The sequence below is a fragment of the Vreelandella sp. ssv genome (genome assembly GCF_059448525.1).
Genome location: NZ_CM182545.1, coordinates 460,887 through 518,557, shown reverse-complemented (window position 1 = coordinate 518,557; position 57,671 = coordinate 460,887). Strand labels below are relative to the sequence as shown.

Genomic DNA, 57,671 nt, shown 5'->3' with positions numbered 1-57,671 from the left:
GAGCCGTTACCGATCTCCATACGCATACGATCATCTGGGAACAGGGGCGTTAAGTTCTCAAACAGGATCTTGTGCTTGGCATTCTCCGGACGGTCAAAGTTGATTTGACTGACCTTCAGCAGGGCGAAGTAGCGCTCCCCCTCCTTCGGTGGACGGATTTTGCCGGAAATGGAGTCACCCTTGCGCAGATTGAAACGGCGAATCTGGGAAGGCGATATGTAGATATCGTCGGGACCGGCGAGATACGAGCTGTCAGCGCTACGCAGGAAGCCGAAGCCATCCTGAAGAATTTCCAGCACACCGTCGCCGTAAATATCCTCGCCACTTTTGGCGTGTTTCTTGAGGATGGCGAAAATGATGTCCTGTTTGCGCGAACGGGCCAAGTTATCAATACCCATTTCACGGGCGATATCGAGGAGCTCGGGAACGGTTTTTTGCTTGAGTTCAGTGAGATTCATCGGTGTGTTAGAAAGTTGCTCATGGAAGCTGGGCGCCAGGCGCCGGGAGTAAGACAGGAGGCGTGAAAGTGACGCCGTGTGATGCGTTCAGATCCCGGTAAAGGCACGCGCTCGAAGATGAAAGGAACAGGGTTGGACTTAACTAACAACGCTACTGCTTGTCATCGTTAAGACTCAACTCGAGGGTGCTAACACTTGTTTAATCTGATTCCCACAGGAGAGTGGTTGAACCAGTGGGCTATCTGACGACTTGGAATTCTGGCTGACGCTAACGGGATAAACAATGAATAACGTCTGGGGCGACCAAGGTGCCGCACTTGAACGACGCATGCAAGATGATTTATCTAAACTGTCTATTCAAGCCGTCTATCTAAAACATCCTTACAACGAAGTGCTTGTGGACACACTAACTAATCAGGTCAGATCAAGCCAGTAGCTCGATGGTAGTCAAGCCCCGCGACAAACGCAAGCCTTTGCAATTGACAATAGATAAAGGTCACCGCAACCTTGGCACAGTTAACTCGAAGGAAAGCTCATGCCCAAGGACATTTCGCTCCCCATTGCCGCCTCTAACGCCGAGGCTGACAGCGGTGCACCGCAGCGTTTCGCCGCTATAGACCTGGGCTCTAACAGCTTTCACCTACTGGTGGCCAACTACCAGCATGAACGCCTCCAGGTGGTGGCTCGACTGGGTGAAAAAGTGCAGCTCGCCGCGGGTTTAGACGATAACGGTCTGCTCACCGAAGAGGCGATGCAGCGCGCGCTGGACTGTTTGGGCCGCTTCGCGCCGTTTTTAAGCGACATTACTAGCGCCAATTTGCGCATTGTCGGCACTAACGCCCTGCGCGACGCCGATAACAGCCAGGCCTTTATCGAGCGTGCCGAGGCCCAGCTGGGTCACGCCATCGAAATCATTGCCGGTCGCGAAGAGGCTCGGCTCATCTATTTGGGCGCCGCCCACGCACTGGCAGAAAATGGACGCCGTTTAATCGTCGACATTGGCGGTGGCTCAACCGAATTCATTATCGGCGAAGCATTTGAGCCTAAAGCGCTGGAAAGCCTGCGCATGGGCTGCGTTACATTCTCCCGCCGTTTCTTCCCTGACGGCGAGTTAAATGAAAAACGTATGCGCCGAGCCGAACTGACCGCCCTTTCGGAACTGGCCAATATTCAGCGCCCTTATCAGCGCCTGGGTTGGGATGACCCGGTCGGCTCCAGCGGCACGATCAAGGCCACCGCCAGCGTACTTTACGCTTACGGCGATACGCCTCACGAGGGTGTTATCACCCGTGGCGGATTGAAAAAACTGCGTGAGCGGCTGCTGAAGTGCAAGCAGTTGGATAAAGTCGAGCTGGAAGGCCTCAAAGCCGATCGCGCCAAAGTCTTCCCAGCAGGCATTGCCATTCTTGGGGCGATTTTTGAAGCTTTTGATTTAACCCAGATGCGCTTCGCCGACGGCGCCCTGCGGGAAGGGGTGCTTTACGACATGGCCGGGCGCAATAGTGCGGAAGATTCTCGCTCAAAAAGCCTGGAGTCGCTGAAACGCACTTACGATGTGGATACTCGACAAGGGCTCAACGTTGCCGACACTGCCGAGCGCTTATTTAATCAGGTACGCCATGCGTGGTCGCTGAACCCTGATCAAGCGCGTTATTTGCAGTGGGCCAGTCACGTGCATGAAATCGGCCTAGCGATTTCCCATAGTCAGTTTCATCGCCACGGCGCTTACCTACTGGAACACTCTGATCTCGCCGGATTTTCACGTCCAGAACAGCGACAGCTGGCGTTTTTAGTGCGCGCCCATCGGCGCAAATTTCCGCTCAAAGAGTGGCAGGCGCTGCCTGAAGCACAGCAGGCAGTCACTCAGAAGCTCGCCCGGCTGCTGCGATTAGCTGTACTGCTCAACCATTCGCGCCCTGAAACTGCTCCCTCACTGCCTGAGATAAGTGCCGATAGCGACAGCCTGACGATTACACTGCCCGACAGCGATGAACCCACTCTGCTAAGTACCGATTTAGAGCAAGAGCAAGCCTTCATGGATGCCGCTGGCTTCAAACTTGTGATTCAAGAAACGAAGTCATACGTGTAAAAACGACCCCCTCGGCCTGCCATAGCAGCTTGTCGGGGGGGCTAATCACGCCTAAACAGGCATCAGCCTGCATAATGACCACCAGACGCTCGCGCTCCCAGGGCGGCACATCAGCCTCTTGAAGCAACCGCTTTACATCACGCCGACCTCGCCCGGCGAGCTGAATGACCTCCCCGCCCTTCCGCCAGGTGACCCTGAACATCTGAAAAGATGGCTGCGAAAGCAGTGAAGATGGCGCCACTTGCCAGCCTAGTGGTCCTAAAGGCGTATTCAGCGGCGTTTGGCCATTCCAGCTAGCCTCCCAGGTTAGCAGCGCGTCAACGGGAGCCATCAAGTAGAGCCGCTGGCGCCACAGGCGCGCCTGAGCGCCCGGCCACTCAACGCATACTTCGGCACCTGCTTTAGCTGATAGCTGGTCTAACAGGCTCTCTAAGCGCTTCTGGGGCGGCGTCGGCAAGCCCTGCTGATAGCAAAGTGCGCGCACCAACAGCCGCTGGCGCGGACGTGAGCGCTGCATCAAGGCGATCGCATCCAGCTGCGCCTGTGCGCTCATAAGTTCCGCTAGCTCCGCTTCTAGGTACTCGGCAAGCACGGCATCTGCTTCGCTGGCATGAGCAGCGCTACTCGCCAGCGCAGCAGATGCATTAGGCCAACGCTCGCGCATCGCAGGCAGCACCCGGTGGCGCAACCGGTTACGGTCAAACGTGATATCGGTATTAGTGGGATCCTCGCACCAGGTCAGTGCAAGCGTTTGCGACGCGGCTTCAAGCTCGGCCCGTCGCGCCGTTAGCCATGGACGCACCAGCGTCACCCCGTTGGTAGCGCGCCGGCACGGCATGCCCGCCAGACCGCGTACGCCACTGCCGCGCAGGGCAGCAAGCAGAAAGGTTTCCGCCTGATCATCCTGGTGCTGGGCCAGCCAAAGCGTATCCCCTGCTGGAATGGTCGCAAAGAAGGCCTTATAACGGGCATTGCGGGCGGCGCCTTCGATGCCTTGGCCCTTGGCATCTACCGCTACATTGACCACTGTCAGCGGCACGTTTAAACGCACACACATCTCTCGGCAGTGTGCTTCGAACGTCTGCGCTGCCGCCTGAAGGCCGTGGTTAATGTGGATGGCCTGCAAGCGACGGTCTGCTTGCTCGCAGACTTCTGCGGCTAATGTGAGCAGCAGGCAGGAGTCCAAACCACCCGAGAGTGCTACCCAAACAGAGCGCCCCGGCGGGGTTTCCGCCAGGGCGTCATTGAGTAAGCCTTGCAGCAAATTAAGCGGCTGGGGCGCCATAGCTCATTAAACGTTTATAGCGACGCTCAAGCAGCGCGTCAGTGTCCATCGCCTGCAAACGCTCCAGGCTGGCGGTCAGCGCCTCCTTGACCCGTTCAGCGGTGGTGAGCGGGTGGCGGTGAGAACCACCAAGCGGCTCCTTAATCAGTGAGTCGACAAAACCCAACTCTTTTAGCCGTTCAGCGGTAATTCCCATGGCCTGAGCGGCGTCAGAGGCTTTGGTGGCGCTCTTCCACAGAATCGAGGCACAGCCTTCCGGCGAGATCACCGAGTAGGTGGAGTACTGCAGCATTTGCAGCTCGTCGCATACGCCAATGGCAAGCGCGCCACCGGAGCCGCCTTCACCGACCACGGTAGAGATAATCGGTGTTTTCAGTCGCGACATAACGGCCAGATTATAGGCGATGGCCTCTGATTGGCCACGCTCTTCCGCATCGATGCCGGGATAAGCCCCTGGTGTATCGATAAAGGTTAGAATCGGCATCTTGAAGCGCTCGGCCATTTCCATCAGACGGCACGCTTTGCGGTAGCCCTCGGGGCGCGGCATACCGAAGTTACGACGCACTTTCTCTTTTACATCGCGGCCTTTTTGATGACCAATCACCATCACCGGCGCGTCGTTCAACCGCGCTATGCCACCCACTAGCGCTGCATCATCGGCGAAATTGCGATCACCGTGTAACTCGTCAAAGTCGGTGAAGATGTGTTCAAGATAGTCCAGCGTATAGGGCCGCTGGGGGTGACGAGATATTTGCGAAACCTGCCAGGGAGTCAAATCCTTGAAGATCGATTCCGTCAGCTTACGGCTTTTCTCTTCCAGCCGAGAGATCTCGTCAGAAAGGTTCACTTGGCTATCAGAGCTGACCAAACGCAGCTCTTCAATTTTTGCCTGAAGTTCGGCAATGGGCTGTTCAAAATCGAGATAATTAGGATTCATCGGCTCTGCCTGGTCAAAATAAGCATGCATATGTGTGTAAAGAGTATAGAGAGCATTATCGCACCCTGACCCTGCTACGCAAGGTGGGTGCTCGCTCGATTACCCGTTGGCGATACTTTTTAACGATAACGTAGCTGCACGCCCGCCTGGCCCTGCACATCCCGCAGCGCCAGCAGTAAATCGTCACTCGGGGCGACTTTCCACTCATCGGCGAGTTCCAACCACGCCACGGCTGCCGGGTGGCGGTACTGCAGACGTACCGGTAAGCCTTCCTGATCGCGATACGGCGTCAAGCTGTCGCGCAGGGTTTCAATTAAGCGGCCATTGATTTGTTCGGCGTCCAGCGCCAGTTCCACCGATTGGCCGTAGCGAATACGCGCCGTCACCATCGGCGTAACGTCTTTACCCCGCAGGCGCAGGCCACCCGAGAATTCATCACTGGAGACCTCGCCCTCTACAATGAGCACTTGATCGGCCTCAATCTGACCGCGCAACTGTTCAAATAGCTCCCCAAACAGCGAAGCTTCAATACGGCCAGTGCGGTCATCCAGGGTAATAAACGCCATGGTATCGCCGCGCTTGGACTTCATGGTACGCACGCCGACCACCAGACCTGCCACACGCTGGGGATCGCGGGAGGGCTTTAAATCGCTGATCCGCGTCGAGACAAAGCGCTTTAATTCGCGCTCGTACTCGTCGATCGGATGCCCCGTCAGGTAAAGCCCTAAGGTGTCTTTCTCCCCGGAGAGACGCTCGCGATCGGTCCACTCTCGGGCGTTGATATATTCAGCGTAAACGTTGCTATCACTGTCGTCGGCTTCAACGAAGGCATCGCCGAACATATCCAGCATACCCAGGTTTTGATTGGTATGGTTCTGGGCGGCAGCTTTCAACGCGTCTTCCATGGCTGCAAAAAGCACCGCGCGATTGGGACCGATGGTATCCAGCGCGCCGGAGCGAATCAGTGCTTCCAGAGTGCGCTTATTCATCCGCTTGGGATCCATGCGACGACAGAAGTCGAAGATATCCTTAAACGGGCCGTCTGCCTCACGGGCTTCGACAATGGCGCCAATCGGGCCTTCGCCCACGCCGCGAATCGCGCCCAGGCCGTAAACTACCCGCGCATCGGTATCGACGGTGAATTTATAACCACCGACGTTAACATTGGGTGGAGTCACAGTGAGCTTGAGGTTGCGACACTCCTCAATCAGCGGTACCACTTTATCCAGGTTGTCCATTTCCGTGGACATCACCGCAGCCATAAAAGGCCCCGGGTAGTGGGCTTTTAGCCACGCAGTTTGGTAGGAAACCAAGGCGTAGGCGGCCGAGTGCGACTTGTTAAAACCGTAACCGGCGAATTTCTCTACTAGGTCAAAGATGTTACCGGCGAGGTCTTTATCGATACCGTTGGCAGCACAACCCTCCATGAAGCCGTCGCGCTGCTTGGCCATCTCTTCAGGCTTTTTCTTACCCATGGCCCGGCGCAACATATCGGCTTGGCCGAGGCTGTAGCCTGCCATTACCTGAGCGATCTGCATGACCTGCTCTTGGTAGAGGATGATGCCGTAGGTAGGCGCCAACACGGGTTTCAACAGTTCGTGCTGGTAATCAGGGTGGGGATAAGAGACTTCCGCCCGGCCGTGCTTACGGTTGATAAAGTCATCCACCATGCCCGACTGCAGCGGGCCAGGGCGGAACAATGCCACCAGAGCGATCATATCGTCCAGCGAGTCGGGCAGCAGGCGCTTGATCAGCTCTTTCATGCCGCGAGATTCAAGCTGGAATACCGCCGTGGTTTCAGCGCGCTTGAGCATTTCAAAGGTCGGCGCGTCGTCCAACGGGATGCTCTCGATTTTGAGCGGCCCCTGGCCATTAACGCTGCGCACCTTATCGACCATCTCCAGTGCCCAGTCGATAATCGTCAGCGTCCTCAAACCCAGAAAGTCGAACTTGACCAGCCCCGCCTCTTCGATATCGTTTTTATCGAACTGCACCACCAAGCCAGAGCCATCTTCGTCGCACAACAGCGGCGAGAAGTCAGTCAGTTTGGTCGGTGCGATGACCACGCCTCCGGCGTGCTTACCGGTACCCCGGGTGGTGCCCTCAAGCTTGAGGGCCATCTCCCAGATCTCCTCGGCTTCTTCATCGTTGCCGATAAACTCTTTGAGCGCGGGCTCCTGCTCAATGGCTTTGGCCAGGGTCATGCCCACTTCAAAGGGGATCAGTTTGGAAAGCTTGTCGCCCAGCGAGTAGGGGCGACCCTGAGCGCGTGCAACATCACGCACTACGGCCTTGGCGGCCATGGTGCCAAAGGTAACGATCTGAGAAACCGCATTGCGCCCGTAGCGCTCGGCCACGTACTCGATCACCTTATCGCGTTTCTCCATACAGAAATCGACGTCAAAGTCGGGCATGGAGACACGTTCCGGGTTCAGAAAGCGCTCGAACAGCAGGTCATAGCCGATCGGGTCCAGATCGGTAATCTTTTGTGCATAGGCCACCAGCGAACCAGCACCGGAACCACGACCCGGGCCTACCGGCACGCTGTTGTCCTTGGCCCACTGAATAAAGTCCATTACGATCAGGAAGTAGCCAGGAAAGCCCATCTGGATAATGACGTTTAGCTCAAACTCCAGCCGATCGCGGTAGCGCTGGTCGATCGCCTTGTACTCGTCGCTGTCGCGGGGATAGCGCTCAACAGGGAAGAGAAAGTCGAGTCGATCCGTCAGACCATCGTGAGAGACCTTGCGGAAGAACTCATCCTGGGTCATGCCCTCAGGAATTTCGAACTCGGGCAGGAAAATCTCGCCCAGACGCACGTTCACGCTGCAGCGTTCAGCGATCATCACGCTGTTTTCCAGCGCTTCGGGAATATCCGCAAACAGCGCCGCCATCTCGTCGGGGCTTTTTAGGTACTGCTCTTCGGTGTAACGGCGTTCACGGCGTGGATCATCCAACGCTTTGCCTTCGCCGATGGCGACGCGGGTTTCGTGGGCCCAGTAATCATCGCGCTCTAAAAAGCGAACGTCGTTGGTCGCTACCACCGGTGTGCCTGTTTCAATGGCCAGCTTGACGCTAGCGTGAACGCAGGCCTCTTCCAATGGGCGCCCGGTGCGAACTAACTCTAAATAAAAACGTTCGGGAAACGCTACCTGCCACTCTTCCAGCAGTTGGCGCGCTTCAGGCTCATGATCAGAGAGCAGGTGGCGGCCAATCTCACCCTCCCGCGCACCGGAAAGCGCAATCAAGCCTTCGCTCTGCTCTAATACCCACTGCTTATCGAGAATGGCGCGCCCCTGCCGCTGGCCATGGGTCCAGCCTTTCGAGATCAATTCGGTAAGATTGCGATAGCCAACGTCATTCATGGCCAGCAGCGTTAGCCGATAGGGGTGCGATTCGTCGTGGGGGTTTTGCAGCCATAAATCGCTGCCAATAATCGGCTTTAATCCCGCCCCTTGGGCGGCTTTGTAGAACTTAACCAAACCAAACAGGTTAGTTTCATCCGTCAGCGCCAGCGCTGGCATCGCCCGCTCAGCGGTCGTGCTGACCAGCGATTTGAGCTTAACCAGGCCGTCGACCAGGGAGTATTCACTGTGCAAACGTAAATGAACGAACGGGACCGTCATGAGACTCTCAGAAATACGCTAGATGAAGAAGAAATACGTTAAAGCAGCGCCAACTGACGCTGCACCGGCGAAAAGCTACGACGATGTTCGGCCAGGGGCCCGTGAGCTGCAAGCGCCGTCAGGTGCTCTTTGGTCGGGTAGCCTTTATGGCGCGCAAAACCATACTCAGGATAACACTCATCCAAGGCAACCATTTGGGCATCCCGCGCAACCTTGGCCAGAATTGAAGCGGCAGCGATGGCCGCGTGACGCGCATCGCCCTTCACCACGGCCTGCCCAGGCAGCAGATGACCAGGTAATTTATTGCCATCGACAAGTAGATATTCCGCCGCCGGTGCCAGTGCATCAATGGCTCGACGCATGGCTAAGTGGGTGGCGTGGTAAATATTCAGTGCATCCACTTCGGCGGCGCTGGCTTCTGCCACGGCAAAGGCTAACGCTCGCTCGCGAATCTGGCTGTCCAGCGCTTCACGCTTGCGTGCAGTGAGCTTTTTGGAGTCGCTGAGACCTTCAATCGGTTTAGCTGGGTCAAGAATCACCGCAGCCGCGACCACACTGCCGATTAGCGGGCCACGCCCTACTTCATCCACTCCCGCTAACATCTCGCCGCTATAGGCAATTTCAAGCGTCGTATAATCCTTGTGCTCAATCAACCAGTGTTCAATGGTCATCAGCAGTCTCCAGAGGCTGACCTGCTGCCAATAGGCCGATCGCCTCAGCGGCACGGCGACTGGCGTTGCGCTGGAGGGTGGCATGCATCTCGGCAAAGTGCGCTTCCAACGCATGGCGGCCTGCCTCATCTGACAGCATGGTACTGAGCTGGTCGGCAATAGCCTCTGGCGAGGCGGCGTCCTGAATCAGTTCAGGCACCAGCGTCTCCTGGGCAATCAGATTGGGCAGCGATACCCACTGGGTTTTGACCATTCGTTTCGCCAACCAGTGAGTGACTGGTGCCATCTTATAAGCCACCAACATGGGGCGGTGACATAGCATGGCTTCCAGCGCGGCGGTGCCCGAGGCCAGCAGTACAACATCGCTAGCCACCATCGCTTCGCGGGCTTGACCATCTAGCAACGCAGTACGCTCCATCAGCAGCGGGTAATTAGTCAGAAGTGCGCTGATTTCACGACGACGATCAGGTGTGGCCGCAGGAATCACCACTTGCAGCGATGGGTGGCGCTGGCATAGCTGTTCGGCAGCGTTAAGAAAGGTATCACCCAAAAAGCGAATTTCATTGGCCCGGGAGCCTGGCAGCAGCGCCAACACTTGGCTATCAGGCCCCAGCTCCAGCGCTTGGCGGGTGGCAACTCGGTCATTTTCCAACGGCATTTCGTCGGCCAGAGGGTGACCCACAAAGGCGACGGGAACACGGTGTTCGCGATAGAAGGCGGCTTCAAAGGGGAGCAGTGTCAGCATGCCGTCTACCGACCTGGCAATACCTTTGACCCGCCCCTGTCGCCACGCCCACACGGAAGGGCTCACGTAGTGGGCGGTGGTAATACCCGCTTCATGAAGCTGGCGCTCCAGCCCTAAATTGAAATCAGGCGCATCGATGCCGAGCATAATGTCTGGCTGCCAGGCCAAGGCTTCGGCTTTTAGGGTGCGACGCACGCGGATCAGCTCTGGGAGGTGCTTGAGCACTTCAACCAGCCCCATTACCGCGAGGGTCTCTAAAGGGAAGCGGCTCTCCATGCCCTCTGCCTGCATGCGCGGCCCACCAATACCGCGGAACTCGACATCTGGATGACGTGCTTTGAGTTCACGCATCAGCCCAGCGCCAAGGATATCGCCGGAGAGCTCTCCGGCCACGAGGTAGACGCGGTGCAGGGTCATCATTGCAAGATCACAGACGATGTAACATAGGTTAGCGGGTGATGCCGCGGGTCGAGCGCTCAATAGAGGCGGCAAAATGTTCAACTTCAGGTAGTTCAAAGCGACTACGCATTTCAACAAGCGCCTGCTCGATCGTCAGCCCCTGACGATAGACCATTTTATACGCGGCAGTTAATGCACTAATCGCTTCGCGGCTAAAGCCACGCCGCTTCAAGCCCACGAGGTTGAGACCACGAGCTTCTGCAGGATTGCCATTAATCATAATGTACGCGGGCGTATCTTTAGTAATAATCGAACCACCACCGGCCATGGCGTGATCGCCAAAGTGGCAGAATTGATGCACCGCCGCCAAGCCACCTAGAATCACATGATCGCCAACGGTCACGTGGCCAGCCAGGGTCACCTGGTTGGCTAAAATGCAGTCGCTACCAATGATGCAGTCATGACCCACGTGGACGTAGGCCATAAACAAATTGCGAGAACCAATGGTGGTTTCACTACGGTCCTGAACGGTGCCACGGTGAATCGTGGCGCCTTCGCGTATAACGTTATCGTCGCCCATCACTAAACGCGTCGGCTCGCCAGCGTATTTTTTATCCTGACAGTCTTCACCTACCGAGGCAAACTGAAAGATACGCGTACGCTCGCCTAGCGTCGTAGGGCCTTTAACCACCACATGCGGGCCAATGACCGAGCCAGCGCCGATAGTGACATCTGCTCCGATGATGCTAAAAGGGCCTACCTCAACGTCCTCAGCAAGGCGAGCCGTCGGGTCGACCAGTGCAGTAGGATGTATCAAGCCACCTTCCTCTCGGCACAAATGATTTCCGCTTCACAGGCCAGCTCACCATCAACCGTGGCTCGACATGCAAACTTCCAGATACCCCGTTTACCTTTAATCACGTCAGCTTCCAAGGTGAGCCTGTCACCCGGCATCACCGGACGCTTGAAGCGCACATTATCACTGCCGACCAGATAATAAACGTAGCCATCGGCAGGTAATTTATTGACCGTTTTAAAACCAAGAATGCCGCATACCTGAGCAAGGGCTTCGAGCACTAACACACCGGGCATAATCGGATGATGGGGAAAGTGGCCGTTGAAGAACGGTTCATTAATGCTGACATTTTTGTACGCAACGATGGATTCGCCAGTGGTCAGTTGCGTTACTCGATCCACCAGTAAAAAGGGATAACGGTGGGGCAAGTATTCGCGAATTTCATTAATATCCATAACCATCGTAGCGACCTCTAAAATGACAAAAAACCTGCAACTCCTGAAGAGCGTCAGGCAAATACCAGCACGCCTGCTGGTTAAAAGGCTGAGGATTATACCGCGCTGCTACCTAGCCTCAAGCCAACAGCGGGTAAATCACTCAGTGATGACTCAGCCCGTTTACTAATCACGTTGCTTTTTTTCCAGTCTCGCTAAGCGCTTAGCGATGTCGTCAAGCTGTTTAAAACGTACGGCGTTTTTTCGCCACTGAGCATTGGGCATGGCTCCAGTTCCGGAGGAGTATACCCCTGGCTCATGGATTGAGTTCGTTACCAAGCTCATTCCCGTCACCTGCACGCCATCGCAGATGGTCAAATGACCAGATAAACCGACACCACCGCCCAGCATACAGTGCTTACCAACCTTGGTAGAGCCTGCAACACCGACACAGCCCGCTAGAGCGCTGTGGTCGCCAATGATCACGTTATGAGCAATTTGTACCTGACTATCAATTTTGACGTCGTCACCAATTACCGTGTCGCCTAGGGCACCGCGATCAATACTGGAACAGCTCCCCACTTCAACGTCATCACCGAGCACAACGCCCCCCAGCTGGGCAATTTTATGCCAGCCCGCGCCGTCATGAGCAAAGCCGAACCCATCACCGCCGATTACACAGCCGCTTTGCAAGATTCCCCTCTTACCAATCACAACGCCATGACAGAGAGTGACATTGGCATGCAAGCGCGTCGCTTCACCGATAATACTGTCGGCTCCTATAACGCTGCCAGCCCCAACCACTACGCGGTCACCCAGCACTACACCGGCCTCAATCACCGCATGCGCCTGAATGGAAACATCAGTGCCTAGCACTACGTTTTCACCCACTACCGCAGTTGGGTGAATGCCAATGACGTCGCGAGCCGGCAATGGATCAAACAGCTGGGATAGCTTGGCGTAGCCCAAGTAAGGATTATCGATTTCAAGACGCGGGACCGGGCAGTGTTTGCCATGTTCAGGGTGCAGCAGTACCGCCGCCGCTTTCGTCGTTGCCAAATCTTTCAAATAGGCGCGATTGGCCAGAAAAGCCACTTGATCCGGCTGCGCTTCTTTTAGCGTCGCCAAACCACGTATCGGCTGCTGGGCATTACCGCTAACGGCAACACCCAAATGGCGAGCAATGTCTGCGAGGGTAAGGTGATGTGAAGCGTGCGTCATGGGAGCCTAAAGAAGCTTTGGTGTGGCCTAGCCACACCAATCATCGTTTAAAATTAGTTCAAGGTGTCAAATATCTGCGTGACTTCATCGGTCACATTAGGCAGATCAACTCCTGAGTGCAGTACACCTTGGGGCTCGACCAGTACATCAATGTCGTGACGCTCGAGCACCTGCGCAACCGCCTGCTCCAGCTTCGCCTCAGCCCCCTCTAAGAACTGCTGCTCAGAGCGTTGCTGGGCCTGCATCACTTCCTGACGAAGCTGTTCAAAGCGGCTGCCTTTTTGCTGCAGCTCGCCAATCAATGATTCGCGCTGGGACTCCGCCATGGCTTCGCCTTCGTTCTGAAGACGCTGCTGGAGCTGCTGGAGCTCATTGCCCAGGTTCTGAGCTTCACGCTGCTGATTACCGATTTGCCCTTCAAGGCTGCTCAGTGAAGCTTGCGCGGACTGAGTGTTCATCAGCGCCGCGCGCCAGTCCAATACGGCGACTTCTGCAGCGTGGGCAGGCAAAATCATCGCGCCCAACAGGCATACAACCGCTGTCAGTTTACGCATTGTGTTAACTCCTTAGGTCACGCTAGTGCGCACCACCATGGCACGCGGACTAGCAATTTTAGAACGACTGCCCTTTTGAATAATTGCCTCTTAGAACAATCATCCCTTAGAACGTTTGCCCCAGTGAGAACTGGAAGAACTGAGTATCGTCTCCGCTCTCATCGTTCAATGGTTCGGCGACGCTAAAGGTCAGCGGGCCCACCGGCGTCAGCCAAGAGAGGCCAATACCGGCGCTGTAGCGTAAATCACCAAGATCAACACCGGAGTTACACTGCTGACGGCCGGCGTCTTCTGCAAGCACGTCGTAGCACGAACTCAGGAACGTGTTACCGCCATCCAAGAACAGCGATGTTTGCAGCGCACGCTGGTCCTCAACAAAGGGCATCGGGAAAATGATCTCGGCGCTGCCTTCAATTGAAACGTTACCGCCCAAGGTACGATCCCGGCCGCCTTCAGTTGCAGGCGTAGTGGGTTGACCAAGGGTATTCGACGTAAAGCCACGCACTGAGCCTAGGCCGCCCGCGTAGAAGTTTTCATAGAACGGATAAGGATCGTTACCACCCAGCGTATCGGCATAGCCGACATTGCCGGTAAATTTGAACGCCCAGGTCTCGTCATTGTTAATTGGGAAAAGCTGCTGAGCCCGCGCGCGCAGTTTGTAATACTCTGCATCGCTACCGGGGACGCCCGTTTCTACCGACAGACGCTGGTAGTTACCATCCGTCGGCATGATGCCGCGGTTTAGGTTGTTACGAGTCCAACTGGCAGTTAGCTTCAGACTTTGAGCATTTTTACCTTCATCTTCAACATAGCGGCGAATTTCCGAGGCAGTATCGGAGTAGGTTTTGACTGTTAAATCTTCAACGCTGGCACCGAAGTTAAGCCGCGACAGCTCGCTAACGGGGTAACCGAAGTTGATTCCGGCACCATAGGCATCCGTCGAGAAGGTCGAAATATCTGAGTCGGCATAGTCGGTTTCGCGGTAGAACAGGTTATAACCGCGAGAAATCCCGTCCAGGGTCCAGTAAGGGTCGGTAAAACCGAAGTTAACGCTGGTAAAAGTATCACTGCGCTGCGCGCCCACGTTGACCCGGTTACCCGTGCCCAGGAAGTTGTTCTGCGATAGGCCGACGCCGTAAATAACACCGGCACTTTGCGAGAAACCAACGCTTGCAGAAACGGAGCCTGAAGGCTGCTCTTCAACGGTATAGGTGACGTCGAGTAAGTCAGGTTCGCCCGGCACAGGCTGCGTATCCACCTCGACTTGACTAAAGAAGCCCAGGCGCTCTAAACGCTGACGCGATTGTGTAATGGCTTCGGTGGAAGCAGGTGCGCCTTCCAACTGCGTCATCTCACGGCGTAGCACTTCATCCTGAGTCGTGGTGTTACCGAAGAACTCGATGCGACGCACGTAGGCACGCTCGCCAGGATTAACGGCAATGACCAGATCAACCGTTTCACCATCGTCTGACATTTCAGGCACGCCCTGAATATCAGCAAAGGCGAAACCTTCAGCGCCTAAACGCTGGCGTAGCGCTTCCGTAGATGTATTGACATCACCGCGGGAAAAAATCTCACCCTCTTCGACAGTCAGCAGCTGGCGGGCTTCATTTTCGCTGATCTGCAGGTCGCCTGCGAAACGAATATTGCCAACGCGGTACTGGTTGCCTTCATCAACGTTCAAGGTAATAAAAATTTCGGATTTTTCCGGGCCAATCGACACTTGAGTCGATGTCACATCAAAGTTGACGTAACCACGATCCAAATAGAATGAACGTAGTCGTTCTATATCACCGGATAGCGCTTCACGGGAGTACTCATTGCTTGAGAACCAGCCAAAAATACGCCCTGGCCGATCATTTAGTTCGAATACCTCACGTAGCGTTTCATCGTCAAAGGCTTCATTACCCACGATATTGATTTGACGAATCTTGGCCACTTCACCTTCGTTGATATTGATATTGACCTGAACGCGGCCTTCATCAACCTCTTCAACTTCAGTATCAATACTGGCGCTATAACGACCCTGAGACTGGTATACGCCCTCTAGTTCACGCTGAATCTCTTCAAGCGTGGAGAGCTCCAGTACTTGGCCTTCCGAGAGTCCCGATTCACGCAAACCATTGCGTAAATCTTCTTCGGATATCTGATCGTTGCCGCTAATCTCCAGCCGTGCAATGGTCGGACGCTCGACGACTTGAATGATCAGCACGTCTCCCTCGCGGGCCAGAGAGACATCGTCAAAAAGCCCGGTGGCAAACAAGTCACGGGCAGCAGCAGCTAACTGCGCTTCGCTGACATGCTCATTGGCGCTTACCGGAAATGCATTGAAGACCGAGGCGGCGGATACCCGCTGCAGTCCTTCCACTCGAATGTCTGAAACATCAAAGGATTGTGCTTGGGCGCCGCTGGCGCCTGCCAGCAAGAGTGCCGCCATTCCAAGGGTCTTGATTTTCATGCAGTCAATTCGCTCGCGTTGGTCTGCCGTTCATTCCAGAAAGGCACCATATACATTTGTGCAGGCAGATGACAAGGCCATCCTGCGCGCTACACGCGTCATTACCACAGGCGCATCAGATCAAAATAGAGGGCCATCAACATTAGGGTGCCGACCATGGCAAGCCCAATGCGCAATCCTACAGCTTGTGTTTTTTCAGATACTGGTCGTCCACGCACGACCTCCATAAAATAATAAAGCAAGTGACCACCATCAAGCACCGGGATAGGCAATAGATTAAGCACCCCAAGGCTGATGGAAAGATACGCTAGAAAACCTATAAACGCTTCCATCCCCGCACGTGCTGAATCACCAGATACCTGCGCAATAGTGATCGGCCCGGACAGATTGGAGGGTGAAATCAGTCCCACCAACATTTTGCGAATAGCATCAACGGTGAGCAGCGTCATCTCGCCAGTGCGTGTTAGCGCCTGCCCTACTGCCTCGATAGGGCCATAGCGAATTTCACGCTGAAACTCGTCGGGCCACTCGACCTGCTGGGCACCGGCACCGATATAGCCAATTTCAACCCCACTTTCTAGACTGTTACGTCCTGGGGTCAATGCAACCGTCGACTGACTACCGTCACGTTCATAGGTGAGCTGTAGCGTTTCTCCAGGATGACTCCGAACGAGGCTGACGAAGTGCATCCAATCATCTACTGGCTCGCCGTTAATTGCGACCATTGTGTCGCCCGCCATGAGGCCGGCTTGTTCCGCTGCTTCACCACTGACCACTTGGCCTAAAATTGCCGGGAATTCCGGCTGCCAAGGAGTGATGCCCAGTGTTTGCAGCGGCTGTGGCGGGTCTTGGCGAACCAAATAATCGGTAACAGGTAAAACAAAGCGTTGCGCGCCAGTGGCTCCTTCAGGACGTGCGTCGATAGCCAGCTCACCACTGAAACCAATAATCGACACTAGCTTCAGATTCACGTCTTCCCAAGAGCGCATCTCATCGCCCTGAATAGCAATAATTTCATCGCCATGGGCAAGTCCGGCCTCAGCGGCCGGCGAGTCAGGCACAATGCTGCCGACCATCGGCGAGACTACGGTGGTTCCCGCGACAAACAGCGCCCAGTAGGCAACAATCGCCAGCAAGAAATTCGCGATCGGCCCCGCGGCCACAATAGCAATGCGCTGCCAGACTGTCTTGCGATTAAACGCCTGGTCGAGCTGATCTTCCGGCACTGGCGCTTCGCGCTCATCGAGCATTTTGACATAGCCACCCAGCGGAATGGCGGCTATTGCATACTCAGTGCCTTGGCGGTCTACCCGCGACCATAGAGGCTTGCCAAAGCCGACCGAAAAACGCAGCACTTTGACACCACAACGTCTTGCCACCCAAAAGTGGCCAAACTCGTGAAAGGTTACCAATAGGCCCAAAACTACAATGACCGCTAAAATATTCTGTATCAGGCCCACACTACGCTCCTTAACGCCCCGCGCTTAACGACCAGCCCAGCGAATGCCTAAGCGGACCACCTTGTTACCAGCTCCAATGCCTGCTGTCGTGCCCATCGATCGGTTGCTAAAACGCTTTCAAGGCTATCGACCCGGCCTTCATAGGGTCGCGATAAGACGTCGGTCACCAGCTGTCCAATCGCCGTAAAACCTAGCTGCCGCTGAAGGAAAGCCTCAACCGCAACTTCATTGGCTGCATTTAACACAACAGGCGCCATCCCGCCCTGTTGCATGGCTTGACGCGCAAGCCCCAGGCAGGGGAACCGGTCTTCATCCGGCGCCTCAAAGTCGAGCCGCGCTACTTGAAAAAGATCCAGCGTCTCGACCCCGGCGTCAATTCTTTCAGGCCATGCGAGCCCATAGGCAATGGGGGTACGCATATCAGGATTACCTAACTGGGCAATCACCGAACCATCATGATACGCCGCCATGGAGTGAATCACGCTTTGCGGGTGCACCACCACTTGAATCTGTTCGGGCTTAGCATCGAATAGCCAGCATGCCTCTATCAGCTCAAGCCCTTTATTCATTAGCGTGGCGCTATCTACTGAGATTTTACGTCCCATCGACCAGTTTGGGTGAGCGCAGGCCTGCTCGGGAGTCACGTTATCAATCTCAGCCTGACTCCAGGTACGAAACGGCCCTCCAGAGGCCGTTAGCATCAGCTGACGGACGCCGTGTTTAACCAGCCCGCCGCGGTGCTCCGCAGGTAGACACTGGTAAATGGCATTATGTTCGGAATCAATTGGTAATAGTGTTGCGCCCGAGCGTGAAACGGCGTCCATAAACAGCGCGCCGCTCATCACCAGCGCCTCTTTATTGGCCAGTAGTATGCGCTTGCCTGCCTCGGCGGCGGCTAGCGCGGGCAGCAAGCCCGCGGCACCCACGATGGCTGCCATGACACAGTCTACGCTCGCGTCTCGAGAAACCTCGCACAGTGCTTCAGGACCTGCGTTCACCTCAGTTAACTGATCTGCACGTTTGAGTTCTTGGCGAAGCCATGCGGCATCGGCTTCATCATCCAGCACCGCAACCGCAGGGCGGTGTATTAAGCACTGAGCTAACAGTAACTCCTTAGACGTGTGTGCGGTAAGTGCGTGGACGCTATAGCGGTCGGGATGACGACCGATTACATCCAGCGTGCTAGTGCCGATCGAGCCTGTCGACCCAAGCACCGTTACGCGCTGCCTGGGGGGCTGAGTTTGCTGTTGGCTCATAGCGATGGCCCCTGAACAAGCACCTGTACGAGCACTTCAAGATAGAGCAGCGCAAACAGCGGGATAGCCGCCGTCAGGCTATCGATTCGGTCTAAAACGCCACCATGACCAGGCAGCAGTTGACTGGAATCTTTGATATTGCGGTGGCGCTTGAGCATGCTCTCCAGCAAATCTCCAAGCACGGAGGTCAACGTAACGACCCCTGTCACTAAAATAAGCATGAGCCCACCGGCCATACCCAGCGATAACCACCATGCAAACAGAATGGCCAGGACAGCAGTCGCCGCCAAGCCACCGTAAACGCCTTCCCAGGATTTGCCAGGGCTTACATTAGGCGCCAGCTTGCGTTTACCCCAGTTGCGGCCCACGAAGTAGGCGCCGATATCAGCACACCACACCAGCAGCAGCACAAACAGCAGCCAAGCCATACCGCTCTCACGCAGAACGTTAAAACCGACCCAGCAAGGTAACAGTACCCACAGGCCCATCGCCAATCGTCGCGTAGTTGCTTGCCACTGCTGACCTGCTGCAGGATAGCGCGTCACCCAGTAAAGATTGATCAACCAACCGGCGGCAGCCAGCCATAGCGGCCATGCCGCCGTTGCAGCACCGGCCAGCCACATTACCAGCATTAACGCGGCCATCACGACCACTAACTGAGCACGCTGCACGGTGCGAGTGATGCCAGCTAAATTGGCCCACTCCCAGGTGCCGAGCAGCACAATAAACGCCGTAAAAAGCGCAAAGGCGCCTCCATCTAATCCAAACAGGCCAGCCAACACCAACGGCGCTAGCCAGGCTGCAGTGATAATCCGCTGTTTAAGCACCTTGCGCCTCTACTTGTTCGTCCGTCATCCCAAAGCGACGACGGCGCTGACAGAAGTCGTCTAACGCTGCATCAAACGCTTCTGCACCGAAATCGGGCCATAGCAACGGTGAAAAATGCAGCTCGGCATAAGCCAATTGCCAAAGCATAAAATTAGATAGCCGCTGCTCTCCACTGGTGCGAATACACAGATCTACCGGCGGTACATTATCAACTCCCATCGCTTGATCAAAGCAGACTTCGTCAATATCCGACGGCGCTAACTCGCCTGCAGCGACTTGCTCGGCCAGGGTGCGCGCCGCACGGGCGATATCCCATTGCCCCCCATAGTTGGCGGCAATCACCAAGTGCATCCCCGTATTATGTGCGGTTAACGCTTCGGCACGCTGAATATGCTTTTGTATGGCGTGAGAAAAGCCGCGCTGCTCGCCAATAATTGAAAGACGAACATTACGCTCATTGAGCTTTTTGACTTCGCGCTTAAGCGCCATCAAAAACAGCTCCATCAACGCATTAACTTCTGCCGCTGGGCGCTTCCAATTTTCACTGGAGAAAGCAAACAAACTCAGCGTTTGCACTTCACGCTCAGCGGCTCGCTGAATCACCGCACGGACAGTTTCTACACCTGCGCGGTGTCCGCGCACCCCTGAAAGCCCGCGTGCGCGCGCCCAGCGATTATTACCATCCATAATGATAGCAACATGAGACGGCGGAGCCTCCCCGGCCTGAGAAGGCGTGCAGGCATCGTCTGGCTGCTCTTCAGGAAGCTGCGGTGGCATCATAGATTCTCGCACCAAAGATCAGTCATAAAAAACCAGCCAGAGTGTGGCAAAACGGGCAGCATAAGCTGCCCGCGGCTGCATAAAGCACAGGTTTATACCTGCATCAGATCCTGCTCTTTCGCGACCAACGCCTTATCGATCTCGGCGATATATTTGTCGGTCAACTTTTGAATGGCATCTTCACCTTCACGCTGATCGTCTTCGGTAATGTCTTTATCTTTTAACAGGGACTTAAAATCACCATTAGCATCACGGCGTACGTTGCGAATAGCCACGCGCGCGTTCTCGGCTTCGCTACGTGCCTGTTTGATGTAACCTTTACGCGTCTCTTCGGTCAGCATCGGCATCGGTACACGAATCACGTTACCGGCACTGGCTGGGTTAAGGCCAAGATCAGAGGTCATGATGGCTTTTTCGATCTTTTGCACCATGCCCTGCTCCCAAGGCGCAATTGTCAGCGTACGAGCATCTTCAACGTTAACCGAAGCCACTTGGCTCAGCGGTACCTGGCTGCCGTAATAATCCACAGTCACGGCGTCTAATATGCTCGGGTGAGCACGACCGGTACGAATTTTATTAAAGTTACTGTGCAGCGCCTCAACGCTTTTTTTCATGCGCGATTCGGCATCTTTCTTAATATCGTTGATCACGTCATTACCCTCTGTATATCAGCGTGCCTTCCTTGCCCCCTACTACCATATTTAGTAGGGCACCAGGCTTATTCATATCAAATACCCGCACCGGCATATTATGGTCGCGTACCAGGCAGATTGCGGTCAAATCCATGACCCCTAGCTTTTGATCTAAGGCGTCATCGTAAGAGAGCTGGTCGTACTTCACAGCATCGGGGTGTTTTACCGGGTCTTTATTGTAGACGCCATCCACTTTGGTCGCTTTGATGACCACATCCGCATCCACTTCAATGCCGCGCAAACAGGCAGCCGAATCGGTGGTGAAGAAGGGATTGCCCGTCCCTGCAGAGAACAACACCACGTCCCCTGAGGTTAAATAACGAATGGCAGTTCGGCGGTCATAGTGCTCTACCACACCGCTCATCGGAATAGCAGACATCACCCGCGAACGGATGTTGGAGCGCTCTAAAGCGTCGCGCATCGCCAACGCATTCATCACGGTGGCCAGCATACCCATATGGTCACCGGTCACGCGGTCCATGCCTGCTTCATTGAGCGCCGCGCCGCGGAACAAGTTGCCACCGCCAATGACGATACCCACCTGAACCCCAATGCCGACTAGCTGACCAATTTCCAGCGCCATGCGGTCAAGCACCTTAGGGTCAATACCAAAATCGTGTTCACCCATTAACGCTTCACCCGAAAGCTTGAGCAAAATACGCTTGTATTTTGACTTCGAACTCTCAGCTTTGCCTTTGCTGGGTGCTACGTGGGGGGTAGGTTCTTCAACATCACGTGACATGGCATCTCTCCTGAGGCAGACCTGAACACAGGCAGGCGGGGCAGCCCCTATGCATAAACCGGTGAACAGAAGAGCCGGTTATACTAGCATTCATTACACAGGGGCCGGATACGCGAAGGCGTGCGCTCGCGCGCACGCCATCTTCTTTCTGAAACCTCTGACCTCAGCGACGGCCAGCCTGTTCCATAACTTCTTTAGCAAAGTCGACTTCTTCTTTCTCGATGCCTTCGCCCACTTCAAAGCGCGTAAAACCAACCACTTCGCCGCCAGCCGCTTTGACGAACTCAGCCACAGTCTGGTTCGGGTCTTTAACAAACGGCTGTTCGGTCAGGCTGTTTTCCGCGAGGTACTTTTTCAAGCGGCCTTGAACCATTTTCTCAGCGATCTGCTCCGGCTTACCGGCCATATCCGGCTGTGCCAGAATAATCGCTTTTTCCTGATCCAACTGCTCTTGGGGCATATCAGCAGGGTGCGCAACCGCAGGGTTGATCGCTGCTACGTGCATAGCAACGTCTTTCGCGACTTGCGAAGTGCCACCGGTCAGTACGGTTAGAACGCCAATACGACCACCATGGACGTATTCACCCACCAAGCCACCTTCAGCAGCATTAACAACAACGGCACGACGCACGCCGATGTTCTCACCGATTTTCTGAACCAACTGCTCACGAGCCGTTTCCAGCTCACCCGCCATTACGGCGGCGACATCTTCACTTTTAGCAGTGAAGAAAGCACCGGCGATTTTGTCAGCAAAGGCGATGAAGTTGTCATCACGAGCAACGAAGTCAGTCTCGGAGTTGATTTCAACCATGACGCCGTAGCTACCGTCTTCTGCTACACGCGTCACCACAACACCTTCTGCGGCAATACGGTCGGCTTTCTTCGCCGCTTTTAAACCTGAGCTTTTACGCAGGTTTTCAATCGCAACTTCGATATCACCGTCGGTTTCGGTGAGTGCTTTTTTACACTCCATCATGCCGAGACCAGTACGTTCGCGAAGTTCCTTGACCTGAGAGGCGCTGATAGCTGCCATAAGAATTCACCTCTAAAATGGTTCTATGAGAGTTAGACGCAACACAGAGTATAGGCATGATAAATGACCATCATGTATCACACTGCCCTATGCCTCTCTGTATTGCGGGGCCGGTATCACGCTGCCGGCAAATTCGTCCCGTCTAGCGCTTCTTTTGTAGTTAGAAACCTACAGTAAGAAACCCGTAGCGGGAAAAAGGGGGCATAGCCCCCTTTATCACGGTGCGGCACAGATTACTTACCGCACCCACTGCTGTACTTACTCAGCGGCAGTGTTGTCTTCAGCTGCAGCGGCCTCTTCGGTCACTTCAACGAACTCTTGAGCGTTACTTTCTTTGGCACGACCACACGCATCCGCAATTGCTTTAACGTAGATCTGGATAGCGCGGATAGAGTCATCGTTGCCTGGGATTACATAATCAACGCCATCGGGGTTGGAGTTAGTATCCACCACGCCGATAACCGGGATGCCCAGTTTGTTGGCTTCGTTGATCGCAATACGCTCATGGTCAACGTCGATCACGAACAGCGCGTCCGGTAGGCCGCCCATGTTCTTGATACCGCCGATAGAGCGCTCAAGCTTTTCCTGCTCGCGAGTTGCTACCAAAACTTCTTTCTTGGTCAGCTTCTCAAAGGTGCCATCTTCGCGCATAGCTTCAAGATCACGCAGACGCTTAATCGACTGACGGATGGTCTTGAAGTTAGTCAACATGCCGCCCAACCAGCGATGGTTGACGAAGTGCTGACCCGCACGATTGGCTTCTTCTTTAATTACCTTGCTAGCGCTGCGCTTGGTGCCAACAAACAAAATTTTGTTGTTGGATGCCGCCATCTTCTCGACCACATCGATCGCTTCGTTCAGCGCCGGAAGGGTGTGCTCAAGGTTGATGATGTGAATCTTGTTGCGCGCGCCGAAGATAAATTTGCTCATCTTCGGATTCCAGTACTTGGTCTGGTGGCCGAAGTGAGCGCCTGCTTTCAGCAGGTCACGCATATTAACGTGAGACATGGTAGAACTCCTAAAACTCGGGTTAGGCCTCCACGCACCCCATGGATCCGACCGTTGACCGCGTTAAACGCTGCCAGCGGCACCCGGGACCATGTGCCGGTGCATGTGTGTTTTTAAGGCTTGATAGTAAGCAACGCGCCCGTTAACGAGCACCCTGCGGATTCATCGCCCTGCCCTACTGCCGTCTTTCCCAGCCAAGAAGCTCGGAATCACGATTGCAGGAAAGCGCGCGGCTTTATACCATAGATCATTGCCAAGATGAAGTCGCACCCCGTTTGACGGTCTTAAATTGCGCCATTCAATTATCCATTCAGAACCCATATCGAGCATTCATGAACGTTCCTATCAAGACGCCTTCTGAAATCGAACACATGCGCGAAGCCGGGCGCCAAGCGGCTAGCGTCATCGAAATGATCACTCCTCATGTGCAGGCGGGGATCAGCACGGGTGAAATTGACCGGCTCTGCCACGACTATATTGTTAATGAGCTGGGCTCGATCCCGGCTCCACTGAACTACCATGGCTTTCCCAAAGCGACCTGCACCTCACTCAACCATGTGGTGTGCCATGGCATCCCCGACGATGAAAAGAAGCTTAAAAAAGGCGATATCATGAATTTGGATATCACCGTTAAGACGGCTGAGGGCTACCACGGCGACTCCAGTGTCATGTTCATCGTAGGTGAGACGATTCAGGGCGAACGCCTATGCCGCATCACCCAGGAGTGCCTGTATAAAAGCATCGAACTGGTGAAGCCTGGCGTGCGTCTATCTGAACTCGCCCGGGTGATCCAAAAGCACGCCGAAGAGCACGGTTACTCCGTCGTTCGCGACTTCTGCGGCCATGGCATTGGCGCTGACTTTCACGAGGAACCTCAGTTCCTACACTACGATGGCTACGCGCCGGATGCCGACATTAAACTCGAAGCAGGTATGTGCTTTACCATCGAGCCGATGATTAACGTCGGCGGTTATAAAACCAAGGTGCTGCGCGATGGCTGGACTGCCGTCACCAAAGACCGTTCGCTTTCCGCCCAGTGGGAACATACGCTGCTGGTCACCGAGACCGGCGTTGAAGTGCTGACAGCGCGCAGCGATGAAGACTTCAGTTTTTTGTCCAACTGATGCTCCTTCACCACTACCGGTTTGAGCCGGACACCTCGCTTTTTGACCTGAAACTGTTCCGCTCCGAGCTTGCTGGCTCGCGCTCACCGGTGGCCCCCTTTAAAGCCGCCCTGCGCGAGTTGCAGGCGCGCCTGGACGATCAGTTTCGCGCCGGCGCAGATATTCGCGACCTCGTTCGTGGTCGCGCCTGGTATCTAGATCAGCTATTGGCCATTGCCTGGGCGCAGCACCAATGGCCCGATGACGGCATCGCGCTGGTGGCGGTGGGTGGGTACGGGCGTGGAGAGTTACATCCTCACTCGGATATCGATCTGCTGCTGCTATTGGAGCAGGATGACGATACTGCCTATCGTGAGCCACTGACCGCCTTTATCACTTTTTTATGGGATATTGGCTTAGAAATTGGCCACAGCGTGCGCTCACTCAACGACTGCGAACGGGAAGCTGAAGCAGACGTCACAGTGATCACCAATCTGCTCGAATCTCGCCTGATTGCAGGGCCGGAGACGCTGCGCGAAGCGATGCGCGAGCGCCTCAGCGCCGAGCACATCTGGCCTGCTGACCGCTTCTTTGAAGCCAAGTGGCAGGAGCAGATCACCCGCCACTACCGTTATAACAACTCCGAGTATCACCTGGAGCCGAATCTTAAGAGCTCCCCCGGCGGTCTGCGCGACATCCAGATGATTGGCTGGGTCGCCAAGCGCCACTTCGGCACCGAACAGTACACCGATATCGTCGCCAACGGCTTTATGAACGACGCTGAACTGCGCATTTTAAGCCAGGGGCAGGCGTTTTTATGGCAGGTACGCTATGCCCTGCATATGCTCACCGACCGTGCCGAAGACCGACTGCTGTTTGATCATCAGCGCACCATTGCCGAAATGTTTGGCTTTCGCGATACGCCCGAACGTCTGGCGGTCGAACAGTTTATGAAGCGCTACTACCGGCATGTCACGGCGCTGGCAGGTCTCAACGATATGCTGCTGCAGCATTTCGATGAGGTAATTCTGCGCGGCAAAGAGGCGCTGGCCACCGTTAAATTGAACGATCGCTTTGAAACGAAGGGCGGCTATATTCAAGTGCGCTCACGCAACCTGTTCCGCGAGCGACCGGCTGCGATGCTGGAGCTGTTTCTGTTGATGGCCAAGCACCCCGAAATTGAAGGGGTACGCGCCGACACCATCCGACTGATTCGTGACCACCGCCATCAGATCGACGATCATTACCGGGAAGACCCACGCCACCAGCGGTTGTTCATGGCCATTCTGCGCGCCCCTGGCAACGTACCCCGCCAGCTGCGGCGCATGAACCGTTACGGCATACTGGGCAAGTACTTGCCCGAGTTTGGCCGCGCCGTAGGACTGATGCAGCACGACCTGTTTCACATCTATACCGTCGATGCCCACACCCTGCGACTGCTTAAGTTTCTACACGGGTTCCGCAAACCGGAGGCCAAAGGCGACTTCCCAGTGGCGGCAGCGCTGATGCAGCAGCTACCCAAGCTGGATCTCCTGTGGATGGCGGGGCTGTTTCACGACATTGGCAAAGGACGCGGCGGCGACCACTCGGAAATCGGCGCCCGGGACGTTGAACAGTTTTGCCACCGTCACCATGTTTCGGCGCACGATACCAACTTGGTCAGTTGGCTGGTTGAGCACCATCTATTAATGTCGATGACCGCGCAAAAGCGCGATATCAGCGACCCCGATGTGATTCGCGATTTCGCCTTGATCGTGCGCAATGAAACCCGCCTGGACTATCTTTACGTGCTCACCGTTGCCGATATCAATGCAACTAATCCAACCCTATGGAACGGCTGGCGGGCATCGCTGCTGCGCCAGCTACATGCCGAGACCAAACGTGCCCTGCGCCGCGGCTTGAATAATCCGCCCGACCGTGACGACTGGGTGCGCGAAACGCGCACGGAAGCTCGCTCACTACTGCAAACCATTGGTGTTAACCGGGCACAAATCGACCAGCTTTGGGAATCGCTAGGGGAGGATTACTTTCTGCAGTACGCGCCCAGCGAAATCGTTTGGCAAACTCAAGGCATTCTCAATCACAACCAGTCGCCGCTGCCGTTGGTGCTGATCAGCGCGCCGACGGCTGATATGTCCGAAGGTGGAACCAAGGTATTTATCCATACCCGCTCGGTGGATGACCTGTTCGCTGCAACAGCGGCCGCCATGGAGCAGCTGGGCCTTTCGATCCACGATGCCCGCATCGCCACCTCCCACAATGACTGGACGCTCAACACCTTTATTGTGCTCGACAGCCATGGCCAGCCCATACGTGACCCAGGCCACATTGAAGAGATGCGCCAGCACCTAGTGGAAGAGCTTGATGACCCGGACGACTATCCGGATATCGTTACCCGGCATACGCCGCGTCAGCTCAAGCACTTCAAGGTACCCACGGAAGTGCTGATTGAGCAGGATCCGGCCAATGAGCGCACCATGCTGGAACTAACGGCCCCCGACCGCCCCGGCCTGCTGGCTCGGGTCGGGCGTATCTTCATGGAGCAGGATATCTCGCTTTCAGCAGCAAAGATTGCCACCCTCGGCGAGCGGGTAGAGGACGTCTTTTTCATCACCACCAAAGCAGGCGAACCGCTGACCGACCCCGAGCGTCAACAGCAACTGCGTGAGCGTCTGATTGAGGTATTAGGGGTTTAAGCCGCAATTAGAAACAACTGCGATTAAGAGTACAGGTAACTAGGTGTCGAGGGCAGGTTGGAGCGAGGGTCTTTCGACATGGATGTCGAAAGTAGCGCCCACGGATGGGTTCACAGCGCCCTCGCGGAAACCTGCCGTCGGCATCGGTAAGCCAGCTCACGAACTATGATCGCCCTGTTAGGTTTGAGCCTGCACCGGGGCTTGCCTATAATCGACGGTTTACGCCGCCAGCCATCAACGGACATATCATGAACGCCGACCTCGACGCCCTGCATCCTTACCCGTTTGAAAAGCTGGCTGCGCTAAAGGCGGAGCTCACACCACCCACTGAGCTCGCCCACATTCCGCTGACCATCGGCGAGCCCCAGCACGCGCCCTACCCCGCGGCGCTTGCGGCATTAGTAGCGCACCAACTGGAAATCGCCCGCTATCCGGCAACCAATGGACTGCCAGCGCTTCGTGAAGTCATCGCTAACTGGGCAACGCAGCGCTTTCAGCTACGCGACCTCGACAGCGAACAACATGTCGTTCCGGTTAATGGTACTCGGGAGGCGATTTTCGCCTTTGTACAGGCAGCCCTGGATCGTACCCGGCCAGCGAAAGTCGCGGTACCCAATCCGTTTTATCAGATCTATGAAGGCGCAACGCTGCTGGCAGGCGGCGAACCGCTCTATATGGACTGTACCGCTGAAAACGATTTCCGACCTGACTTCAACGCTGTGCCTGCTGCTATTTGGCGCGATGTGCAGATGGTGTTTATCTGTTCACCGGGCAACCCCACCGGAGCCGTCACCCCTCTTGAGGAGTTCAAACAACTCATTGCACTAGCCGATGAGCACGACTTTATCATCGCCTCAGATGAGTGCTATTCGGAGCTCTACCTCGATGAAATAGCACCTCCGCCGGGGCTGTTGCAAGCCTGCGCCGAGCTGGGTCGTGACGATTATCGCCGCTGCGTCGTCTTCCACTCTCTCTCCAAGCGCTCCAACTTACCAGGCCTGCGTTCCGGCTTTGTGGCAGGCGATGCGGCACTGCTTACCCCGTTTAAGCGCTATCGCACCTATCACGGCTGTGCCATGTCACTGCCTCTGCAACATGCGTCGATTGCCGCCTGGCAAGATGAGACACACGTGCGCGCCAATCGCGACGCCTACCGCGATAAATTTAGCGCCGTCATCGACGTGCTGGCTCCCGTAATGGATTTCCCAGCACCTCAAGCCAGTTTTTATTTGTGGCCTGCAGTGCCAGGAGGAGACGATATTGCCTTCACCCAACGCCTGTTTGCCGAGCAGCACGTTAGCGTACTGCCTGGTAGCTTAATGGGACGAATGGGGGGGAACGGTGTCAACCCCGGCGCAGGGCGCTTACGCTTAGCACTGGTGGCTGAATTAGCGCTCACGCTAGAAGCAGCGCAGCGTATTCGTCATCTCATAGAGCGCGGTTAACCACGATGACTCACCGCTGCCTTATTCAATGTTCTATGGAGGCCGTATGCTAACGCTCTATATAATCGACACCTGTGATACGTGCCGCAAAGCACGCAAAGCGCTGGATGAGAAAGGCTTGCTCTACAAAACCCACGACCTGCGCAAGGATGGGCTGTCAGCCGCGTTACTGGAACACATTCTGCAACGCGTGCCGCTTGTGGAAGCCATCAACAAGCGCAGCAAGACCTGGCGTGAACTCTCTGACGCTGACAAGGATTACGACGCCAACTCGGCGCGCCAACTCCTGCTCAAACACCCTACGCTGCTCAAGCGGCCACTCTTGGAAGTGAGCGACCAAACCATGATGGTTGGTTACCGCGACGGGGATTACGACCAGCTGAGCGGATAATCGCTGACACGGGCGCTTTCACTTTTTCAGCGCTGTGCTGCTATCGCTATTGACCACTTCGACCTTTCTACCTCGATTTTTCTATCACTACAGGACAACCACTTATGTTGAGCTTTGCGCTTGGAATTGGCACCCAGAACACTCAGGGCGACTGGCTGGAAATCTACTATCCAGCACCGCTGCTCAACCCGGACGCGAGCTTGGTGGAAGCTGCCCAGCAAGCCCTGGACGCTCCCCAGGGCAACGCCGCAATAAGTTTTTTACCGGAAGACTGCACTCGCTTAGCCAAAGCGTTGGAAGCCGCCGGGCACTCCGCCCAGGCAGAGCTTGCTGAAGCGCTTTCCGCCAGCCAGCGCCCGCTGGTTGCGATGTTTCTGGACACCGACCAGCCACCGCAAACCGCTCCCGAGGTCTACCTCAAACTTCATCTGCTTTCCCACCGTCTGGTGAAGCCCCACGGGCTGGATCTGACGGGCATGTTTGGCTTGCTGCGCAACATTGCCTGGACCAACGAAGGCGCAATCGATATTGAAGAGTTGCCAACGCGCCGGCTCAAGGCGCGTATGGCGGGGCGTGCGCTCTCCGTGGACTGTGTCGACAAATTCCCCAAAATGACCGATTACGTGGTGCCCGCCGGCATCCGCATTGGTGATACCGCGCGGGTGCGTCTAGGTGCTTACCTGGGCGAAGGCACTACCGTCATGCACGAAGGCTTTGTCAACTTCAACGCGGGCACGGAAGGCCCTGGCATGATCGAAGGCCGCATTTCGGCGGGCGTGATGGTCGGTAAAGGCTCCGACTTGGGCGGTGGTTGTTCGACCATGGGCACCCTCTCAGGTGGCGGTAATATCGTGATCAAGGTCGGCGAAGGCTGCCTGATCGGTGCCAATGCGGGCATCGGCATTCCCCTGGGAGACCGCTGTACGGTGGAAGCTGGCCTTTACATTACTGCTGGCTCCAAAGTAACGTTGCTGGATGATCAAGGCCAGGAAGTAAAGACCATCGCTGCCCGCGAGTTAGCGGGTCAAAACGATCAGCTTTGGCGCCGCAACTCGCAGAATGGTCGCATTGAGTGCCTGACCAATAAAAGCGCCATCGCCCTGAACGAGGCGCTGCATGCCCACAACTGAGCCTGAAGCGCTGTCGCCAACGCTGCAGCTCGCCTTTGATCTAATCAGCCGGGCCTCGGTAACGCCGGACGACGAAGGCTGCCAGGAACTCATGATCGAGCGCTTAACAGCGCTCGGGTTTCATATTGAGCGGCTACCGTTTGGCGATGTGAAGAATTTCTGGGCGGTGCGCGGCCATCACGGCCCTGTGGTGGCTTTCGCCGGCCACACCGACGTGGTGCCCAGCGGCCCCTATATCAACTGGCAACAGCCGCCTTTCGAGCCCTGCATTGATGACGAGGGCATGCTCTGCGGGCGCGGCGCCGCCGACATGAAAGGTAGCCTGGCATCTATGCTGACGGCGGTTGAACGCTTTGTGACCCGCCACCCAGACCATGATGGCCGCATCGCTTTTTTAATCACCTCTGATGAAGAGGGCCCGGCAGTCGACGGCACACGGGCGGTGATTGAGCACCTGCGCGAGCGCAACGAGCGCCTGGATTACTGCATTGTCGGCGAGCCATCCTCGACCAAGCGCCTGGGCGATGTGATCAAAAACGGTCGCCGCGGTTCGCTGGGCGCCACGCTACATATCAAAGGCGTGCAGGGCCACGTGGCCTATCCGCATTTAGCCCGCAACCCTATTCATCAAGCGATGCCAGCACTCGAAGCGCTGATCAACGAACACTGGGACGCGGGCAACGACTTTTTCCCCGCCACCAGCTTTCAGATATCTAATCTGCGCGCTGGAACGGGTGCCACCAACGTCATTCCTGGTGATGTGGAAGTGGTGTTTAACTTCCGCTTCTCTACTGAGGTGACCTTTGAGGAACTCAAGACTCGCACAGAGACTATTCTCACCCAGCATGGCTTAGAGTTTCAGGTAGACTGGATGTTGAACGGTGAGCCGTTTTTAACCGCTGAAGGGGAGCTTGTAGACGCGGCCATTAAAGGCGTTGAAGCGGTAACCGGTGAGCGCCCAGCGCTCTCCACCAGTGGCGGCACATCGGATGGCCGCTTTATTGCCACTTTGGGTGCCCAGGTGGTCGAGCTAGGCCCTCTCAACGACACCATCCACAAGGTTAATGAGCGCGTTCGCGCCAGCGACCTGGACGATTTAAGCCGGATTTATGAAGCGACGCTACAGGTGCTGCTCACTCCCGGCGAGGTAAACGTATGATGGAGCGTTATCCCGATATAGAGATCTACCTGGCCAGTGTCTCGCTTGAGGCACTCAATGAGTGGCTAAAAAACACCCTAATCGCGCCCCCGCTTAGCCCCGCAGGTAAGGGGCAATGGAAAACCCGTGGCCAATACCAAGGCGACTGCGTGCCGGTATTACTGGTCGATAAAGCCGCCGATGGCTTTGCCAGCCTCTGGTTTGATAGCAACCACACGCCTTGGATAACAGACCAGGATTGTGCCCAGCAAGCAGCGGAAGCCCTTCAGACGGAAGTGCGCTGCTCCCTTGGTGGCTGGCACCCCGGCGATGACCCTGATCGCTTCTGGCAGGTGTTTCCCGGCGGTAAGGAAGGCGCAATAGAGTGGCCTGATTCTGGCCGCTAGCGAGGACTTCTAAACGCAAACGACCCCGCCAAGGCGGGGTCGTTTGCTATCAACCGTCACTACGTCAGTTTACTCAATAATGCTCACATCATCGGCTTGCAAACCACGCTCATTTTTAATCACGTGATAACGCACAATTTGGCCTTCTGCAAGCATCCGCGGGCCACGACCCCGGATAGCGCGAAAGTGTACAAACACATCTTCGCCATTATCGCGGGTTATAAAACCGTAACCTTTGTTGGTGTTGAACCACTTTACTTCACCCTCTTCACGGCCATCATTGGGGTCGATGATGTCTTCTTCCTCATCATCATCCATAGGAGCCGCGGCTTGAGGCTGACGCGATGCAGGCTTAGGACGCGCCACTACATCAGATGCCACTACTACTGAGGGCGCAAAAGCAGCAGATGCTAATGTGCCAATACAGAGAACAATAAAACTACCTATGGCAACAGCAATATAGACGCCGCTTACGCCACTGATTGCCAACTCGGCCATCCACAGCTCCGCGAGGGCACTATCGGTTAAATGAACAATCCCCGCCAACAAAAGTGGCGTGGGGGCGGCAAGTAATACACTGATTAAGAAACAGCGAAACACAACTTTTGGGTTCATAGAAAAAAAAAGCTCTCTTGTTGTATGGGTAACAGACGAAGGACAATACCCGCACTATCAGGCCCATTCCCAATAGCACTGGCATACTACTACATAAGGTTGCAATGTTATCATGACCCACGAATTATCGCCTGCTGAGCTGACCCAACTTCTTGAATCTTTAGAGAGCCGCTTAGCTCATCAGGAGCACTGGCTGGACACACTGGACCAAGCGGTGGTTCAGCAGGAGCGACGCCTGGAAAAACTTGAGCAACTGAGTGGGCTGATGCGCGAACGGCTGCGCGAGCAGCATCAAGCACTCCAGGCAAGCGAGCCCCAGGACGGTCAGCGCCCTGAGGATGAATTACCGCCTCACTATTAAGCGTCTATTTAGCCGCTGCGACGGCTTACTTAATGACACTCGCAGGGTCGATACTTTCCAGATTAAACGCCTCGGCGACTGCTCGGTAAGTGACTTGCCCAGCATGCACGTTCAGCCCCGGCAGGAAATGTGGATCATCCCGCAGCGCCTGCTGCCAACCTTTATCCGCTAAGGCGAGTACAAATGGCAACGTGGCATTGGTCAGCCCCTGAGTGGACGTACGTGCGACCGCGCCGGGCATATTGGCCACGCAATAGTGCACCACCCCATCGACTATATAGGTCGGCTCGGCATGGGTGGTGGGCTTACTGGTTTCAAAACAGCCGCCCTGATCAATCGCCACATCGACCAGCACGCTGCCAGGCTTCATATCGGCCAGCATACTGCGCGTGATTAATTTTGGCGCTGCAGCACCAGGCACCAGCACCGCACCAATAATCATATCCGACTCGCGGGTGGCCATTTCAAGCGCGTCTGCCGTGGAGTACACCGTTTTGATGCGGCCCTGATAACGGTCATCGAGTACTTCAAGTCGCGCTAACGACTTATCCAGAATGGTGACCTCAGCACCTAACCCTAGCGCCATGCGCGCAGCGTTTTCGCCTACCACGCCACCCCCAATCACGGTTACTTTACCCGGCGCCACACCGGGCACACCGGGCAACAGCACGCCTGCACCGCCTTGGGCCTTCTCCAAGCTATGAGCCCCCGCTTGTACCGCCATCCGCCCCGCGACGGTGCTCATGGGCGCCAGCAGCGGCAGGCCACCGCGGGCATCGGTAATGGTTTCATAGGCGATACAGGTGGCACCGCTCTCCATCAGACCGCGGGTAAGGGGCTCTTCGGCGGCAAGGTGTAGATAGGTGAACAGCGTATGCTGTGGGGTGAGTCGCGCCACTTCGTCCGGCTGCGGTTCTTTGACCTTGAGGATCAGCTCGGCGTGACGCCACAAAGTATCCACATCCGCTTCTATTTGTGCACCAGCGGCTTGGAAATCAGCATCGCTAAAGCCTGCACCTTCTCCAGCACCGGCCTGAACGCTCACCTGATGGCCGCGCCCGGCTAACTCCCGTGCGCCGGTAGGGGTTAAGGCCACGCGATACTCGTGATTTTTAATCTCTTTGGGGACGGCGATTTTCATTGATTTTTTCCTGTGCTTTTAGAAGGTCAGCAGTCTTGTTAAGCAAATTACAGCACAGCTAACGTTGATCACCACCCCAGGAACACAAAACAAAAAAAACGCCGGTTAAGGCGTTTTTTAGGAGAAAAATCTAGCGATTGCCGGTTCTACACGAAAAAATCCACTTCGTTCTACGTCACTCCACAATAACTGCGCCGCCGTAGATACGCCGATACTCCTCGGGCAGGCGTTTGGGTCGACCCGAAGTAAGCGCCACACAGGCAAAGCGCGTACGGGCGTAAAGCAGTGTTTTCGCATCGTTGACACGCACCAGCTGAAAACGCCTCGTTAGACTAAAGCGATCGTCGCAATCGACAATCCAGGTCGCCAACTGTAGCTCATCGCCTGCAAAAGCAGGCGCCAGGTAATCCAGCTCATGGCGGTGAACCACCATCGCACGATCGAGCTCTCGATAACGCTCAAGCGAGAGGCCGAGCGCGACCGAGTGCGCCCAGCTACTCTGCTCAACCCAGCGCAGGTACTCGCTGTTGTTAACATGCTGATAAGCGTCGATCGCCTCATCAGCGACGTGGATATCGATCACAAAAGGATCGGGCAACACCCACTCCATCGGCTCACTCCTGGCTCCCTTCAACTAGTCGCGGAACACGCGCACACCCAGTGCCTTCAAGTAAGACGTTTCAGGGATAGCCGGATGCACCGGGTGATCGGGCCCTTGGTGGCCTTGGAAAATTACCTGACCGTGACGATCCTGGTGGCGAACCGCTCCACGCACAACATCCATTAGCCGCTCGGGCGCCAGGTGCATTGAGCATGAGGCTGACAGTAGCAGGCCATCACGACCCAACAGACGCATGGCTTCGCGGTTCAAGCGGGCATAGGCACGCTCGCCGTTAGGGATGTCCTTACGCTTTTTGATGAACGCAGGCGGATCAAGAATGACTACGTCGAACTCTTCGCCCTCTGCCTTCAATGCCGCTAACGCTTCAAACGCATCCCCCTCGCTAACAGCCACCTTATCCTGAACGCCATTGAGCTCGGCATTTCGTGCAACTTGCTCTAGCGCTGGGCCTGAAGAGTCAAGGCACATCACCTCTTTCGCGCCATGAACGGCTGCCTGAACGCCCCAGCCACCCACGTAGCTGAATACGTCCAGCACCCGCTTACCGGTCACCTGGCGATTGAGCCATTCGCGATTGACGCGGTGATCGAAGAACCAGCCCGTTTTCTGTCCATTGAGGACCGGCACAACGAAACGCGCACCGTTCTCTTCCAACACCACTTCGTCAGGCAGCGTGCCTTTGATGACTTCAACGTGGGCTTCAAGACCTTCCTGACGACGACCACCGGTGTCGTTACGGAAAACGATGACTTCAGGCTTGATGACTTTTTCAAGCGCATCAACAATCTCATCCGCCAACGCCTGCATGCCTGCTGTATTGAGCTGCACGACGAGGACATCACCAAAGCGATCGATCACCAAGCCAGGCAGCAGGTCGCCTTCGCCGTGAATCAAACGGTAATACGGCTGCTCATAAAGGCGCTGACGTAGCGCAAGTGCTTGATTAAAGCGGTGAACAAACAGCGAGCGATCCAAGCGCATCTCGGGGTCGCGAGACATCACACGAGCTGCAATTAGCGAATGGGGATTAACGTAAGCCACCGCCATGACTTTTCCATTGGAGGCTTCTACTAAAGCGGGTTCGCCTGCCGCAAAGTTTTTCAGCGGCGTCTCTTTGATATCCACCTCATTGGAGTAGATCCAGAGATGGCCCGCTTTCAGGCGGCGGTCAGCATTCTTATTCAGGCGCAGGCGTTGGGTCACAGCAATCTCCAAAAACTTAGGCAAGGCAAAAATTCGATACGGCAAAACTAAAGTAAAACATTAGCATTTATAGGCAGGCATCAGCATGTCACCATTAGCGCTGGCAGCCGGGGCAAAAAACGCTGGCTCGCTGACCTAGCGTAATGCGCCGAAGCTCCGTACCACAGCGCAAGCAGGGCTGGCCGTGACGGCCGTAAACATTTAGACGCTGAGCAAAGTAGCCGGGCTCACCCTGCCCGCTGACGAAATCCCGCAGCGTGGTACCCCCCTGGGTAATCGCCGCTGCCAACACCTCTTTCACAGCCAGGGCGAGGGCATCATAGCGGGCGCGGGAAACTCTTCCCGCCGCACGGCGCGGATCAATACCCGCCACAAACAGCGCCTCCGCAGCATAAATATTGCCCGCCCCCACCACCACCTGGTTATCCATTAGAAATGGTTTTACCGCCACGCGTTTGTTGCGCGAAAGCGTATAAAGCCATTTCCCGTTAAACGCATCAGACAGTGGCTCCGGGCCCAGGTGCGCAAGTCGCTTATCCTGGGTTTCGTCATCGGACTGCCAGTCGACAAAGCCAAACCGGCGGGGGTCGTGATAGCGCAACACATAGCCGTTGGCGGTAACCACATCGACATGGTCATGCTTTTTAGGCAAATCCCCCACCTGGGCAATACGCAGGCTACCCGACATACCCAGGTGCCATAACAGCGTGGCTCCCCTGTCACCTTCAAGCGCGCTAACAGACTGAACAGGAATCTGCAGATATTTTGCCCGCCGCTTCAATACGCCAATGCGCGCGCCCACCAACCGTTCGGCCAAGTCATCCGGCACGGGTACACGCAGCCGCGGCTGACGCACCAAGACTTCGGTGACTTCCTGACCTTCAATATAAGGAGCAATCCCGCGCCGGGTCGTTTCAACTTCAGGAAGTTCGGGCATAGTTAGACATCGTACCTGCCTGTAGTGACAGCCTAATGAAGGTGGTTAGCGAAGCATGCGATATGCGAAAGACATGCATGCAAAAACCCGGCTTGGGGCCGGGTTTTTGAACAGGCGCTCGCCTGTGGAGAAAGCCGATCATGATCGCTAAAGCGATTACTTGATCTTGGCTTCCTTATAGATAACGTGCTTACGGACGACCGGGTCGAATTTCTTGAATTCGAACTTATCCGGGGTATTCCGCTTGTTCTTATCAGTGGTGTAGAAGTGACCTGTACCGGCACTAGACACCAACTTGATTTTATCGCGCATGGTTTAACTCTCCCAAAATACCTGGCCCAAAGGGCTTGGTCTCAAAAGCTGGCTTAGATAGCGTCGCCACGCTTACGAATAGCAACCAAAACTGTGTCGATACCTTTCTTGTCGATGATGCGCATTCCTTTAGTGGAAACGCGCAGCTTGACGAAGCGGTTTTCAGACTCAACCCAAAAACGGTGAGTGTGCAGGTTTGGCAAGAAACGACGACGTGTCTTACGCTGGGAGTGTGAAACGTTATTTCCAGTTACCGGACGCTTGCCGGTAACCTGACATACTTTGGACATTAGAGCCTCCAACTGCTTGGCCAGGATATAGTAACCTGAGTGTTCAAAACTGTCGGGCAAACCGGAGCAGGGAAGGTGTCGACGCCGTTAACCGCCAAGCTTTATCCAAATCCGTTATTCAACCCAAGTTTAAAGGTGGCACTTTATACCAGAGCACCCGACTAGCAGCAAGCAAAACCCACAAAAAAGGCTGAAAAAGCACTTTTTTGCTCATTCGACTTAGTCAACGATGCATAGAGTACTACATATTGATTCTGCTTATAGCCAGCCACGCTCGGCAAAAGAGACCACTTCTCCATCTCCCACCACGAAATGATCCAGCACGCGCACATCAAAAAGTGCTAGCGCATCTTTGAGGCGTTCCGTGATACGTCGATCAGCATCGCTTGGCTCTGCCACACCAGAAGGGTGGTTATGCGCCAGGATAACGGCGCCAGCGCTAAGTTCTAATGCGCGCTTGGCAACTTCGCGGGGATAAACAGATGCGCTGTCTAGGGTACCGCGAAATAGTGATTCATAGCGAATAATTCGGTGCTGTGTATCCAAAAAAAGCACCGCAAACTCTTCGTGGCCTAAATGGCGTAGCTGCGAACTCAGGTAATGGCGCACAAGGCCGGGTGATGTCAGCGCATTGCCACGCGCCAGTTGGCTAGCCAAATGACGACGCGATAACTCAAGTGTGGCCTGAAGCTGGGCGTATTTGGCGCTGCCTAAACCACGGGCAGAACAGAAGCTTGCTTGATCAGCCTCGAGCAGTGGACGCAGACCACCGAAACTGCTGAGTAAATCACGCGCCAGATCGACCGCTGAACGCCCCTGCACGCCGACGCGTAGAAAGATCGCTAATAACTCTGCGTCTGAAAGCGCCTGAGCGCCCGAATTTAATAACTTTTCCCTGGGCCGCTCACCCTCTGGCCAGTGATTGATTCCCATCGCACCTTCCCGTGTTACCCACCCTTGGTAATTAGCGCTATTCACCGTAACGCTAGACTCAACCTCAGTAAACCTAGCTTAACCTTGTTTACCCTCAATATGCCAAATTGGTGATGCCAGTGGTATGGTAAGCCTCCTCACGAACGCTGATGTGGATCACTGACATGGCTTCTGTTATCGACGCAACAATCGTACCTACAAACGCGGTCACCAATGTCTCGAAACTCGCTGGCAAGCGGGTGCTACTCGGCGTTAGCGCGGGCATAGCGGCTTATAAAAGCGCGTTGATTGTTCGCCTGCTTAAGCAAGCGGGCTGCGAGGTGCGCGTGGTGATGACCCATGGGGCTCAGGCCTTTATTACCCCGCTCACACTTCAGGCGCTCTCCGGTGAGCCCGTGCGCACGTCCTTGCTCGACCCCGAAGCCGAAGCGGGCATGGGCCACATTGAGCTTGCCCGCTGGGCGGATGTAATCCTGATCGCCCCCGCCACCGCCGACTTAATCGCTCGATTAGTGCATGGCATGGCTGATGACTTGCTCACCACGCTCTGCCTAGCCTCAGAAGCACCTAAACTGATTGCCCCAGCAATGAACCAGGCAATGTGGCGTCACGCTGCCACTCAGCGCAATGTAGAGCAACTTCAGCAAGATGGTTGGCAGCAGATAGGACCCAACGCGGGTGATCAAGCCTGTGGCGATGTAGGGCCTGGCCGCATGAGTGAGCCTGACGATATCTTCAACGCCGTATCGGCCCTGTTTACAGCACATACTGCCGCTTATTCCGACGCTGCGGGTAACACACCTCATGTGGTCATCACTGCCGGACCTACTCGGGAGCCACTGGACCCGGTGCGCTATATTTCCAATCACAGTTCGGGGAAAATGGGCTTTGCACTAGCGGCCGCGGCAGTGGCGCAAGGCGCCAAGGTGACGCTCATCAGCGGGCCGGTTAACCTACCCACTCCCCCAGGCGTCACGCGGATTGACGTTGAATCCGCCGAGCAGATGCATGCAGAGACTCAGCGGCTAGCGCCTCTGGCAGCGCTGTTTATTGGCTGCGCGGCGGTTGCTGATTATCGTGCGGCAGCCCCTGCAGAGCACAAACTTAAAAAGCAGCACGATAGCGATACGCTCACCCTGACGTTAGTCAAAAATCCTGACATTATCGCCAGCGTCGCGGCACTTCCCGCTGAGCGGCGACCGCTTATCGTCGGCTTTGCCGCCGAAACTCAAGAGATTGAGCGCTACGCCCGAGATAAATTACAGCGTAAAGGGCTGGATATGATCGTGGCTAATGATGTTTCCCAGACAGGCCTGGGATTTGGCAGCGACCAGAATGCTGCCTGGCTGCTATGGCGCACCGCAGAAGGCGTCGAGAGTCGCGCAGAAGCGCCTCAGCCGAAGACCCAACTGGCCACGACCATTCTCAGCCAAGCATTCGAGCTGCTAACGACGAAAGCAGCTCAAAAAAGCACCTGACATCACTTCTGGAGAGCCCCTATGAGCGCCCGCCCCCGCCTACAGTGCAAAGTATTAGATGACCGTTTGCATGACTACCTACCCGCTTATGCAACAGCGGGCTCTGCGGGCATGGATTTGCGCGCACTGCTGGACGAGCCGTTGACGCTGGCACCCGGTGAATGCCAGCTCGTGCGTACCGGCATTGCCATCTATATTGAAGACCCAAGCCTTGCGGGCATGATTCTGCCACGCTCCGGCTTGGGGCATAAACACGGCATTGTGCTGGGCAATTTGGTTGGTTTAATCGATTCGGATTACCAAGGCGAGCTAATGATTTCGGTCTGGAACCGAGGACAGAGCACGTTTACCCTCGCGCCTTTTGATCGGCTGGCACAGTATGTGCTCGTTCCTGTGGTACAAGCCGACCTCTCAATAGTGGATGCCTTCGAAGACTCGACACGAGGCAGCGGTGGGTTTGGCAGTACCGGTAGTCAGTAACACTTTGCATGCATGATGTTTAACTGGAAGTACTATTTTGAAGTACTATTTGGAAGCACTATGAACGCACAGTCTGTACCTGCTTCGATTTTCCGCGCCTATGATATACGCGGCATTGTTGACGACACGCTCACAGAAGAGACGGTAGAGTTGATTGGGCGCGCCGTGGGCTCTGAAGCCGCAGCGCGGGGCGAATCCAGCGTGGTCGTTGCACGCGACGGCCGCCTTTCTGGTGCACGGCTGCAAGCAGCGCTGATGAGAGGCCTGAATGCGGCAGGATGTGACGTTATTGACATTGGTATGGTCCCCACGCCAGTACTCTACTTTGCCACCCATATATCGGATGGCACTCAATCGGGCGTCATGGTCACCGGTAGTCATAACCCCCCTGACTATAACGGCTTTAAAATCGTGCTGAACGGTGAAACGCTCTCTGGTGACGCAATTACCGCTCTGTTTGAGCGTATTCAGTCCGGCAACCTAGAGAGCGGCCAAGGCAGTATCAGCCAGCAGGATCTCCGCGAAACGTATTTAGCGCGCATCTTAGGTGACGTTAAGATCAATCGACCCATCAAAGCGGTGGTTGACTGCGGCAATGGCGTCGCCGGGGAGCTTGGCCCACAGTTACTAACCCGACTGGGCATTGATACCACTGCGCTTTTCGATGAGATCGATGGCCATTTCCCCAACCACCATCCTGATCCTGGCAAACCGGAAAACATGCAAGACCTGATGCGCAAAGTGCAAGAAACGGGCGCTGACATTGGGCTTGCCTTTGATGGGGATGGTGACCGAGTAGGCGTTGTCACGCCCACCGGCAAACTGATTTATCCCGACCACCTGCTGATGGTATTTGCCACCGACATGCTCGCCCGCCAGCCCGGCGCCAAGGTTATTTTTGATATCAAGTGCACCAGCAACCTAGTCAAAGTAATTAGTGAAGCCGGGGGTGAACCGGAGATGTGGCGTACCGGTCACTCGCTCATCAAGGCACGTATGAAGGAGACGGGTGCACAACTGGGTGGAGAGATGAGTGGGCATATTTTTTTCCAAGAGCGCTGGTACGGTTTTGACGATGGCCTTTACGCCGCCGCTCGTCTGGTCGAGATTCTCGCCAACCAACCGGATGACGCAGACACTTTTTTTGCCCACTTTCCGCAAGACGTTGGCACCCCGGAGATTAACATCGTAGTTACCGACGCTAACAAATTTTCTCTAGTGGATAAGCTTGCTCGCGAGGGCGACTTCGGCGAAGGTATCAAAACTACGCTGGACGGTATTCGTGTTGATTACCCGGATGGCTGGGGGTTATGTCGCGCCTCTAACACCACACCAGCCCTGGTAATGCGCTTTGAAGGCAAGACCGATGCCGCACTGGCTCGCATTAAAACGGTTTTTAATAACGCGCTACAGCGCGCCGCGCCAGATATTGAGCTGCCCCAGTAATGAGCCAGCTCTTAAAATAGCGATTCAAATAGCTCTTAAAATCGTTCGGCGCTAAAGGGATCGCGCGCTTAGAAAGCGCGACCCTCACGACTCAATCAGCATAAACGTTAGCAGCATAATAAACGTTCGCAAGGGACAACCTCATGAGTTCAGCCAGTCGCGACCCCCAGGTCGTTGTGGAGGTGCTTTCCGAAGCCCTCCCCTACATTCAGCAGTTTTCAGGCAAAACAGTGGTGGTCAAGTACGGCGGCAACGCCATGACCGAAAGCACCCTGATTGACTCCTTTGCCCGCGACATCGTGTTAATGAAGGAAGTCGGCATCAATCCGGTTGTGGTGCATGGCGGTGGACCGCAGATCGGTGACCTACTCAAGAAGCTCAATATAGAGTCGCGCTTCGTCAACGGTATGCGGGTCACCGACTCGCAAACCATGGACGTGGTTGAGATGGTGCTGGGCGGTTTGGTTAATAAAAGCATCGTCAATCTGATCAATCAGAGTGGTGGTAAAGCGATCGGTTTGACTGGAAAAGACGGTGCGCAAATTCGTGCTCGCCAGCTCAAGGTTGAGCACCAAAGTCCCGAAATGACGGCCCCCGAAATTATCGACATCGGTCATGTGGGCGAAGTGGAGTCAATCTCTACTGAGCTTATCGAGATGCTGGCGGCTCGTGATTTTATCCCCGTGATTGCGCCGATCGGCGTCGATGCGGCAGGCCATAGTTACAATATCAACGCTGACCTGGTAGCCGGCAAGATTGCCGAAGCGCTTAACGCTGAAAAGCTGATGCTACTGACTAACGTTGCTGGCCTCATGAACGCCGAAGGCGAGGTACTCACCGGCTTAACCACCACGCAAGTTGATGCCCTCATCGAAGATGGCACTATTTATGGTGGCATGCTGCCCAAAATTCGCTGCGCATTAGAGGCGGTAAAAGGCGGCGTGAATAGCTCGCACATTATTGATGGCCGTGTACCCCACGCGGTATTGCTGGAAATTTTCACCAATGCTGGGGTGGGCACCCTAATCACGGACGCGAGCTAACCGCGGCGGAGGGCATATTATGAGCGAAGATCCTAAACCTCGCCGTCGCGAGCAGATACTCCAAGCACTGGCATTAATGCTTGAGGAAGACAGTGGCAAGCGCATTACGACCGCCGCCCTCGCTCGACAGGTAGGTGTGTCTGAAGCGGCGCTCTACCGTCACTTCCCCAGCAAAGCACGCATGTTTGAGGGGCTGATCGACTTTATTGAAGAGAGTATTTTTGAACGTATTACACGCATTTTAGACGACGTACCCGACGCGGCTACGCGCTGTGGCACCATTTTAGCTCTACTGCTGGGCTTCGCCGAAAAAAATCCAGGCTTGGCACGGGTAATGGGAGGCGACGTGCTAACTGGCGAAACGGCAAGGCTACGCCAGCGGATAAATCAGCTTTTTGAACGACTGGAAATGCAGCTCAAGCAGATACTGCGCGAAGCCGAACTACGCGAAGGACTGCGTCCCACCATCCCTGCCTCTGCCGCAGCTAACCTGCTTGCGGCCCAGGCTGAGGGGCGAATTTCACAGTATGTGCGTAGCGACTTCAAGCGCCTGCCGACCGAACACTGGGAAGATCAGTGGGCACTACTTTCTGCGCAATTACTACGCGCTGCGGTGCAGCCCGCTTAGGAAGTAATAGTGGTCGAAGTGGTGGCGATAAAAAAACCGGCTCCTGAAAAGGGAGCCGGTTTTTTTAACAGCTAACAAAAAGACAGATCATGCGGCAACGCTGTTTTATCAGCGCATAAGCAAGAGTGTCGTTAGGCTACCATCGCTTCGCCCATTTTCTGACGTAGCTTTTTCATGGCATTTTTTTCAAGTTGACGGATACGCTCCGCACTGACCCCGTAAACATCGGCCAGATCATGCAGCGTCTCTTTGCTATCGGCCAACCAGCGGCGCTGCAGAATATCCCGCGAGCGCTCATCAAGCCCTTCAAGGGCGAGCTGTAAACGGCGCGTTGAGTCTTCCTCAAAGTTGCTGTCTTCCAGTTGAGTAGCGGGGTCTGAAGCAGCATCGTCCAAGAAGTGTACGGGTGCCTGATAGGTGCTTTCTTCATCGTCACCTGCCGGGGCATCAAACCCTGCATCATAGGAGGAGAGACGCCCCTCCATATCGCGCACGATCTCGGGCTTCACATCGAGATCTTTAGCGATAGCAGCCACTTCATCGTTGTTCAGCCACGCCAGACGTTTTTTCGCGCTTCGCAGATTAAAGAACAGCTTACGCTGAGCCTTGGTCGTGGCAATTTTAACGATTCGCCAGTTGCGCAATACAAACTCATGAATTTCCGCTTTAATCCAATGTACGGCGAAAGAGACCAGACGAACACCTTGATTCGGATCAAAGCGTTTGACGGCCTTCATTAAACCGACATTACCTTCTTGAATTAAATCTGCCTGGGCTAACCCATAGCCGGAATAACTACGCGCAATGTGAACCACAAAACGCAAATGTGACATAACCAAACGCCGAGCAGCTTCTAGATCACCTTCATCGTAAAGACGATAGGCGAGTTCGCGCTCTTCATCAGCACTTAAAACCGAAATTCCATTGACTGCGCGGATATAACCGCCCAGATCACCGCCGGGTGAAAGCTGGCCCACCGGTATAAGACTAGTACTCATGTGCAGGTGGTCTCCCCTGTAACCCATCGTGGTTGACGTAGCACGTTCTCTATCACTTAATTACCATGACTCTGTTACAAAGACGTTATCTATAAAGACACTATTGCGAAGATAAGGTTCCCGCGGCAATGCTTTGCCCCGCCGTATCGGCATTAACAAGACAGTGCTCGCGTTAATGGGTGAATTCAATCATAAACGATCACTCACCCCACCCAATCATTTTGGACGGATACTTGAAAGGTGACGAGTTACCGCCAACCAAGCGCCCAACCAGCCTAGTAGTGTACTGCAGGATAGCAGAATTGTAGAGCCTGTCATGTCTAACTGGGGTAATGAGAAGCTGGCACCGTAGCTTGCCGCTAGCGCAGCTACTGGGAGCGAGAGCCAGTGATTACCCACACCCAGCAAGCCAAGCGCCAGCAACCCGCCACCGACACCGTACCATGCACCGCTGTACAGAAACGGCCGCCTGACAAACGCATGGGTAGCGCCAATCAGCATCACTACTTCAATTTCCCGCCGACGGCTCTCCACCGACAGGCGAATGGTATTCCCCACCACCAGTAAAACCCCTAGGCCAAACAGCGCCGCCAAGGCTAAGGCAACGCGCCTTCCTAGTTCAGCTAGGTTTCTTAGTCGTTCCACCCAGGCCAAATCAACGCGTACCTCATCGACGCCAGAGAGGACGTCAAGCGTGCTGGCTAACTGCTGCATGGCCGCAGGATCAATGCTTTGCGGACGCACTACAATACTGATAGGGAGCGGATTACTCTCCAGCCCCGCCAGTGCATCATCAAGCCCCAGCGACTGCTGAAACTCCGCCATGCCCTGCTCTGCAGTGATCAACCGCGTTTCAAGCACGCCCGGTGCCGCGTTAACCGCCTCTTCAATACGCTGCGCCTGGGCATCATCAGCGCTCAGCTCTAAGTAGACGGTGAGGGTGGCACTCTCATCAAGCTCCGCATCCAACAAACGCGCACTGTCCAGGGTTAACCACAGCGCTGCTGGCAGCACTAGCGCTATGGCAATGGCTAACATGGTCAGTAGATTGCCTAAGGGATAGCGTACCAGGCGATGAAAACTATCCCACGCCATGCTGCGATGATGACGACCCCAGGCCCGCAGACGGCTGGAAAAGCGCGTTTGCTGAGACCTGGCGCCTCGCTGCGGGGATTTATCTGCAGCAGGTTTAGCGCTGCGGGGCGCTTTAAGTGCTGCTCCTTTAGGCCGTCTTGGAGTAGCAGAAGGTTTCATACCGCCCCCTCGTCGGCCACCAAGCGGCCATCGCTCAAGCGCAGGATGCGGTGGCGCAGCTGGGCAATCAGGGCCAAATCGTGGCTGGCGATCATCACCGTGGTACCAATCCGATTAAAGTCCTCGAACAATGCCATGATATCCGCCGAGAGCTGCGGATCCAGATTACCAGTGGGCTCATCGGCGAGCAGCAGCGCGGGCTTATTGACCACCGCCCGTGCAATGCCTACCCGCTGTTGCTCACCGCCAGAAAGTTCTATGGGTAACGCCTTTTCACGATGCAGCAGCCCAACCTTATCTAACGCGGCGCGCACTCGCCGAGCCGCTTCCCGAGGCTCGACGCCCTGAATTTCCAGGGGTAACGAGACATTGTGAAAAATGCTCCGATCGAAGAGCAACTGATGATCCTGGAAGACCACGCCAATTTGGCGGCGATAAAACGGCACCTGGCTAGCGTGCAGCTGGGCAATATCATGGCCCGCGACGACTACACGCCCTCGACTCGGCTTTTCAAGGCGCATCACCAAGCGCAATAGTGAACTCTTGCCCGCTCCGGAGTGGCCGGTAAGAAACACCATCTCGCCGCGGGCAACCCGAAAGTTAAGGTGCGCCAGCGCTTCAAAACGTCCGCCGTAGCGCTTCCCCACATGCTCAAAGGCGATCATGCGCTGGCATCGTCCCCTTGGCGGTCAAACAGCGCGTGGACAAAATCATTGGCCTCGAAGGGACGTAGATCATCGATACCCTCCCCCACGCCAATAAAGCGAATCGGCGTTTCCAACTGTTTAGCCAGCGCAAAGATAATGCCGCCCTTGGCGGTGCCATCCAGCTTGGTTAGTGTAATGCCGCTGACCGGTACGGCATCGTTGAATGTGCTGGCTTGGGAAATCGCGTTTTGCCCGGTGCCCGCATCCAGTACCAGCATCACTTCGTGAGGCGCTGTATCATCGAGCTTCTGCATCACTCGATGGACTTTTTTCAGCTCTTCCATCAAGTGGCTTTTGTTATGCAGCCGCCCGGCAGTATCGGCGATGAGAACGTCAACGCCACGGGCTTTGGCAGCCGCTACCGCATCGTAGATCACCGAGGCGCTGTCTGCACCGGTGTGTTGAGCAATCACCGGCACGCGATTACGCTCGCCCCATACTTTGAGCTGTTCGACGGCCGCTGCGCGGAAGGTATCACCGGCGGCTAACATGACGCTTTTACCTTCCCGCTGAAAGCGTTGGGCGAGCTTACCTATGGTGGTGGTCTTGCCCACACCGTTAACGCCCACGACTAAAATGACAAAGGGTCCTGGGCCTGCCTTTTCAAGCACAAGCGGCTTGGCTACCGGCGCCAGCATAGCGGTCAACTCTTCCTGAAGGCCTCGGTAGAGCGCCTCAGGATTATTAAGCTCTTTGCGCGAGACCCGCGCTTCTAAACGCTCAATAATCTCGGAGGTCGCGTCAATACCCACGTCGGCCATTAACAGCTGCGTTTCTAGGTCTTCCAGCAGTTCGTCATCGATCTGTTTTTTACCTAAAAACAGATCGGCGATGCCGTCGGTAAGATTCGCGCGGGTTTTACCCAGGCCTGATTTAATGCGTGCAAACCAGCCTTGCTGTTCGCCCTTTTTGGCGACAGGCTTGTCCTGTAAAGCGGGCCGTTCCGCAGGTTCGCGCCCTGGTTCTGACACCCTAATCGGCTCGGGTGCAGGGTTAGGCTCAGAAATGGGTTCGGGTTCGGGTTCGGGTTCGGGTTCGGGTTCGGGTTCGGGTTCGGGTTCGGGAACAGGTTCTGGCGATGGCTCTAATAAAGCATCCGGTGTTCGCGGTGAATCCGCTGCTTCTTCCGTTACTGTTTTTTCTGTTTCTGGGCTGTCAGATTGTGAGCGGTCTACTGGCGTCTCACCCGTCGCACTGTTCGGCTCGTCAGTGCGGGTATCTTGTGGCTGCTTTTGAAGGTGCGGCTCTTCTTTTTGCGGCGCCTGCTCCGGGTCGTGCTTGTTCTTACGCTTAAAAAAACCAAACATGAGTGTTATCCGACATAAAAAGTGAACATTAGGCCCATCCTACCACTGGAGGCAGAGACTTTGGATAAGCAGCCCGCTACAATCCGCCTCATGACACGACAACGCCCCCCTCGATCATCCGTCTCCCGACGCGCACCTGCAAAGCAGGTTGGCAAGCCAGTGGGTAAATTACGCATTATTGGCGGTGAATTTCGCCGCCGCCAGTTGCCGGTGCTGGATAGCCCCGGCCTGCGCCCGACACCAGACCGTGTGCGTGAAACATTATTCAATTGGCTGGGGCAACAGCTTTATGGCCAACGGGTGCTGGATCTGTTCGCAGGCACTGGCGCACTTGGTATAGAAGCTGTGTCCCGTGGCGCGGCATGGGTCGATTTTGTTGAGCGCGACCCCAAAGTGGCCGCGCAGCTTACAACGAATCTGGCGTCTCTAAATATTACCTCAAGTGCGCTGCATGTTAACGATGTTCAGGCCTACCTGACGCGCCCTACTGAACCCTATGCGCTGGTATTTCTCGATCCGCCCTTTCATCAACAGCTGGCCGCCCCCTGCTGTTCAGCACTGGAAAGCGGCGGCTGGCTAAGTGAGGGAGCGATGATTTACCTCGAAACCGAAACATCTCTGGTACCAAACGTACCCGCCAACTGGCAGTTACACCGTGAAACACAGGCTGGCGAAAGCACCGCACGCCTTTATCAACGCCAACCGCAGTAAACAGCGCTTGCCGCCACGCGGCCGTGGCGTTACGCTCGCCCCATTCGTTCCTACGGGCAAGCTTTACGCTTGTTTTTTTGGGCACTTTTTTATTACCTAGTTTGGTTCTCGTTTTTACCCTATGGAGGCATACATGAGCCTGGAATTATTTAACCAGCTTGAACAGAAAGTCACCGATACCGTTGACGCCCTGGAAATGATGAAAATGGAGAATGAAGAGCTGCGTGGCGAAAATGCCAAGCTGAAAGAGGAGCGCGAAGAGTGGGAGCGTCGCCTCAATGGTCTACTCAGCAAATTTGAGAGTCTAGAAACATCTAACACCCCCTAATCCGCGCCATACGCTGCTGCCTAAAGCACTAGGGACATCAGCAGCGCATCTTCACGCCCGGCGGCGCCCTGCGTCGCCGAGCTGCCCTGGCCTGAACAGCCTTGAGCTGGTAAAGAACCTTGAGCCAAAGAAGCGCTCTGGGCAGGGTAGTAGCCTTTGCGGCGGCCATCTTCGCTAAACCCAGTGCGTTGATAGAGCTGGATAGCGCTGAGATTTCCCACCCGCACTTCAAGCAGCAGTCGTTCACTTGACCAGCCTTGTGCCGTTGCAAGTACCGCTTCCATCAGCGCAAAACCCACGCCACTACGACGCCACTCGGGCAAGACCCCTATGGCTTGCAGCTCCGCTTCAAACGGCAATCGTGCCACGATGGCATAACCCTGAAGCCCCCCCTCCTGCCAGCGACCCAATACGCAGGCGTCGCGACTGCCCAACGCTTCAAGCATTTGTGAGTCAGAGGTGCCGCTGCGCGCCTGACGTTCGAGGCCTGTCAGTAACGCCAAGTGCTCAACGGCCAGCTCAGTGATCATCTGTTGTCTGCCTAACGCTCTCAGGCTGAGCGACTGTTGAGCTATCGGCCGCCCATTGCTGGCTTAGCGCCTGCAGCGCGGGCCAGAGCTCTCGCTTGCTATGGCTACCGTCGAGGAGTGACGCCAGCGCTGGCCCTTGCCATACAGGCAGCGAGAGCGTTTGGCTGTGACCATCCGTCACGTTCATTATGCGATCTAGCGGCGCTTGTTCAACGCCAAGTTCGCCCCACCACAGCAGTCGTTCCAACCGCCACCCCTGCCGACTGACTCTACCGGCAATAAAGGCCGCTACGCCTTCACGGGCTTCATCTAACGGATCTTCAACAGCAAAGGCATTGGTCATTTGTGGCCATGTAAAGTGCGTTACTTCAGGCGGCGCGCCCTGATGAATGCCTGCTGCGTGAAGCAGGTTGGCAAGCAGTTGCTGCTCCTGTGCACCTATTTCACCCGCTTGCAGCACCAGCCAGCGGCCGTTAAGGCATAGGCAGGAAAGAGCGAACTGAAGGGGTTTGGCAGGCTGGGTAGGCAACGCTTCTGCAGTGGGAGCCGACGCATTGGAGGCACTGGATGCCGGTTTTTCCTGATCTAGCTTGTCTTGACCCAGCAGTGCCCGCACCGCCGAAGGTGAGGCAATGGCTTCACCTGACACCGAAGGCTCGGGCGCTTGAGGTTTGGGTGTAGGCCGCCTTGGCGCGGGGGCGTCGTCCAACAGCGCCTGCAGCCGCTCCCGGGGGGGCGTAGGGGCAGGCGAGGACTCTTCCCACTCGCAGACTTCAGTGGGCAGTGCATTGGGCAATTGATATCGAGAGGCCCAGGCGGTAATGCCCATGGCCTCCAGATAGTGACGCCGAATAACTTCCTGGGTCACTTTCCGCCGCCGCGACAGTTGGGTGAGTTAGGCCGTTCACCGCCCCGCGCCTGCCACTCGCTGGCTGTATAAAGATGCAGTGCCAGCGCATGTACCGGCCCGGAGAGCTCATCGGCCAACAGTGCGTAAATTTGCTGGTGGCGTTTCACCGGCATCATACCGTCAAACGTTTCACTAACAAGGGTGACCTTGAAGTGGGTTTCAGAGTTCGCAGGTACGTTATGCATGTGGCTTTCGTTTTCAACCTGCAGCACATCGGGCGCGAGTGCCGCTAATTTCTGCTCAATCTGTGTCTGCAGCGTCATGGGGGTCTCCTTGAGATCACAAACCACTTTATTGTACGCGCTTACTGCCCAGCAGACGATGCCCGACGAGCGTGTAATGCGCGCTTTGCCAGCGGCATACGTGCAATGCTTGCCAATAATGCCAGCAGCGTGGTCGCCGCCCCCAGCCAGAGCGTTACTTGCACAGGCCAACCCAGCGCTAGTGCGGCACCGACCAGAGCCACCCCAAACGACTGCCCCACCGTGCGCGTTGTGCTCATGACACCAGAAACATTGGAGCTGCGCTCCGGCGGTAGGCTGCCCATCATCTCGCGATTGTTAGGTGGCTGGAACAGGCCAAAGCCAATACCGCATAGCGCAGTGCGCCATAGACTGCCCGCCACGCCGGTCGACTCATCGACTAGCGCCAGCGCAATCAGACCAATGATGAGCAGGCTAAGCCCCGCACTGGAGAGAATACTGGGATTCACATGGTCGGCTAAGCGCCCCGATACAGGGCCAACAAGCATGATAGCCAACGGCCAGGGCGTGAACAGCCACGCGGTTTCCAGTGGTGAAAACCCCATTTGTTCCTGATAGAAAAACGACAGTGCCACAAACGTCAGGCCTTGACCTATAAAGGCCAGCCCAGAGGCAGATACCGCCAGTGTAAAGCGCAGCTCGGCAAACACGCTCAGTGGCAATAGGGGATACGGCGCACGTCGCTGACGCGCAATAAACCCAACACAGGCCAATACCGCCAGCAGCGCCCAGCCACCGCTTTGCCAAATTGGCGCGGCGTGGCTTACGGCATCCATGGCAATAAAGAAACTGGCCAGCATCACGATTGAAAGCAGCGCCCCCGCTATATCGAAACTGCCTTTTCGCGGCTCTTCTCGGGGCAACGCCCGCTTGGCTAACCACAGCGAACAGAGACCCAGCGGCACATTGAGGGCAAACAGCCAGGGCCAATCGGCAAAAGACAAAATGACGCCGCTCAACGTGGGCCCAGCAGCGTAGCCACCGGCCACCACCAGCGCACTTAAACCTAGGGCACTGCCCAATAGGCGCGAAGGAAAAATGGCGCGATAGAGCGAGGGCCCAATCGACAGAGTAGCCGCAGCACCCAGCCCCTGAAAGGCACGGAACACCAGCAGTGTTTCCAGATTACGCGATAGCGCTGCACCCAGCGCGGCGGCAACAAAGATGCCTAAACCAAATAGATAAAGCCTGCGACGCGTGATCAATTCACTAATGCCCGCAAACACGAGCAAGAAAGCCGCGCAAACGACCTGAAACAGGTTGGTAATCCATACCGCTCGGGATGCCGACACATTCAAATCCGCAGCAATGGTGGGCAGCGCCAGGTTGATCATGGTGGTATCCACCACCGCCATCAAGGTGCCGGTTACCAGCGCCAGCACAGCAAGAGCGCGTTCAGGCCCTGGGAGGCCATCGTCTCCAGGACGGGTTTCAAACAGTCGCATGGCAAAGTTCCTACGCGGCAAGTACCTAAGGGCGAGATCTCTAACGAAATAGCTAAAAACGAAACGTCTGAAACAGAGAAACCGGCCTAAGCCGGTTTCTCTATACTCATGCGCTAGGCCTTACTTGGAAAGTCAGCGAGTGAATTCCAGGCAGCGCCTTATATTAGCACGCTAACAACTAATCCTGCTCACTATCGAGCAGCAGCGCATCATCAACTTCTGAAATTTCAAGGGCGGTTTCATCATCCAGGTCAATCGCCAGATAACTGTGCTCGACGCGCACAAAGGTCTGGAACAGAGCCCAGTCCAACTTATCTGGCCATTGACGCTCATCCTCTTCCCAAGCTCGCAGCTCAGTCTCGAGAATTTCCACGTAGCGGTCACGCACAAACGTTTCCAGCGCTTCGGGGGTATCCATCTCTGGAATCAGGTAAATGGTACTTTCACGTTCGACGTCGTCCAGGGTCAGGTCGTCGTCTCCCATGGTGGGTTCCAGCGCGTTGATCCAGTCCACAAAGGGCTGGGTCGGCCTGACGCTCAGTGCGGAGCGGTTAAGCAGTTTCATGGGATTCTCCTCGCCGTCGAAACGTTGACCATTATGGGCGCTATAACGCGCCCTTACCAACTTTTCATCCGCTATCGCAGCGTGTTAGTCCACTTCCGGGCGCATCGCCGGGAACAACAGCACATCTCGAATGGATGGGCTATCCGTGAACAGCATGACTAACCGATCGATACCGATACCTTCGCCAGCGGTGGGCGGCATGCCGTATTCCAACGCGCGCACGTAATCCGCATCGTAATACATTGCTTCCAGGTCGCCGGCGTCTTTCTCCGCTGACTGAGCGCGGAAGCGTTCCGCCTGATCTTCGGCGTCATTGAGCTCCGAGAAACCATTAGCAATTTCACGACCACCCACAAAGAACTCAAAGCGGTCAGTCACGAACGGGTTAGCATCGTTACGCCGTGCCAAGGGGCTGACCTCTGCAGGGTACTCGGTGATAAAGGTCGGTTGGTCGAGCTTATGCTCGGCAACCTCTTCAAATATCTCCGTTTGCACCTTACCCAGACCCCAGCTCTTCTTGACCTTGATGCCGAGCTTTTCAGCGATGCCCTGCGCGGCTTCCAGCGAATCCAAATCAGCATCGACAATGCCATCGCCGTGATCAAGGATCGCTTGGCGCAGCGTCAGGCGGACAAACGGCTGCCCAAAATCGTAGCTTGCGCCCTGATACTCAATCACCGCGCTGCCCAGCACTTCTTCAGCGGCGGTACGCAGCATCGCTTCGGTCATATCCAGCAGGTCGCGGTAATCCGCGTACGCCCAGTAGAACTCCACCATGGTGAATTCTGGATTATGGCGCGTGGATAAACCTTCGTTGCGGAAGTTGCGGTTAATCTCGAACACTTTTTCAAAGCCGCCCACCACCAGGCGCTTGAGGTAAAGCTCCGGCGCAATGCGCAGATACATATCGATATCCAGCGCATTGTGATGGGTAATGAACGGCCGTGCCGCGGCGCCGCCGGGAATCGGCTGCAGCATCGGCGTTTCCACTTCCATAAAGCCACGGGCTTCAAAAAAGCGACGCATGGAGCTGATCACCGCTGCGCGGGTTTCAAACACCTTGCGCGATTGGGGATTCATGATCAGATCCACATAACGCTGACGATAGCGGGCTTCCATATCGGTCAGGCCGTGAAACTTATCCGGCAGCGGACGCAGGCTCTTAGTGAGCAGCTGCGCCTCCTTCATCATCACGTACAGATCGCCCTTGCCGGATTTGTGTACCGGCCCACGGGCGGCGACGATGTCACCGATATCCCAGCTTTTGACGTCTTCAAGCACGTCAGCAGGCAGTCCTTTCTTGTCCACGTAGAGCTGGATTTGTCCGGCCACATCCTGAATAACGATAAAGGGCCCACGCTGACGCATGACACGACCGGCCACAGAGGCGTGGTGATCCAGCGCTTCCAGCTCGGCTTTCTCCTTATCGCCAAAGGCGTTTTGCAGCTCAACGGTTAAACTGTCGCGGCGAAAATCATTCGGAAATGCACTCTTACCTTGCGCTGCGGCACTCTCGCGACGAGCAGCCAACTTGGCACGGCGCTCGGCGATCAGGTGATTTTCCTGGTGTGCTGAGACTGATTGTTCAGACGCGTCTTGGTTAGCCATGGGGCACCCTGTTCATGTTCAAACGCTAAAAAATATTACAAACCTTGCTTCAAGCTAGCGACGATAAATTGATCGATATCTCCGTCGAGCACTTTATCGCAGTTGCTGGACTGCACGCTGGTGCGCAAATCCTTGATACGCTGATCGTCTAGCACATACGAACGAATCTGGCTGCCCCAGCCGATATCCGCCTTAGAGTCTTCGGCTTCCTGCTTGGCGGCATTACGCTTTTGCATCTCGTGCTCCCAGAGCCGCGCTTTCAACTGCTTCATCGCAAAATCGCGGTTAGCGTGCTGGCTGCGCTGCCCCTGGCAAGCGACGACGATGCCGGTCGGCTCGTGGGTAATCCGCACTGCTGAGTCGGTGGTATTAACGTGCTGACCGCCTGCGCCGCTTGAGCGGTAGGTATCGACACGTAGATCCGAGGGATTAATCTCAACCTCAAAACTGTCGTCGATTTCCGGGGACAGAAAAACCGACGCAAATGAGGTATGGCGACGGCCACCGGAGTCAAACGGGCTTTTACGTACCAAACGATGCACGCCGGTTTCGGTACGCAGCCAGCCGAAGGCGTAGTCACCCTGGATATGCACCGTGGCCGACTTAATGCCCGCCACTTCGCCTGCGGAGATTTCGGTGATATCGGCTTTAAAGCCGTGGCTCTCTGCCCAGCGCAAGTACATACGTAACAATATATTGGCCCAATCCTGGGCCTCAGTGCCGCCAGAACCGGACTGGATATCCAGGTAAGCGTTATTTTGATCCATATCACCGGAGAACATGCGCCGAAACTCAAGCTTCTCTAGTGCGGCTTGCATGCCGTCCAGCTCTTGGCGCACTTCGTCGACCGTGCCTTCGTCCTCTTCCATCTCGGCGAGCTCTAGCAGGTCCCGGCTATCGCCCAGGCCCTGATCAAGGTCATCAATGGTGGCGACAATGGCTTCGAGGGAGGCACGCTCTTTGCCTAACTTCTGCGCGTAGTCTGGATCATTCCAGACATTGGGATCTTCCAGTTCGCGGGTAACTTCTTCTAGCCGATCTTTCTTCTCGGCATAGTCAAAGATACCCCCTAAGAACGTCTGTCCGCTCAGACAGGTCCTTGATCTGGTTGTGAATCGGGTTGGTTTCCAACATGGGATCGCCCTAGCTTTGTCTGTATCTGATCGTACAGAGGTGTATCGATCAGAAAAGCGCATAGTGTAACGAAAGCCGACACGCCCCGCATCCAATGGCCTGCCACAAGGCAATAAAAAACCCGGCATGTGCCGGGTTTCGTTGATAACTGGCTTTCTATAAAGCTTAAAAGCGATAGGTTAACTGCGCGCCGAAGCCGTGGGCTTCGTTTTTGTAGTCTGCTGAGTAGTTCGAGGTGATAGGCGGCGTACGCTGACCGGCTACCGTGAAACTGTCGGTTTTGGACTGGTCTACCTGAGTGCCACGCTCGGTCAGATAGGAGTACGCTACATCCAGGGTCAGGTCAGGTGTGGGGCTCCAGCCAGCACCAATTGAGAAGATACGACGATCATCCGACGGAATCCGTACACTACGTGTTTCATCCTGCGTTGGGGTAAAGTCAAGCGCAACCCCGGCGCGCAAGGCAAGTTGAGGCGTCAATTGATACTCACCGCCAGTGGAGAAGGCCCAAGAGTTAGAGTAATTCTGCTGCTCGTTAGTGATCTCGCCACGCTCGGCACCGTTGACCAAAATCTGGTCAAATTCGCTCCAGCGCGCCCAGGAAGCACCAAACATCAGCTTGAGGTTGTCGCTCATTTGCTGAGTCAGCGAAAAGTTAACCGTTTCAGGCGTGGTCAAATCCAGCGTAGCAGTATCGGTTACAGTGCCGATGCCAAGTTGGTCTAACACAGGCGAGCTCGCAGAGAAGCTGCCCTCAAGGTTGAAATCCACTTTCGAGCGGTACGTCAAGCCGAGCGTGGTTTCTGGTACGGGCTGATAGATTACACCCAAATTATAGCCCCACGCCTCATCATCACCTTCAACGCGTGAGTCGACTTCCGAAAGCCCGAACGGAGTCGCCACGGGCACCTGACGGCGCAGCTCCCCTTCTACGCGGTTATAAGTAACACCTACACCCAAGCCCCACTGCTCGTTAAAGCGATAGGAGACGGTTGGCTGAGCGGTCACCACCTTTACTTCGGTATAGTTACCCTGGTTACGTCCCTGGAAATCGTCTTCATAATCAGTTTTTGAGCCGAAAGGCGCATAAACACCAAAACCAAAGGCTAGCTGCTCATTGACCGGCTGCGCATAAAAGGCAAAAGGTATCAGGGTACCTGGCACCATATCACCATCGTTGGACCCTGAAACAGGTAGTGTATCCGTCAGGCCCCCCGTAGCCTGCAGGAATGCCGGGCTACTTTGAGAAGCGCTGGCGTTACTGATATCGGAATTGACGCTAAGGAAGGTTCCACCCGCTGTAATCTGCGCACGGTCTAAAAACGACATACCCGCAGGGTTGCCGTATACGATGGTGGCATCATGCACATTAGAGCTACGGCCTGCATGACCATAGCCCTGTCCACTAACGCTCTGCTCATTGATTTGATACCCACCGGCGTGGGCTTGGCTGGCGAAAGCGGCTGTGATGGCAGCGGCCAAAGTGAGCTTATTAAATTTATTATTCATAGTTGGTCTCTATTCCCGATGATCCCGTGGATACCGACGATCCACTCTCTTTGTTTTTCACATGACTGTTTTCTCGCAACTGAGCCAAAGGTTCAAGAGCAAACGAGCGTTTTATTTTAATTTTCGCTTATACATTAGTCGCACGACCGTTTTAAATCAGTGTTTTAGTAATTTCGGCTTATTAGCAAAGGCGACCTTGACCTATGGGTTACCCATAGGTTCTACACTAATACAGTCACTATTTAGCCTGCGGGAGAACAGACGATGAAAGTTAACGAGCTTGCTAAACGTGGCGGGGTTACTGCAGAGACCGTTCGCCACTACGCTCGTGAGCGTCTACTGGCCCCGCAGCGCCACCCGGATAATGGCTACCAGCTATTTTCAGATAACGACTTAGAGCGGCTGCAGTTTATTCAGCGGGCGCGCAAGCTAGGTTTTAGTGTCGCGGAAATTCGCGACATCCTGGCTCACGCCGACCAGGGCGACTCACCGTGCCCGTTAGTCCGCGACCTACTCGCTAGCCGTTTGCCACAAATACGGGCGCGTATTGCTGAGCTCGAAGCCCTGGCTGAGCGTATGGAGCATGCTTTGACCAGTTGGCAGCATATGCCCGATGGCTCCCCAGACGGCCACAGCGTGTGCCGCCTGATCGAGAGTTTTCCTGACGCAACGTCTACCAAGGAGACCCCATGAGCGACTCCTCTACCGAAGCCACCTCCAGCGCAAGCCCTGCCCAGGAAGCCACCTCGCGCACCATTCCAGGCATGAACTGCCAAGGCTGCGTTAAGCGTATGCGCGAGGCAGTGCAAGACGTTGACCCTTTTGCCGATGTGATCGGCACGCCTAGCGAAAAACACCTTGAGGTTGTTTCGTCTCTAACCGACGCCGAGCTTGATCAACGCTTGACCGAGGCGGGTTATCCGCCAGGCGAAGCAGCACTGGAGGAAACGGCTCCAAACGATGCTGATAAGCAGCCAGATAGCGCCCCAGCCACCGAAGCTGAAAAGGCTGCAAGTGCTCCTTCCCAAGGGCACGGCAAGAAGCAGCGCTTGGCGATTAGCGGGATGACCTGCGCCAGCTGTGTCAAAAGCGTTCAAAAAGCGCTTGAGCATACCGAGGGTGTGGACACCG

Annotated in this window: 57 protein-coding genes (2 of these 57 cut by a window edge); 18 read left to right on the top strand and 39 right to left on the bottom strand. The window is 55.5% G+C overall.

The genetic code is table 11. The features are described from left to right. On the bottom strand, positions 1–458 hold the beginning of the coding sequence (gene rho, locus AC5TBW_RS02460; RefSeq protein ID WP_007111700.1) for a transcription termination factor Rho. 802 nt of this gene lie to the left of the window's left edge; 458 of the gene's 1,260 nt are visible here — the first part of the coding sequence; its start codon is at positions 456–458; the stop codon falls past the left edge of the window. A gap of 535 nt (positions 459–993) precedes the next feature. Here rho and ppx point away from each other — a divergent pair. Then, positions 994–2,547 (top strand): exopolyphosphatase, encoded by a 1,554-nt coding sequence (gene ppx / locus AC5TBW_RS02455; RefSeq protein ID WP_495510554.1) that lies wholly within the window; start codon positions 994–996, stop codon positions 2,545–2,547. On the opposite strand, the gene tilS is transcribed toward ppx, so the two are convergent. From tilS to rpsB, 18 genes are all read right to left on the bottom strand, one after another. Beyond that, entirely contained in the window at positions 2,510–3,832 is a 1,323-nt protein-coding gene (tilS, locus tag AC5TBW_RS02450) for a tRNA lysidine(34) synthetase TilS (protein ID WP_495510553.1), read from the bottom strand. The genes ppx and tilS overlap by 38 nt on opposite strands. Next, entirely contained in the window at positions 3,813–4,769 is a 957-nt protein-coding gene (gene accA / locus AC5TBW_RS02445; protein WP_035564846.1) for an acetyl-CoA carboxylase carboxyl transferase subunit alpha, read from the bottom strand. Before accA ends, tilS begins: the two co-directional genes overlap by 20 nt. Before the next feature lie 119 nt (positions 4,770–4,888). Continuing rightward, positions 4,889–8,395, bottom strand: coding sequence for a DNA polymerase III subunit alpha (dnaE, locus tag AC5TBW_RS02440; protein WP_495510552.1), 3,507 nt, complete (start codon positions 8,393–8,395; stop codon positions 4,889–4,891). A gap of 38 nt (positions 8,396–8,433) precedes the next feature. Continuing rightward, a complete protein-coding gene (gene rnhB, locus AC5TBW_RS02435; protein WP_495510551.1) occupies positions 8,434–9,066 on the bottom strand; it encodes a ribonuclease HII in 633 nt (210 codons plus the stop codon). Next, positions 9,056–10,228: a lipid-A-disaccharide synthase gene (gene lpxB, locus AC5TBW_RS02430; protein WP_495511901.1), complete on the bottom strand. Its 1,173-nt coding sequence runs from the start codon at positions 10,226–10,228 to the stop codon at positions 9,056–9,058. Before lpxB ends, rnhB begins: the two co-directional genes overlap by 11 nt. Positions 10,229–10,259: 31 nt before the next feature. After that, entirely contained in the window at positions 10,260–11,027 is a 768-nt protein-coding gene (lpxA, locus tag AC5TBW_RS02425) for an acyl-ACP--UDP-N-acetylglucosamine O-acyltransferase (protein WP_495510550.1), read from the bottom strand. Beyond that, a complete protein-coding gene (gene fabZ, locus AC5TBW_RS02420) occupies positions 11,024–11,467 on the bottom strand; it encodes a 3-hydroxyacyl-ACP dehydratase FabZ (RefSeq protein ID WP_495510549.1) in 444 nt (147 codons plus the stop codon). Before fabZ ends, lpxA begins: the two co-directional genes overlap by 4 nt. A 159-nt stretch (positions 11,468–11,626) precedes the next feature. Continuing rightward, positions 11,627–12,661: a UDP-3-O-(3-hydroxymyristoyl)glucosamine N-acyltransferase gene (lpxD, locus tag AC5TBW_RS02415; protein ID WP_495510548.1), complete on the bottom strand. Its 1,035-nt coding sequence runs from the start codon at positions 12,659–12,661 to the stop codon at positions 11,627–11,629. A gap of 53 nt (positions 12,662–12,714) precedes the next feature. Further along, positions 12,715–13,215, bottom strand: coding sequence for an OmpH/Skp family outer membrane protein (locus AC5TBW_RS02410; RefSeq protein ID WP_495510547.1), 501 nt, complete (start codon positions 13,213–13,215; stop codon positions 12,715–12,717). A 106-nt stretch (positions 13,216–13,321) separates the two neighbouring features. After that, a complete protein-coding gene (gene bamA / locus AC5TBW_RS02405; protein WP_495510546.1) occupies positions 13,322–15,673 on the bottom strand; it encodes an outer membrane protein assembly factor BamA in 2,352 nt (783 codons plus the stop codon). A 101-nt stretch (positions 15,674–15,774) separates the two neighbouring features. Next, positions 15,775–17,133: an RIP metalloprotease RseP gene (gene rseP, locus AC5TBW_RS02400; protein ID WP_495510545.1), complete on the bottom strand. Its 1,359-nt coding sequence runs from the start codon at positions 17,131–17,133 to the stop codon at positions 15,775–15,777. Between the two features lie 47 nt (positions 17,134–17,180). Further along, positions 17,181–18,389, bottom strand: coding sequence for a 1-deoxy-D-xylulose-5-phosphate reductoisomerase (gene ispC / locus AC5TBW_RS02395; RefSeq protein WP_495510544.1), 1,209 nt, complete (start codon positions 18,387–18,389; stop codon positions 17,181–17,183). Then, positions 18,386–19,216 carry a phosphatidate cytidylyltransferase gene (locus AC5TBW_RS02390; protein ID WP_495510543.1) on the bottom strand — a complete coding sequence of 277 codons (831 nt, stop codon included), beginning with the start codon at positions 19,214–19,216 and terminating at the stop codon, positions 18,386–18,388. The genes ispC and AC5TBW_RS02390 overlap by 4 nt, the downstream gene beginning before the upstream one ends. Continuing rightward, positions 19,209–19,997, bottom strand: coding sequence for a polyprenyl diphosphate synthase (gene uppS, locus AC5TBW_RS02385; RefSeq protein ID WP_495510542.1), 789 nt, complete (start codon positions 19,995–19,997; stop codon positions 19,209–19,211). Before uppS ends, AC5TBW_RS02390 begins: the two co-directional genes overlap by 8 nt. 92 nt (positions 19,998–20,089) lie before the next feature. After that, positions 20,090–20,647 carry a ribosome recycling factor gene (gene frr, locus AC5TBW_RS02380; protein WP_495510541.1) on the bottom strand — a complete coding sequence of 186 codons (558 nt, stop codon included), beginning with the start codon at positions 20,645–20,647 and terminating at the stop codon, positions 20,090–20,092. 4 nt (positions 20,648–20,651) lie between these two features. Next, complete coding sequence (pyrH, locus tag AC5TBW_RS02375) at positions 20,652–21,431, bottom strand: UMP kinase (RefSeq protein ID WP_008959877.1); 780 nt, start codon at positions 21,429–21,431, stop codon at positions 20,652–20,654. A 163-nt stretch (positions 21,432–21,594) separates the two neighbouring features. Further along, complete coding sequence (tsf, locus tag AC5TBW_RS02370; protein ID WP_495510540.1) at positions 21,595–22,464, bottom strand: translation elongation factor Ts; 870 nt, start codon at positions 22,462–22,464, stop codon at positions 21,595–21,597. A gap of 258 nt (positions 22,465–22,722) precedes the next feature. Beyond that, positions 22,723–23,472 (bottom strand): 30S ribosomal protein S2, encoded by a 750-nt coding sequence (gene rpsB / locus AC5TBW_RS02365; protein ID WP_495510539.1) that lies wholly within the window; start codon positions 23,470–23,472, stop codon positions 22,723–22,725. A 332-nt stretch (positions 23,473–23,804) separates the two neighbouring features. Between rpsB and map the strand changes: the two genes are divergently transcribed. The 7 genes from map (at position 23,805) to AC5TBW_RS02330 (ending at position 31,782) form a co-directional block, all read left to right on the top strand. Beyond that, on the top strand, positions 23,805–24,596 hold the full coding sequence (gene map, locus AC5TBW_RS02360) for a type I methionyl aminopeptidase (RefSeq protein WP_495510538.1): 792 nt from the start codon (positions 23,805–23,807) through the stop codon (positions 24,594–24,596). Next, a complete protein-coding gene (locus AC5TBW_RS02355; protein ID WP_495510537.1) occupies positions 24,596–27,271 on the top strand; it encodes a [protein-PII] uridylyltransferase in 2,676 nt (891 codons plus the stop codon). The genes map and AC5TBW_RS02355 overlap by 1 nt, the downstream gene beginning before the upstream one ends. 248 nt (positions 27,272–27,519) lie before the next feature. Further along, complete coding sequence (gene dapC / locus AC5TBW_RS02350; protein WP_495510536.1) at positions 27,520–28,716, top strand: succinyldiaminopimelate transaminase; 1,197 nt, start codon at positions 27,520–27,522, stop codon at positions 28,714–28,716. Positions 28,717–28,762: 46 nt separating this feature from the next. Next, entirely contained in the window at positions 28,763–29,107 is a 345-nt protein-coding gene (locus AC5TBW_RS02345) for a Spx/MgsR family RNA polymerase-binding regulatory protein (protein ID WP_495510535.1), read from the top strand. 104 nt (positions 29,108–29,211) lie between these two features. Next, positions 29,212–30,237 (top strand): 2,3,4,5-tetrahydropyridine-2,6-dicarboxylate N-succinyltransferase, encoded by a 1,026-nt coding sequence (gene dapD, locus AC5TBW_RS02340; protein ID WP_495510534.1) that lies wholly within the window; start codon positions 29,212–29,214, stop codon positions 30,235–30,237. Continuing rightward, positions 30,224–31,396 (top strand): succinyl-diaminopimelate desuccinylase, encoded by a 1,173-nt coding sequence (gene dapE, locus AC5TBW_RS02335; RefSeq protein ID WP_495510533.1) that lies wholly within the window; start codon positions 30,224–30,226, stop codon positions 31,394–31,396. Before dapD ends, dapE begins: the two co-directional genes overlap by 14 nt. Further along, positions 31,393–31,782: a hypothetical protein gene (locus AC5TBW_RS02330; protein ID WP_495510532.1), complete on the top strand. Its 390-nt coding sequence runs from the start codon at positions 31,393–31,395 to the stop codon at positions 31,780–31,782. The genes dapE and AC5TBW_RS02330 overlap by 4 nt, the downstream gene beginning before the upstream one ends. A 69-nt stretch (positions 31,783–31,851) precedes the next feature. Here AC5TBW_RS02330 and AC5TBW_RS02325 read toward each other — a convergent pair whose 3' ends face one another. Beyond that, entirely contained in the window at positions 31,852–32,397 is a 546-nt protein-coding gene (locus AC5TBW_RS02325) for a cold-shock protein (protein WP_495510531.1), read from the bottom strand. Between the two features lie 112 nt (positions 32,398–32,509). Between AC5TBW_RS02325 and AC5TBW_RS02320 the strand changes: the two genes are divergently transcribed. Further along, on the top strand, positions 32,510–32,758 hold the full coding sequence (locus AC5TBW_RS02320) for a SlyX family protein (RefSeq protein WP_495510530.1): 249 nt from the start codon (positions 32,510–32,512) through the stop codon (positions 32,756–32,758). 25 nt (positions 32,759–32,783) lie between these two features. Here the strand turns inward: AC5TBW_RS02320 and ald are convergent, their stop codons facing one another. From ald to radC, 7 genes are all read right to left on the bottom strand, one after another. After that, positions 32,784–33,899 carry an alanine dehydrogenase gene (gene ald, locus AC5TBW_RS02315; RefSeq protein WP_495510529.1) on the bottom strand — a complete coding sequence of 372 codons (1,116 nt, stop codon included), beginning with the start codon at positions 33,897–33,899 and terminating at the stop codon, positions 32,784–32,786. A gap of 175 nt (positions 33,900–34,074) precedes the next feature. Beyond that, a complete protein-coding gene (locus AC5TBW_RS02310; RefSeq protein WP_495510528.1) occupies positions 34,075–34,509 on the bottom strand; it encodes an acyl-CoA thioesterase in 435 nt (144 codons plus the stop codon). 24 nt (positions 34,510–34,533) lie between these two features. Beyond that, positions 34,534–35,724: a class I SAM-dependent rRNA methyltransferase gene (locus AC5TBW_RS02305; protein WP_495510527.1), complete on the bottom strand. Its 1,191-nt coding sequence runs from the start codon at positions 35,722–35,724 to the stop codon at positions 34,534–34,536. Positions 35,725–35,818: 94 nt separating this feature from the next. Further along, the gene (gene mutM / locus AC5TBW_RS02300) at positions 35,819–36,661 is read right to left on the bottom strand and encodes a bifunctional DNA-formamidopyrimidine glycosylase/DNA-(apurinic or apyrimidinic site) lyase (RefSeq protein WP_495510526.1); all 843 of its coding nucleotides are present in this window, start codon (positions 36,659–36,661) and stop codon (positions 35,819–35,821) included. A gap of 156 nt (positions 36,662–36,817) precedes the next feature. Continuing rightward, positions 36,818–36,973, bottom strand: a complete 156-nt coding sequence (rpmG, locus tag AC5TBW_RS02295) for a 50S ribosomal protein L33 (protein WP_007111734.1) — start codon at positions 36,971–36,973, stop codon at positions 36,818–36,820. Between the two features lie 53 nt (positions 36,974–37,026). Then, positions 37,027–37,263, bottom strand: coding sequence for a 50S ribosomal protein L28 (gene rpmB, locus AC5TBW_RS02290; protein WP_022520205.1), 237 nt, complete (start codon positions 37,261–37,263; stop codon positions 37,027–37,029). Positions 37,264–37,521: 258 nt separating this feature from the next. Further along, the gene (gene radC, locus AC5TBW_RS02285) at positions 37,522–38,196 is read right to left on the bottom strand and encodes a RadC family protein (protein WP_495510525.1); all 675 of its coding nucleotides are present in this window, start codon (positions 38,194–38,196) and stop codon (positions 37,522–37,524) included. A 164-nt stretch (positions 38,197–38,360) separates the two neighbouring features. On the opposite strand from radC, the gene coaBC reads away from it, so the two are divergent. The 5 genes from coaBC (at position 38,361) to slmA (ending at position 43,271) form a co-directional block, all read left to right on the top strand. Then, a complete protein-coding gene (coaBC, locus tag AC5TBW_RS02280) occupies positions 38,361–39,674 on the top strand; it encodes a bifunctional phosphopantothenoylcysteine decarboxylase/phosphopantothenate--cysteine ligase CoaBC (protein WP_495510524.1) in 1,314 nt (437 codons plus the stop codon). A gap of 21 nt (positions 39,675–39,695) precedes the next feature. Then, a complete protein-coding gene (dut, locus tag AC5TBW_RS02275) occupies positions 39,696–40,154 on the top strand; it encodes a dUTP diphosphatase (protein ID WP_495510523.1) in 459 nt (152 codons plus the stop codon). 60 nt (positions 40,155–40,214) lie between these two features. Beyond that, positions 40,215–41,600: a phosphomannomutase/phosphoglucomutase gene (locus tag AC5TBW_RS02270; protein ID WP_495510522.1), complete on the top strand. Its 1,386-nt coding sequence runs from the start codon at positions 40,215–40,217 to the stop codon at positions 41,598–41,600. Positions 41,601–41,743: 143 nt separating this feature from the next. After that, the gene (gene argB, locus AC5TBW_RS02265; protein WP_495510521.1) at positions 41,744–42,643 is read left to right on the top strand and encodes an acetylglutamate kinase; all 900 of its coding nucleotides are present in this window, start codon (positions 41,744–41,746) and stop codon (positions 42,641–42,643) included. 19 nt (positions 42,644–42,662) lie between these two features. Beyond that, positions 42,663–43,271 carry a nucleoid occlusion factor SlmA gene (slmA, locus tag AC5TBW_RS02260; RefSeq protein ID WP_495510520.1) on the top strand — a complete coding sequence of 203 codons (609 nt, stop codon included), beginning with the start codon at positions 42,663–42,665 and terminating at the stop codon, positions 43,269–43,271. A gap of 131 nt (positions 43,272–43,402) precedes the next feature. Here the strand turns inward: slmA and rpoH are convergent, their stop codons facing one another. From rpoH to ftsY, 4 genes are all read right to left on the bottom strand, one after another. After that, entirely contained in the window at positions 43,403–44,269 is an 867-nt protein-coding gene (gene rpoH / locus AC5TBW_RS02255) for an RNA polymerase sigma factor RpoH (protein WP_495510519.1), read from the bottom strand. 216 nt (positions 44,270–44,485) lie between these two features. After that, on the bottom strand, positions 44,486–45,523 hold the full coding sequence (ftsX, locus tag AC5TBW_RS02250) for a permease-like cell division protein FtsX (RefSeq protein ID WP_495510518.1): 1,038 nt from the start codon (positions 45,521–45,523) through the stop codon (positions 44,486–44,488). Then, positions 45,520–46,188, bottom strand: coding sequence for a cell division ATP-binding protein FtsE (ftsE, locus tag AC5TBW_RS02245; protein ID WP_495510517.1), 669 nt, complete (start codon positions 46,186–46,188; stop codon positions 45,520–45,522). The genes ftsX and ftsE overlap by 4 nt, the downstream gene beginning before the upstream one ends. Continuing rightward, positions 46,185–47,537, bottom strand: coding sequence for a signal recognition particle-docking protein FtsY (gene ftsY / locus AC5TBW_RS02240; protein ID WP_495510516.1), 1,353 nt, complete (start codon positions 47,535–47,537; stop codon positions 46,185–46,187). Before ftsY ends, ftsE begins: the two co-directional genes overlap by 4 nt. A gap of 90 nt (positions 47,538–47,627) precedes the next feature. Between ftsY and rsmD the strand changes: the two genes are divergently transcribed. Together rsmD and AC5TBW_RS02230 are read left to right on the top strand one after the other, a co-directional pair. Continuing rightward, on the top strand, positions 47,628–48,248 hold the full coding sequence (rsmD, locus tag AC5TBW_RS02235) for a 16S rRNA (guanine(966)-N(2))-methyltransferase RsmD (protein ID WP_495510515.1): 621 nt from the start codon (positions 47,628–47,630) through the stop codon (positions 48,246–48,248). A 133-nt stretch (positions 48,249–48,381) separates the two neighbouring features. Next, positions 48,382–48,576: a cell division protein ZapB gene (locus AC5TBW_RS02230; protein ID WP_495510514.1), complete on the top strand. Its 195-nt coding sequence runs from the start codon at positions 48,382–48,384 to the stop codon at positions 48,574–48,576. A gap of 20 nt (positions 48,577–48,596) precedes the next feature. Here AC5TBW_RS02230 and AC5TBW_RS02225 read toward each other — a convergent pair whose 3' ends face one another. The 8 genes from AC5TBW_RS02225 to AC5TBW_RS02190 form a co-directional block, all read right to left on the bottom strand. Beyond that, the gene (locus AC5TBW_RS02225) at positions 48,597–49,106 is read right to left on the bottom strand and encodes a GNAT family N-acetyltransferase (protein ID WP_495510513.1); all 510 of its coding nucleotides are present in this window, start codon (positions 49,104–49,106) and stop codon (positions 48,597–48,599) included. Further along, a complete protein-coding gene (locus AC5TBW_RS02220; protein WP_495510512.1) occupies positions 49,096–49,974 on the bottom strand; it encodes a hypothetical protein in 879 nt (292 codons plus the stop codon). Before AC5TBW_RS02220 ends, AC5TBW_RS02225 begins: the two co-directional genes overlap by 11 nt. Further along, on the bottom strand, positions 49,971–50,279 hold the full coding sequence (locus AC5TBW_RS02215) for a BolA family protein (RefSeq protein ID WP_495510511.1): 309 nt from the start codon (positions 50,277–50,279) through the stop codon (positions 49,971–49,973). Before AC5TBW_RS02215 ends, AC5TBW_RS02220 begins: the two co-directional genes overlap by 4 nt. A gap of 41 nt (positions 50,280–50,320) precedes the next feature. Continuing rightward, positions 50,321–51,724 carry an MFS transporter gene (locus AC5TBW_RS02210; RefSeq protein ID WP_495510510.1) on the bottom strand — a complete coding sequence of 468 codons (1,404 nt, stop codon included), beginning with the start codon at positions 51,722–51,724 and terminating at the stop codon, positions 50,321–50,323. Between the two features lie 178 nt (positions 51,725–51,902). Beyond that, the gene (locus AC5TBW_RS02205) at positions 51,903–52,289 is read right to left on the bottom strand and encodes a hypothetical protein (protein ID WP_495510509.1); all 387 of its coding nucleotides are present in this window, start codon (positions 52,287–52,289) and stop codon (positions 51,903–51,905) included. Between the two features lie 84 nt (positions 52,290–52,373). Continuing rightward, positions 52,374–53,897: a lysine--tRNA ligase gene (gene lysS, locus AC5TBW_RS02200; RefSeq protein WP_495510508.1), complete on the bottom strand. Its 1,524-nt coding sequence runs from the start codon at positions 53,895–53,897 to the stop codon at positions 52,374–52,376. Positions 53,898–53,932: 35 nt separating this feature from the next. Then, a protein-coding gene (prfB, locus tag AC5TBW_RS02195) for a peptide chain release factor 2 (protein ID WP_495510507.1) occupies positions 53,933–55,031 on the bottom strand; the annotation gives its coding sequence in 2 pieces (ribosomal slippage) (positions 53,933–54,955 and positions 54,957–55,031; 1,098 coding nt in all). Between the two features lie 165 nt (positions 55,032–55,196). Then, the gene (locus AC5TBW_RS02190; protein ID WP_495510506.1) at positions 55,197–56,540 is read right to left on the bottom strand and encodes an OmpP1/FadL family transporter; all 1,344 of its coding nucleotides are present in this window, start codon (positions 56,538–56,540) and stop codon (positions 55,197–55,199) included. Positions 56,541–56,804: 264 nt separating this feature from the next. Here AC5TBW_RS02190 and AC5TBW_RS02185 point away from each other — a divergent pair, with 264 nt between their 5' ends. Together AC5TBW_RS02185 and AC5TBW_RS02180 are read left to right on the top strand one after the other, a co-directional pair. Beyond that, positions 56,805–57,233: a MerR family transcriptional regulator gene (locus tag AC5TBW_RS02185; RefSeq protein ID WP_495510505.1), complete on the top strand. Its 429-nt coding sequence runs from the start codon at positions 56,805–56,807 to the stop codon at positions 57,231–57,233. Beyond that, positions 57,230–57,671, top strand: partial view of a heavy metal translocating P-type ATPase gene (locus AC5TBW_RS02180; RefSeq protein WP_495510504.1) — the beginning only. It continues 2,132 nt past the right edge of the window; only the first 442 of its 2,574 coding nucleotides appear in the window; the start codon lies at positions 57,230–57,232; its stop codon lies off the right edge, out of view. The genes AC5TBW_RS02185 and AC5TBW_RS02180 overlap by 4 nt, the downstream gene beginning before the upstream one ends.

Bases quoted from the DNA above. Each gene is read 5' to 3' on its own strand.
- AC5TBW_RS02310 (WP_495510528.1), bottom strand. From the start codon at position 34,509: ATGGAGTGGGTGTTGCCCGATCCTTTTGTGATCGATATCCACGTCGCT.
- mutM (WP_495510526.1), bottom strand. From the start codon at position 36,661: ATGCCCGAACTTCCTGAAGTTGAAACGACCCGGCGCGGGATTGCTCCT.
- ftsE (WP_495510517.1), bottom strand. From the start codon at position 46,188: ATGATCGCCTTTGAGCATGTGGGGAAGCGCTACGGCGGACGTTTTGAA.
- lpxB (WP_495511901.1), bottom strand. From the start codon at position 10,228: ATGACCCTGCACCGCGTCTACCTCGTGGCCGGAGAGCTCTCCGGCGAT.
- dapE (WP_495510533.1), top strand. From the start codon at position 30,224: ATGCCCACAACTGAGCCTGAAGCGCTGTCGCCAACGCTGCAGCTCGCC.
- AC5TBW_RS02355 (WP_495510537.1), top strand. From the start codon at position 24,596: ATGCTCCTTCACCACTACCGGTTTGAGCCGGACACCTCGCTTTTTGAC.
- ftsY (WP_495510516.1), bottom strand. From the start codon at position 47,537: ATGTTTGGTTTTTTTAAGCGTAAGAACAAGCACGACCCGGAGCAGGCG.
- dapC (WP_495510536.1), top strand. From the start codon at position 27,520: ATGAACGCCGACCTCGACGCCCTGCATCCTTACCCGTTTGAAAAGCTG.
- AC5TBW_RS02190 (WP_495510506.1), bottom strand. From the start codon at position 56,540: ATGAATAATAAATTTAATAAGCTCACTTTGGCCGCTGCCATCACAGCC.
- AC5TBW_RS02330 (WP_495510532.1), top strand. From the start codon at position 31,393: ATGATGGAGCGTTATCCCGATATAGAGATCTACCTGGCCAGTGTCTCG.
- ppx (WP_495510554.1), top strand. From the start codon at position 994: ATGCCCAAGGACATTTCGCTCCCCATTGCCGCCTCTAACGCCGAGGCT.
- accA (WP_035564846.1), bottom strand. From the start codon at position 4,769: ATGAATCCTAATTATCTCGATTTTGAACAGCCCATTGCCGAACTTCAG.
- AC5TBW_RS02325 (WP_495510531.1), bottom strand. From the start codon at position 32,397: ATGAACCCAAAAGTTGTGTTTCGCTGTTTCTTAATCAGTGTATTACTT.
- AC5TBW_RS02225 (WP_495510513.1), bottom strand. From the start codon at position 49,106: ATGATCACTGAGCTGGCCGTTGAGCACTTGGCGTTACTGACAGGCCTC.
- AC5TBW_RS02230 (WP_495510514.1), top strand. From the start codon at position 48,382: ATGAGCCTGGAATTATTTAACCAGCTTGAACAGAAAGTCACCGATACC.
- rpmG (WP_007111734.1), bottom strand. From the start codon at position 36,973: ATGCGCGATAAAATCAAGTTGGTGTCTAGTGCCGGTACAGGTCACTTC.
- dapD (WP_495510534.1), top strand. From the start codon at position 29,212: ATGTTGAGCTTTGCGCTTGGAATTGGCACCCAGAACACTCAGGGCGAC.
- tsf (WP_495510540.1), bottom strand. From the start codon at position 22,464: ATGGCAGCTATCAGCGCCTCTCAGGTCAAGGAACTTCGCGAACGTACT.
- AC5TBW_RS02320 (WP_495510530.1), top strand. From the start codon at position 32,510: ATGACCCACGAATTATCGCCTGCTGAGCTGACCCAACTTCTTGAATCT.
- argB (WP_495510521.1), top strand. From the start codon at position 41,744: ATGAGTTCAGCCAGTCGCGACCCCCAGGTCGTTGTGGAGGTGCTTTCC.
- map (WP_495510538.1), top strand. From the start codon at position 23,805: ATGAACGTTCCTATCAAGACGCCTTCTGAAATCGAACACATGCGCGAA.
- slmA (WP_495510520.1), top strand. From the start codon at position 42,663: ATGAGCGAAGATCCTAAACCTCGCCGTCGCGAGCAGATACTCCAAGCA.
- AC5TBW_RS02205 (WP_495510509.1), bottom strand. From the start codon at position 52,289: ATGAAACTGCTTAACCGCTCCGCACTGAGCGTCAGGCCGACCCAGCCC.
- AC5TBW_RS02210 (WP_495510510.1), bottom strand. From the start codon at position 51,724: ATGCGACTGTTTGAAACCCGTCCTGGAGACGATGGCCTCCCAGGGCCT.
- AC5TBW_RS02270 (WP_495510522.1), top strand. From the start codon at position 40,215: ATGAACGCACAGTCTGTACCTGCTTCGATTTTCCGCGCCTATGATATA.
- radC (WP_495510525.1), bottom strand. From the start codon at position 38,196: ATGGGAATCAATCACTGGCCAGAGGGTGAGCGGCCCAGGGAAAAGTTA.
- rpmB (WP_022520205.1), bottom strand. From the start codon at position 37,263: ATGTCCAAAGTATGTCAGGTTACCGGCAAGCGTCCGGTAACTGGAAAT.
- AC5TBW_RS02185 (WP_495510505.1), top strand. From the start codon at position 56,805: ATGAAAGTTAACGAGCTTGCTAAACGTGGCGGGGTTACTGCAGAGACC.
- AC5TBW_RS02345 (WP_495510535.1), top strand. From the start codon at position 28,763: ATGCTAACGCTCTATATAATCGACACCTGTGATACGTGCCGCAAAGCA.
- lysS (WP_495510508.1), bottom strand. From the start codon at position 53,897: ATGGCTAACCAAGACGCGTCTGAACAATCAGTCTCAGCACACCAGGAA.
- uppS (WP_495510542.1), bottom strand. From the start codon at position 19,997: ATGATGCCACCGCAGCTTCCTGAAGAGCAGCCAGACGATGCCTGCACG.
- coaBC (WP_495510524.1), top strand. From the start codon at position 38,361: ATGGCTTCTGTTATCGACGCAACAATCGTACCTACAAACGCGGTCACC.
- dnaE (WP_495510552.1), bottom strand. From the start codon at position 8,395: ATGACGGTCCCGTTCGTTCATTTACGTTTGCACAGTGAATACTCCCTG.
- tilS (WP_495510553.1), bottom strand. From the start codon at position 3,832: ATGGCGCCCCAGCCGCTTAATTTGCTGCAAGGCTTACTCAATGACGCC.
- rsmD (WP_495510515.1), top strand. From the start codon at position 47,628: ATGACACGACAACGCCCCCCTCGATCATCCGTCTCCCGACGCGCACCT.
- fabZ (WP_495510549.1), bottom strand. From the start codon at position 11,467: ATGGTTATGGATATTAATGAAATTCGCGAATACTTGCCCCACCGTTAT.
- rnhB (WP_495510551.1), bottom strand. From the start codon at position 9,066: ATGACCATTGAACACTGGTTGATTGAGCACAAGGATTATACGACGCTT.
- ald (WP_495510529.1), bottom strand. From the start codon at position 33,899: ATGAAAATCGCCGTCCCCAAAGAGATTAAAAATCACGAGTATCGCGTG.
- rpsB (WP_495510539.1), bottom strand. From the start codon at position 23,472: ATGTCTCACGTTAATATGCGTGACCTGCTGAAAGCAGGCGCTCACTTC.
- rpoH (WP_495510519.1), bottom strand. From the start codon at position 44,269: ATGAGTACTAGTCTTATACCGGTGGGCCAGCTTTCACCCGGCGGTGAT.
- bamA (WP_495510546.1), bottom strand. From the start codon at position 15,673: ATGAAAATCAAGACCCTTGGAATGGCGGCACTCTTGCTGGCAGGCGCC.
- lpxD (WP_495510548.1), bottom strand. From the start codon at position 12,661: ATGACGCACGCTTCACATCACCTTACCCTCGCAGACATTGCTCGCCAT.
- AC5TBW_RS02410 (WP_495510547.1), bottom strand. From the start codon at position 13,215: ATGCGTAAACTGACAGCGGTTGTATGCCTGTTGGGCGCGATGATTTTG.
- AC5TBW_RS02215 (WP_495510511.1), bottom strand. From the start codon at position 50,279: ATGACGCTGCAGACACAGATTGAGCAGAAATTAGCGGCACTCGCGCCC.
- ftsX (WP_495510518.1), bottom strand. From the start codon at position 45,523: ATGAAACCTTCTGCTACTCCAAGACGGCCTAAAGGAGCAGCACTTAAA.
- dut (WP_495510523.1), top strand. From the start codon at position 39,696: ATGAGCGCCCGCCCCCGCCTACAGTGCAAAGTATTAGATGACCGTTTG.
- pyrH (WP_008959877.1), bottom strand. From the start codon at position 21,431: ATGTCACGTGATGTTGAAGAACCTACCCCCCACGTAGCACCCAGCAAA.
- ispC (WP_495510544.1), bottom strand. From the start codon at position 18,389: ATGAGCCAACAGCAAACTCAGCCCCCCAGGCAGCGCGTAACGGTGCTT.